This window comes from Stenotrophomonas sp. YJH_SMC_133, from assembly GCF_059370655.1.
The window spans coordinates 228,334-284,997 of sequence record NZ_JCAFTW010000008.1 but is presented as its reverse complement, the minus strand read 5'-3'; the positions used below and the strand labels follow the sequence as shown (position 1 = coordinate 284,997).

The following is a 56,664-nucleotide window of genomic DNA, read 5'->3' as shown; positions in this document are numbered from 1 at the left end:
CAGCAGGCGCGCGGCCGCGGCCTTCACCCGTGAATCGCGCGGTGCCAGCGCCTGTGCTTCGCGAAGGGCATCGAATGCGCTGTGCCCCGGAGGGCTGATCCATTGGCCTGCGCGCTCGGCGCGTTCGATCCGGCGCAGGTGATCGCGCAGCTCGCGTTCACGCTGCGCGTTGCTCACTGCGGGCTGCTGCAGTGCCTCCCGGGCCTGCCGTGCACGCTGCAGGCGCTGCACCAGTTGCTGTCGTGCCGCCTGCGAAGCGCCCAGTGCTTCGGCCAGCACGGCATCACGCTGCGCCGCCTCGAACTGGAAATCGTCGGCCTGGATCTGGCTTCGCGCCAGCACCGCCTGCAGCACCTGCTCGCGGCCCCGCTGGGCAGTGGGATCGTCCGGCGCCACCGCCAGCACGGCCAGGAACCCCTTTGCGGCACGTTCCAGCTGCTGTCGCTGAAGTGCGCGCTGTGCCTGCCGCAAGCGCTCGTCGACCGCCCGTGCCAGGGCCTCCTGGCTGGCGGGAAGATCGGCGTGGCCTGCATCGAACAGGCGCGCGCGCTGCAACGTCGCAGCGGCTTCAGCCAGTTCCCCGCGTCCGGCCAGCGCGCGCGCATGCTGCAGCAGATCGCTCAGTGCATCCTCGCGCCCCTCCAGAGCGGGCAGGTTGTCCGGCTGCAGTGCCAGGATGCGCTGGAACAGCGGCAACGCACTGCTGTCGCCATCGTCCAGCCGGCCGGCCGCGAACGCATTGCGGGCCTGGGCCAGCAACGCGCCGATACCGGCGCCGGCGCTACGCCGCGCCTGCAGTTGGCGGGCCACGGCGTCGGCGTCGCCCTGCGGCACCTGCAGCTCGCGGGCCAGCGCCAGTGACTGCGCGCTGCCCTCGAGATCGTCGCCCTGCAGCTTGTCGCGGGCCTGCTGCAGTGCTGCCGCGGCGGTTCGTGCAAGGCCCTGGCGCGCCTGCGGCCGATCGCCATCCAGTGCCAGCACCGCCTGGTAGCGCTCCCGCGCACCACTGCCGTCGGCCGCACTCAGCCGGCCGGCGGCGAGCGCGCGATCGCCTTCGACCAGCAGCTGTTCGATCTGCGGCTCGTCCCAGAACCAGTCGGCCAGCGGCTTGCGCAGCAGCACCAGCAGCACGAACACCGCCAGCGCCGCGACCAGCGCCCATCGCCAGACCCGCCGCGCATGACGTGCCTGCAGCCACCACCAGCGGCCTTCGCGGCGGACGCGATCCAGCGCAGGGTGTTCAGCGCCATGCGGGCGATGCGGGGGCTCGCGTTCCATGCGTGCAGGGTAGCCGGGGCGGCGTGAAGCTCAGCCGAGGCGACGCGCCTCGCTCACACCCGGCAGCGCGTCCAGCTTGCCCAGCAGGTTCGACAACTGGTCGTAGTCGCTGACCTTCAGCCTCAGGCGCAGATGGGCACGGCCACTGTTGCGCACGTTGTCACTGTGGATGTCGAGCACGTAGGCGTCTTCCTGGGCGATCAGGTTGGTGATGTCCTTCAGCAGCCAGCGGCGGTCGACCGCATTGACCACCACGTCCACCTCGTAGCCGCCCCCGGCCTGGCCCCATTCCACCGGCAGGATGCGCTGCGGGCTGGTGGCCGCCAGCCGGGCCAGCGCGGCACAGTCTGCCCGGTGCACGGTGACACCACGGCTACGGGTGAGGTAGCCGACGATCGGTTCGCCGGCCACCGGCTGGCAGCAGCGCGCCAGCTGCACCAGCAGATTGCCCACGCCCTGCACCGTGAACTTGGACTTGCCCAGGTTCTCGCGGCGGGCGGTCGGGCGCGGAAGCGCCGGCGCAGGGGCCGGCTGGCTGGCCGCGCGCTCTGCTTCCAGCAGCGTACGGCTGACCTGGTTCGGGCCGGTGTCGCCCAGCGCCACCTGGATGTAGAGGTCGTCAACGCTGTCGGCATGGAACTTCTTCGCCGCCACCGCCAGATCCGAATGCTGCAGCCCCAGGCGCTTCAGCTCGCGCTCGAGCAGTTCGCGCCCGGCCTGCACGTTGCGCGCGCGGTCCAGCTTGTGGAACCAGCTGCGTACCTTTTCGCGCGAGCGGTTGCTGGCCAGGAAGCCCAGCGCGGGCATCAGCCAGTCGCGGCGGGGGTCGGCCTCCTTGCCGGTGAGGATCTCGACACGGTCGCCGCTGCGCAGGCGATAGGTCAGCGGCACGATGCGGCCATTGACCTTGGCGCCGCGACAGCGGTGGCCCACCATCGTATGTACCTGGTAGGCGAAATCGAGCGGCGTGGCCCCCTGGGGCAGGTCCAGCACCTCGTCCTTCGGGCTGAGCGCATAGACCCGGTCCTCGGTCAGCTCGGCGTCGAGTGCCCCGGCCAGTTCATTGCCCTGCCCGTCCTGCGCCTGCTCCAGCAGCTGGCGCATCCAGGTGATCTTGCGATCGAACGACTTTTCCGCGCCCTTGCCGCCTTCCTTGTACTTCCAGTGCGCGGCCACGCCCAGCTCGGCCTGGGAATGCATCTCGTGGGTGCGGATCTGCACTTCGATCGTGCGCCCTTCCGGGCCGACCACGGCGGTGTGCAGCGAACGGTAGTCGTTGGCCTTCGGGCGTGCGATGTAATCGTCGAACTCGCTCGGCACCGGGGCCCACAGCGCATGCACCACACCCAGCGCGGCGTAGCAGGCGGCGACGTCGTCGACCATCACCCGCACCGCGCGGATGTCGTACAGCTGGTCGAACGCCAGCCGCTTCTTCTGCATCTTCCGCCAGATGCTGTAGATGTGCTTGGGGCGGCCACTCACTTCGGCATGGATGCCCTGTGCGGCCAGCTCGCGCGACAGCTGCTTCTTCACGTTCTGCACGTAGCGCTCGCGCGCCACGCGGGTTTCGTCCACTTCGCGCGCGATGCGGCGGTAGGTTTCCGGCTCCAGGTGGCGGAACGCCAGGTCCTCCAGCTCCCACTTCAGCTGCCAGATGCCCAACCGGTTGGCCAGCGGCGCGTGTATGTCGCGGGTCAGCTGCGCCAGCGCCCGGCGCTGCTCGTCGTCCAGCTTGTCGGCAGCGCGCATTCTCGCCAGCTGCCGGGCCAGCAGGATCGGCACCACGCGCAGGTCGCGGATGATCGCCAGCAGCAGGCGGCGCAGGCCCTCGCTGTTGCGCCCGGCCTCGCGGCCAGCATGCAGCGCCCAGACCGGATCGGCGGCGTCCTGGCCGTCGAGCAGGCCGATCACCGCCGCCTTGTGGTTGCCCAGCGGCAGCTGGTCCAGGCTGGCGCGCAGGCCGGGCAGGTCGAACAACAGCGCGGCAACCACCGCGCCTTCGTCGGCCGAGAGCATCGACAGTGCATCGAGGGTATCGCCCAGCACCGACCAGCTGGCGCGCATCTGGTGGTCGCACTCCGGTGCTTCCCAGTCTTCGCGCAGGGCTTGGCGCAGCGGAGCGGGCAGCACCGCGGCGGAGGGACGGTTCAACAAGGCATCCAGGCCGGGGACAGAAGCGCGGTTCACAGCATCGAGCAGGCAAGACAGAGGTTCCTACACTAGCGCCGGCGCCGTTCAGGGACAATCACCGCAGCCACCATCACCCGGCATGAAGACATGCCGCTACACTCGCCGGCAAACCCAGGAGAGTTCCGCCATGCCCTCGATCGCCCCACGTTTCCGTCCACGGCTGCTGGCCTGCGCCGCACTGCTGCTGTCCCTGTCGGCGCCTGCGCTGGCCCAGCGCGTGGTGGACGGTGACCTGCAGCAGCAGATGTCGCCGACCGAATTCAAGGCGGCCGGCCTGGACAAGCTGAGCGCGCAGGAACTGGCCACGCTCAACCGCTGGCTGCAGGGCAAGGTTGAAGCGGCGACGACCCAGGCTGTGGCAGCGGTACGCGAAGAAGCCCGCGAACAGGGCCGCCAGGAAGTGATCGTGAAGAACCGCGGGTTCTTCGATTTCGGCAGCAACGAGCCGATCACCGGCGTGCTGCAGGGCGAGTTCCGTGGCTTCGGCAAGGGCCGCGTCTACGTGCTGGACAACGGCCAGGAATGGGAGCAGACCGACAGCACCAGCGTGGTCGGCGTGCGCAAGCAATCGCCCAAGGTCAGCATCAAGCCCGGCGTGATGGGCGTGTGGTACATGAAGGTGGAAGGCGTGAACAGCCAGCCCAAGGTGCGCCGCTCCAAGTAGTGGATCCACGCCACGCGTGGATGACATCCCACCGTACCCCGCCGGTCATCGTCCGGCGGGGTCGGTCGGGGGTTACGAGGCCTGGCGCAGTGCCGTCACCCGCTGCGCCAGCTTCTTCGCCGAAATGCCGGTACGTGCCCCCAGCTCCTGCGCGAACAGCGACACCCGCAGCTCTTCCAGGTCCCAGCGCAGTGCCTGCCATTGCGGGCGATCGCGCAGGCCCTGCTGCTCTGCCGTTTCCAGCGCTTCCAGGAACGGATGCAGTTCCAGCATGCGTGCCTGGTCACGTGGCGGATCACGCTTGGCGCGTTCGGTGCGCAGGATCATCGCCTTCAGGTAACGCGGATACTGCGCCAGCGCGTCGGCCGGCGTATCGCGCAGGAAACCGGGGTGGATCAGCCCGGACAGCTGCGCTTCCATGTCGTCCAGGTTGCCGCGCGCCCAACCCATCAACGGTGCTTCCAGCATCGGCTTCAGTTCCGCCACCAGCGCCAGGATGGTTTCGGCCAGTTTCAGCCGCGACATGGCCTCGCCGAACAGGGCCTTGGCCGCATGCTCACGGCGCTGTTCGAAGGCCGCCGCATCGCGGATGTCTTCCAGGCCCTCCGCCAACACCGCGTTCATTGCCGCATCCACCAGGTCACCACGCAGGCGCTCCTGCGACTCGATCGCCGCATACAACAGGCCGGTCTTGGCGCCCACCGGCAGCTGCTTGCGCGCCTGCTTGACCTTCTCGGCCAGGGCGATCTCCAGCAGCCGGCGCACGCCCAGCGGGTGAGCCTCCTGTGCCTGCTGCCGATCGGCGAAGATGCGCAGCGCCACGCTGTCACCCTCGTCCAGCAACGCCGGATAGGCCGGAACGCCGGCTTCACCGGGTACCTGCAGCGGTATCGGCATGGCCGGGAACGTGCGCAGGCCATCGGCCGCCATCTCGCGGCCAGCGCGTGCAGCGAAGGCATCGCCGGCACGACCGCCGAATTTCGCGCGCAGTGCGTCCAGATCACGCGAAGTGGCCAGCACCTTGCCCTGCTCGTCGCGCAGCCGCAGGTTCATGTGCAGATGCGGCTCGATCGAACCGGGCTCGAAATCGAGCGCGGTCACGGTGGCACCGGTTGCACGTGACAGGAAACGCGCCAGTTCGCCGGTGATGGCATCGGCGCTGGGCTGCGGGAACGCCTCGTAGAACGCGCGGCCGAAGTCCGGCGCCGGCACGTAGTTGCGACGCATTGCCTTGGGCAGGCTGCGGATCAGTGCCGAGGCCTTGTCGGCGACGAAGCCCGGCGCCAGCCAGCCCAGCTGCACCGGGTCCAATGCATTGAGCAGGTGCAGCGGCACGTCCAGGGTCACGCCGTCATCGTCGGCACCCGGCTCGAAGCGGTAGTGCAGCGGCAACCGCGCCTGGCCCAGCGCCAGGTATTTCGGGTAGCGCTCCTGCTCACTGCCCTCGCCGGGCAGCAAGTCTGCGAGCGACCAGTGCAGCGCCTTGCGCTGTTCCGGTGCCAGTCCCTTCCACCAGGTATCCAGGCCCGCAGCCGAATGGATCTGCGGCGGCACCCGGTCCAGGTACCAGCGCGCCTGCCAGTCCTCGTCGGCGACGATGCCGGCGCGACGCAGCTTGGCTTCCTCCTCGCGGGCGACCTCCAGCACTTTCTGGTTGTCGGCCACGAAACTGGCGCGGGTGTTGATCTCGCCGGTCACCAATGCCTGGCGCACGAAGATGTCATGTGCCTCGCCCGGCTCGATGCGGCCGTAATGCACCGGCTTCTTCGGCGCCAGCACCAGGCCGAACAGGCTGATCTGCTCGGAGGCCAGCACCTGTCCCTGCGCGCGCGACCAGTGCGGATCGAAGTGCTTGCGCAGCAGCAGGTGCGGCAGCTCGGCAATCACCCAGTCCGGTTCGATCGCGGCCAGGGTCATGCCCCACACCTTCTGCGTATCCAGCAGGTTGGCCACCAGCAGCCACGGCGGCGGCCGCTTGGACAGCGCCGAACCCGGGAACGGCAGGAACCGGCGCTGGCGTGGCGCCTGGAAATCGCCCTTCTCGGTGCGGTGGCCGATCTGCGTCGGCAGGCCCGCCACCAGCGCCCGGTGCAGGGTCTGGTAGGCGGCGGCGCGTACACGTTCGCTGAAACCGCCGCCAACCGGCGCCTGTTCCTTCTGCGCGCGCACGGCCACCGGCGCCGGTGCGGCCTCGGCCTTGCCTTCGCGGGCCAGGCGCGCGGCGCGGTGCAGCTGGCCCCGGGTGGCTTTCACCGCCGCCGCGTCGTCACGCGCCGGTGCCGGCGCACTGCTGCCGGCCAGCAACGGCGCCATCGACGCCTCGCTGGCCTCTTCCTTCCAGCCCAGTTCCTCGCACAGCAGCCGCAGCTGGCGATGCAGCTCGCGCCACTCGCGCATGCGCAGGAAGCCGAGGAAATGACGTCCGCACCAGTCGCGCAGCTTGGACTGGGTCAGGTCTTCATGGGCCTGCCGGTAGGCATCCCACAGGCGCAGCACGCCAACGAACTCGGAGCGGCCATCGGCGAACTGCGCGTGCGCGCTGTCGGCCGCACCACGCGCTTCGGGTGGGCGTTCGCGCGGGTCCTGGATGCCCAGGAACGAGGCGATCACCAGCATCGGCCGCAGGCAGCCTGCGGCCTGCGCGGCCACCAGCATACGCGCAAGCTTCACGTCCACCGGCAGGCGTGCCATCTGCTTGCCGATGGTAGTCATGCGCCGCTCGGCGTCGATCGCGCCCAGTTCGGTCAGTTGCTGCCAGCCATCGGCCACCGCACGCTCGTCCGGCGCCTCAAGGAACGGGAATTCCTCGATGCGGCCCAGGCCCAGCTGCAGCATGCGCAGGATCACCCCGGCCAGGCTGGAGCGGCGGATTTCCGGATCGGTGAATTCGGGCCGCGCCTGGAAATCGGCTTCGGCGTACAGGCGGTAACAGATACCTTCGGCGATACGTCCGCAGCGACCTTTGCGCTGGTTGGCGCTGGCCTGCGAGATCGGCTCGATGTGCAAGCGGTCCAGCTTGTTGCGCGGACTGTAGCGCTTGACGCGGGCGAAGCCCGGATCGACCACGTAACGGATGCGCGGCACCGTCAGCGAGGTTTCCGCCACGTTGGTGGCCAGCACGATGCGCCGGTTCGGCCCGGGGTTGAACACCCGGTCCTGGTCCTGGTTGGACAGCCGCGCGTACAACGGCAGCACCTCGGTATTGCGGTACTTGCGCCGTTCCAGCGACTGGTGCGCATCGCGGATCTCGCGCTCGCCCGGCAGGAAGATCAGCACGTCGCCGCGCGCATCCAGGCGGGTGATCTCGTCAATGGCCGACACGATGGCGTCGTTGACGGTGCGTTCGCCCTGGTCTTCGCCCTCGCCTTCCAGCGCGCGGTAGCGCACTTCCACCGGATAGGTACGGCCTTCGACGCTGATCACCGGCGCATTGTCGAAATGCTGGGCGAAGCGCTCGGTGTCGATGGTGGCCGAAGTGACGATCAGCTTCAGGTCCGGGCGCTTGCGCAGCAGCTGCTTCAGGTAGCCCAGCAGGAAATCGATGTTGAGGCTGCGTTCGTGCGCCTCGTCGACGATGATCGTGTCGTAGTTCGACAGCCAGCGGTCACTGGCGATCTCCGCCAGCAGAATGCCGTCGGTCATGAACTTGATGCGGCTGTCTTCGCTGACCTTGTCATTGAAGCGCACCTGGTAGCCGACCAGCTGGCCCAGTTCACTCTGCAGTTCCTGTGCCACGCGGCTGGCCACCGCACGTGCGGCAATCCGTCGCGGCTGGGTGCAGCCGATCATGCCGGCCTGGCCACGGCCGGCAGCCAGGCACAGCTTCGGCAGCTGGGTGGTCTTGCCCGAGCCGGTTTCACCGGCGATCACCACCACCTGATGTTCGCGGATCAGCCCGATGATGGCGTCGGCTTCACGCGCAATCGGCAGCTGCGGGTCCAGAGTAATGGACGGCTGCTGTTGCGCCCGCACCTGCCGGCGCTGCACCGACGCCTGCAAGGCCTGCTCGAAGGTGGCGGCCAGTGCCGCATCCTGGGGCTTGGCCTGGCAACGCGAGAGCATTCCCAGCAAACGGCCCCGGTCGCGGCTCATGGCGCCGTCGATGGCGGCACGCTGTTGGCGCAGGCGGGGCGATGGATTTTTATCGATAGAGTTCATCAATCGGTTCGTTCAAAACTTTGAAAGCGACCAGTCATCACGACCGGTTTATTGTGAAGGCCAACGATTCCACAAGGAGGAACCCCATGGCGAAGACCAAGAGCACGACCAAGGCCAAGACCGGAAAGCAGAAGCTTGCTGCGGCGGCACCGTCGGCACCGAACATCGATATCGGGATCACCCAGGGCGACCGCAAGAAGATCGCCGACGGTCTGTCGCGCTTCCAGGCCGATGCGTTCACGCTCTACCTGAAGACGCACAACTTCCACTGGAACGTGACCGGGTCGATGTTCAACTCGCTGCACACCATGTTCGAGACGCAGTACACCGAGCAGTGGGCGGCACTGGACGACGTGGCCGAGCGCATCCGCGCGCTGGGCTTCAATGCCCCGGGCTCCTACCGGGAATTCGCTGCGCTGACCTCGATCGCCGAGGAACCGGGCCTGACCGACAGTGCGGACTGGCGTGAAATGGTACGCCAGTTGGTGGTCGCCAACGAAGCGGTCTGCCGTACGGCACGTGAAGTGCTGGAGGTGGCGGCCAAGGGTGACGACGCCCCGACCGAGGATCTGATGACCCAGCGGCTGCAGACCCACGAGAAGTACGCCTGGATGCTGCGTTCTCTGCTCCAGTAAGAGTTGGGGGGCTCGGCAGGGCTGCGCCCTGCACCCGCCGAGGCAACGGCAACGTCAAAAGCTGGCTATCTGTGGGCTGGCGGGGTGGGTCCGGTGGCAGGGGACGCCGTAAACCCGTCCTTGGGGGCTTGGCCGCGGCATCCATGCCGCGGACACCCCTGCCACCGGACCCACCCCGCCTTCGACAGTTTTCCGCGATCTGCTGGAACAGCGTCCGCTCTGGTAGGTGTCGACCTTGGTCGACACGGATGAATTCATTCGATATCTGACAGAGGTGTCGACCAAGGTCGACACCCACCAACGGCCGCGGGAAACTGTCGAAGGTGGGGCGGTGTCGGATTGCGGGGTGTCAGCCGCATGGATGCGGCTGCCAAGCCTACACGGACGTACTTGCGGCGTCCCCGCACTCCGACACCGCCCCACCAAACCACGAATCACCCCAGAGCCGGCTGTTGCCTTTGACGTTGCTCTGGCTTGTAGCAGGTGCAGGGCGCAGCCCTGCCGCCGCCTCCGGGAGGTAAACTAGCCGGATGGCTTCCCGTCCCGCGCACGACCTGCTCCAACGCGTCTTTGGTTACGACGATTTCCGTGGTCCGCAGCAGGACATCGTGGAGCATGTGGCTGCCGGTCATGATGCCCTGGTACTGATGCCCACCGGCGGTGGCAAGTCGCTGTGCTACCAGGTCCCGGCCCTGCTGCGTGACGGATGTGGCATCGTCATCTCGCCGCTGATCGCGCTGATGCAGGACCAGGTCGAAGCCCTGCGCCAGCTCGGCGTGCGTGCCGAGTACCTGAATTCAACCCTGGATGCCGAGACCGCCGGCCGCGTCGAGCGCGAACTGCTCGCGGGTGAGCTGGACATGCTCTATGTCGCTCCCGAGCGGCTGCTGACCGGCCGCTTCCTGTCGCTGTTGTCGCGCAGCCAGATCGCCCTGTTCGCCATCGACGAAGCCCACTGCGTGTCGCAGTGGGGCCACGACTTCCGCCCGGAATACCGCCAGCTGACCGTACTGCACGAGCGCTGGCCGCAGATTCCGCGGATCGCGCTCACCGCCACCGCCGACCCGCCGACCCAGCGCGAGATCGCCGAGCGCCTCGACCTGCAGGAAGCACGCCACTTCGTCAGCTCCTTCGACCGCCCCAACATCCGCTACACCGTGGTGCAGAAGGACAACGCGCGCAAGCAGCTGACCGATTTCCTGCGCGGCCACCGTGGCGAGGCCGGCATCGTCTACTGCATGTCGCGGCGCAAGGTCGAGGAGACCGCTGAATTCCTCTGCGGCCAGGGCTTCAACGCCCTGCCCTACCACGCCGGCCTGCCGCCGGAAGTGCGCGCGAACAACCAGCGCCGCTTCCTGCGCGAGGACGGCATCGTCATGTGCGCCACCATCGCCTTCGGCATGGGCATCGACAAGCCGGACGTGCGCTTTGTCGCGCATACCGACCTGCCCAAGTCGATGGAAGGCTATTACCAGGAAACCGGCCGCGCTGGTCGTGATGGCGAAGCTGCCGAGGCCTGGCTGTGCTACGGCCTGGGCGACGTGGTACTGCTCAAGCAGATGATCGAACAATCCGAGGCCGGCGAAGAACGCAAGCAGCTGGAGCGGGGCAAGCTCGATCACCTGCTGGGCTACTGCGAATCCATGCAGTGCCGCCGCCAGGTGCTGCTGGCCGGTTTCGGCGAGACCTATCCCCAGCCGTGCGGCAACTGCGACAACTGCCTGACGCCGCCGGCCTCGTGGGACGCGACCATTCCGGCGCAGAAGGCGCTGAGCTGTGTCTACCGCACTGGCCAGCGCTTCGGCGTCGGCCACCTGATCGACGTCCTGCGTGGCAGCGAGAACGAGAAGGTGAAGCAGCAGGGCCACGACAAGCTCAGCACCTACGCCATCGGCCGCGATCTGGATGCGCGCACCTGGCGCAGCGTGTTCCGCCAGCTGGTCGCCGCCAGCCTGCTGGAAGTGGACAGCGAGGGCCACGGTGGCCTGCGTTTGACCGATGCCAGCCGTGACGTGTTGACCGGCCGCCGCCAGATCAGCATGCGCCGCGACCCGGCCAGCAGCACCAGCGGACGCGAGCGCAGTGCGCAGCGCACCGGCTTGTCGGTACTGCCGCAGGACCTGGCACTGTTCAACGCCCTGCGCGGCCTGCGTGCCGAACTGGCGCGCGAACAGAACGTGCCTGCCTTCGTGATCTTCCACGACAGCACCCTGCGCAACATCGCCGAGCAGCGCCCGACCAGCCTGGATGAACTGGCCCGGGTCGGCGGCATCGGCGGCACCAAGCTGAGCCGCTACGGCCCGCGCCTGGTCGAGATCGTGCGCGAAGAAGGGTAACGCCCGGCTCCCTGTAGCGCCGAGCCCACGCTCGGCTGCCGTGGCCGCAGAAGCAGCCGAGCGCGGGTTCGGCTCTACATTGGTGCAGGTCCAACCTTGAACCGGCCATTCAGCCGGAAGTGCATCCACGGCCGCTTGCGGCTAGATTAGCGCCATGTCCCTCGCCTCGACCCTGCTCCGTGTCGTGCTCATGCTCAGCCTGCTGCTCAACGGGCTGAACGCGGCCATGGCCAGCGGTCACGAGGAAATGGGCCGGATGGCCCACGCGGCAGCCGCCCTTGAAGGCGGCAATGCCGACTGCCACCACCACGCCGCCATGCAGGCCGATCAGGCCCCGCAGGCCAAGGCCCCCGCCCACGACGCCCACTGCCAGATCAAGGACTGCGTGCGCAGCTGCGCCCAGCACCCGCTGCTGGTGGTGCAGGCGTTGCCGTTCATGGCCGGCCCGGCGTTGTCGCTGGCACCGCAGCCGATGCCGGCCACCGGCCGCCCGTCGCCGCCGCTGCCGCCGATCTCACGCCCTCCCATCGGCTGATTCCACACGCACTGTGCGCCCTGCGCACCGGAGCCGGCCACCTGCCGGCGTCTTTACGTGTCTGGAGTCACCACCATGAATACCCGCATTCCCCCCGGTCCGGGCGCTGTGCCCATGCCGTCGCGCCGCCTGTTCGTGCAGGGCCTGGCCGCCGGTGGCGTGGTTGCCGGCATCGCCGCTGTCGGCGTGCCGCAGCGCGCGCTCGCCGCCGCCACTGCCGCCCCACGGCTGGCCGGTGCCCCCGCCGTGCTCAGCGACACCCGTATCGAACTGGCCATCGGCGAATCGCTGGCCAATTTCACCGGCCGCACCCGCCCGGCGATCACTGTCAACGGCTCGCTGCCGGCACCGATCCTGCGCTGGCGCGAAGGCCAGACCGTGGACCTGTTCGTGCGCAACACCCTGGAACGCCACCCGACCTCGATCCACTGGCACGGCATCCTGCTGCCGGCCAACATGGACGGCGTGCCCGGCCTGAGCTTCAACGGCATCGGCCCCGGCGAGACCTACCACTACCACTTCGAACTGAAGCAGTCGGGCACCTACTGGTACCACAGCCACTCGATGTTCCAGGAACAGGCCGGCCTGTACGGCGCGCTGATCATCGATCCGGCCGAACCGGCGCCCTACCGGCACGACCGCGAGCACGTGATCATGCTGTCCGACTGGACCGACATGGACCCTGGCGCGCTGTTCCGCCGCATGAAGAAGCTCGCCGAGCATGACAACTACTACAAGCGCACCCTGCCCGACTTCCTGCGTGACGTGAAGCGCGAGGGCTGGTCAGCCGCGCTGTCCGACCGTGGCATGTGGGGGCGGATGCGGATGACGCCCACCGATATCTCCGATATCAACGCGCATACCTACACCTACCTGATGAACGGCACCGCCCCGGCCGGCAACTGGACCGGCCTGTTCCGCAGTGGCGAAAAGGTGCTGCTGCGCTTCATCAACGGCGGGTCGATGACCTACTTCGACGTGCGCATCCCCGGTTTGAAGATGACCGTGGTGGCCGCTGACGGCCAGTACATCCACCCGGTCAGCATCGACGAATTCCGCATCGCTCCCGCCGAAACCTACGACGTGCTGGTCGAACCCACCGGCCAGGATGCGTTCACCATTTTCTGCCAGGACATGGGTCGCACCGGCTACGCTGCCGGCACGCTGGCGGTACGCCACGGGCTGCAGGCACCGATTCCCGCGCGAGACCCACGCCCGTTGCTGACGATGAGCGACATGGGGCACGACATGGGCAGTGGTGGCCATGGTGGCCACGACATGGCCGCAATGAAGGGCACGGAAGGTAGCTGCGGCGCCAGCATGGGCCACGGTGCGCACGGCGGCGGCGGTACCGCCAGCAAGGTACCGAAGCATCCGGCCAGCGAGCGCAACAACCCGCTGGTGGACATGCAGAGTTCGGCCACCGAGCCGAAGCTGGACGACCCTGGCATCGGCCTGCGCGGCAACGGCCGCCAGGTGCTGACCTACGGTGCGATGCGCAGCCTGTTCGAAGACCCGGATGGCCGCGAGCCGAGCCGCGAGATCGAGCTGCACCTGACCGGCCACATGGAGAAGTTCTCCTGGTCGTTCGATGGCGTCCCGTTCGCCAGCGCCGAGCCGCTGCGGCTGAACTACGGCGAGCGCATGCGCATCGTGCTGGTCAACGACACCATGATGCAGCACCCGATCCACCTGCACGGCGTGTGGAGCGATCTGGAAGACGCGCAAGGTGAGTTCCAGGTCCGCAAGCACACCATCGACATGCCGCCGGGCACCCGCCGCAGCTATCGCGTGCGCGCCGATGCACTCGGCCGCTGGGCCTACCACTGCCATCTGCTGTACCACATGGAAGCAGGCATGATGCGCGAAGTGAGGATCGAAGAATGAGCCGCTCACTGCTTTCCCCCAGCCTGCTGGCCCTGGGCCTGGCCGCCGCGTTGCCGGTGTTCGCGCAGTCGCACGCCGGCCATGACATGGGCGCGATGAACGTGCCTGCGAAGAGCGCGAAGACCCCGGCCGAATCGGTCGATCATTCAAAGATGGATCATTCGGAGATGGACATGGGTGCGGCGGATCAGGCCGGCATGGACCACTCCACGATGGACCACTCGAAGATGGACCATGGCGCGATGCAGCCAGCGGCGATGGACCATTCGCAGATGGACCACGGGGCGATGGGCCACGGCACGCCTGCACCCACCGAACCGCGCGAACCGATCCCGGTCCCGACCGATGCCGACCGCGCCGCCGCCTTCCCGCCGATCGCGCATGGCGCGATGGAACACGCGCCGGAGATCAACAGCCTGCTGCTGATCGACCGGCTTGAGCATTGGGATGGCAAGAGCAGCAACGGCCAGGCATGGGAAGCCACCGGCTGGGTCGGCGGCAACATCAACCGCCTGTGGCTGCGCACCGATGGCGAACGCGGCCGCGGCCGCACCGAATCGTCGTCACTGGAAGCACTGTATGGCCGCAGCGTGTCGCCGTGGTGGGACGTGCTGGTCGGCGTGCGCCAGGACTTCCGCCCGTCCGACTCGCGCACATGGGCGGCCATCGGCATCCAGGGTCTGGCGCCGTACAAGTTCGAAAGCTCGGCCACGCTGTACATGGGCTCCGGCGGCCAGGTGCTGGCCAAGGCCGAGGTCGAGTACGACGTACTGCTGACCAACCGATTGATCCTGCAGCCGCTGCTGGAAGCTACCGTTGCGGCCAAGGACGAGCAGGAGTACGGCATCGGCCGTGGCCTTAACAAGGTAGAGGCCGGCCTGCGCCTGCGCTACGAGTTCAGCCGTCGCTTCGCGCCCTACATCGGCATCAGTCACGAACGCAGTTTTGGCGACACCGCCGACTATGCCGGTGACCACGCGCGCGACACGCGCTGGGTGGCCGGCGTGCGCATGTGGTTCTGAGCAGCAGATCGTGAGCAATGGCCAGCCCCGGCAGCCGCCGGGGCCGGCTACACTGCGCCACGTTCCAATGCAGGCACCGCCATGTCGTTGCAGATCCGCCGCGCCACCCTTGCCGATGTCGACGCGCTGTCGGCGATCGCCATCGCCACGTACAACGAAACCTGGGGCGATTCCTATCCGCCGCAGGAGCTGCACGATTTCCTGCAGGCGCACTACAGCAGCGAACCGCAGCGCATCGAACTGTCCGACCCACGCAGTGCCATCTGGCTGTTGCTGGACGGTGACGCCGTGGTCGGCTACCTGGCCGCCGGCGCCAACACCTTGCCGCACACGGATGCATGCGAGGGTGACATCGAACTGAAGCGGTTCTACATCCTGGCCGGACACCAGAACGGCGGACATGGTGCACGCATGATGGACACATTCATGGCGTGGCTGGACCAGCCGCAGCGCCGCACCCTGTGGGTGGGCGTGTGGGAAGAGAATTTCGGCGCACAGCGCTTCTACGCGCGCTATGGCTGCAGCAAGGTTGGCGAGTACGACTTCATCGTCGGTGCCACGCGCGACCGCGAGTTCATCCTGCGGCGGCCGTGATCACGCGCCCCATGTAGAGTCAAGCTTGCTCGACTGTCACCGCCAAAAGTCGAGCATGGCTCTACGCTACAAACTAGAAATCGAACAACTCCGACAGGAAGCTGTCCTTCTTCTTTTTCCTGTAGCCGTGTCCCCGGTTGTCCTCGTAGCGCTGGCCAAGGTGGCGGGTATCACGGTGCATCACCGGTGGCGGCGCGGACGCCGGCTGAGCCTGCACGGGCGCTGGCGGAGGTACTGCAGCACCGGCGCCCGCACGTTCGATGATCTTGTCCAGCTCGCCACGATCCAGCCACACACCGCGGCAACTCGGGCAGTAATCAATCTCGATGCCATGGCGTTCGGCCATCTGCAGCGTCTGGGTCTTGCACACGGGGCACAGCATCGGCATTGCTCCTGTCGGTCTGGTTTCGACTGTACCTGCGCCGCGATGACTGTGCGGCAACACGTGACCGATGGCACAGGGACTTCCGGCGTGTGCCCACATGCGTACCGCGGGGCACACTGCGCCCTTGTTCCGCAGGGAATGCGTACATGACCGTGTTGTCCCGCCTGCCCACCACCGCGCGCCTGTTGCTGGTGCTGCTGGGTGTCGGCCTTGGCCTGAACCTGCGCGATATCGCCGCATCCATCGGCACACCGATTCCCGCACTGCCCATCCCCTATGGCGGCAGCCTGTTGGACAACGCGCTGGCGGTACTGGTGGCACTGCTGCTGGCCGCGCTGCTGCGGCCCCGTGACATGGGCCTGATGGCCAGCCTGGGGCTGCGCGGCAACGGCTGGAGCGGCCCCATGTGGGTGCTGCTGGCCAGCCTGCCGTGCTGGCTGGGCCTGGCGCTGCTCGGAGCACCGAACAGGGCACTGACCGCCTTGGATGCCACGATGCTGGCGGTGCTGTTCCCGCTGGCCGAGGAAGTGCTCTTCCGCGGCCTGGGCTTCGTGCTGCTGGTGAAGATCGTGCGCGGCCCCTGGCCATGGCTTGCACTGCCGCAGGCGCTGTTGTTCGGCATGGTGCACTGGCTCGGCTTCGGCGGGTTCGACGGCGGCGGCATCGCGCTGTTCGTCGGCGCGGTGATCGCCGTGGGCGGCTTCATCTTCGCCTGGCTCGACCACCTTGACGGCAACACGCTCTGGTGCGGCCTGGTCCTGCATGTTTCGATGAACCTGGCCTGGAATGTGTTCAGCCTCGATGACGCCCTCGCATTGGGCTGGCAGCCCACCAGCCTGCGCATCGGCACCGCCCTGCTCGCGGTCGCGGTGCTGGCCTGGCACGTGCGGCTCCGGCGCCAGAGAGCCCTGTAACGCCCGCTTAGCTTGCCGTGCACGTCGGGATCACTACCGGCTTGCGCATACTTGCGCGCCTTTTCACCGTTGCTGTCCGGAGTTGTCGCGTCATGTTGCTGTCCAAGCGCCACGTTGAACCCCGCGTCCTGCTCATCGAGGACGCCGAGGAAACCCGCGAACTGAGCCGGCTGGCGCTGGAAAGCCAGGCCTGCCACGTAGTGGGCGTGAGCTCTGCCGAAGCGGCGCTGGGCCTGCTGGCCGCCGGTGAGCGTTTCGACCTGCTGTTCACCGACGTGAATCTGGGAGCGATCAGTGGCATTGAAGCCGCCAACCGGGTCCGCGGCCTCTATCCCCAGCTACCGATCCTGGTGACGTCGGGCATGGACCAGCACCAGGTGCTGCCGCAGCTGCGCGACGGCATCCATTTCCTGCCCAAGCCGTACAACATGAGCGAGCTGCTCGACGCCATCCGGCTGTGCTTCCGGCACGCCGATGTGGGCGTGTTGACCGGGCCGGATGCACAGGCGGCCTGAGGCATTCATCAACCGCTGCTGTACGGTCCGGTACCCGGGAACACCTTCAGCAGTGCGCGGGTGATCATGTCCGGGTAGACGGTGAAGTGATCCTCGTCATCGATCACCATGTTCTCCACCTTCAACGATCGCCCGCTGCTGCGCAGCTGCTCGGCGAATTCGGCGTTGTGGCGCAGCATGTCGTTGCGGGTGAAGTAGCGCAGTTCGGGCTTGACCGTTTCAAAGCTGCCCACCGACAGCACCACCGTGGTCGGCTGCGCCGGCGCCTTGGCTTCGGCCTGCATGCGCGGCACCCGATGGTCGTCGAACCACAGCGATGGGCTGGACAGGATGTAGGTGCGGAACATGTCCGGGCGCGTGGTCAGCACATAGGCGCCGAACAGGCCACCATAGGAATGACCCGCATAGGCACGCCGCGCCGGATCGGTGCGGTAGCGCGCATCGATCATCGGCAGTACCTGCCCAGCGAGGAAATCGCGGTAGTGCGCCGCGCCGCCGTAGCTGACGTCATCGCTGTAATCACGCGGATCGGTACGCGCCGGGTCGCTGGGCGTGTAATCGCGCGAGCGGCTCTGCTTGGAGGTCAGGCCTTCCTGCGGCGGCAGCCCGACCAGGATGAAATCCTCGATGTTGACGCCCTTCTGCCCGACCATGTTGCGCACGCTGCGCACCAGCGGGAAGCTGTACAGCGCATCGGTCACGTACAGCACCGGGTAGTGCTTTTCCGGATGCGCCGCATAGTCGGCCGGCAGCGCCACCCAGACCGGATAGTCGCGGCCGACCGGGTCGTGCACGCGCAGCGCTTCGGTGTCCAGCAGCACCACACCCGGCGTGGCAGTCGGCGCACTGTCCTTCGCTTCACTCTGCATTGCGGGCGGCGCCACCGACATCGCACAGCCACTCACGGCCAGGCAGGCCGCCACACTCCATCCACGCACACGCTGCATCCACACGCTCCCGTTGCGGGCGGCGCACCCGATGGCGCCGCTGCCGCATCGTTGCATGGTGTGCAGGCGGGTACCAGTGCGGTCAGGGCGAGGCCGGCGGCGGCGCCGGGAACAGCGTGCGCAGCGCCTGCAACGCGGCCGGATGATAGATCGTGGCGTGGGTTTCCTCCGGCAACGGCAGGTACTTCACCAGCGGCGACGGCGACGCCTGTTGCAGCAGCGTGGCCAACTGCGCGGCGGACGCAGCCAGCTCTGGCTGCCCACTGCTGGCCAGGAACACGCGCGGCTGCGCACGCGTCACCGCCGGCAGCTGCTTGGCCGCGCCGGCCAGCATTGCGCCACGGTTCCACCACAGGCTGGGGTCCAGCGCGATGTAGCTGTTGAACAGCGTCGGCTCCTGCAGCAGCGTCTCGACCACGAACAGGCCAGCCAGCGACTCGCCGATCAGCGCGCGCTCGTCGGTGGTCGGGTAACGCTGGCGCACCTGCGGCATCAGTTCATCGCGCAGGAAGGTACGGTAGGCCGCCGAGCCGCCGATGCGCGGCGCGATCTTCTGGTCCTGCGGGTCCTTGCTGGGGCCGGTCATGTCGCGGCGGCGCTCGGTGTTCTCGATGCCAACCAGCAGGAACGGACGCATGCTGCCGTTGCCGCTGAGCACCTGCACCAGCCCGGCCACATGCAGGAAGTCTTCGCCGATGCCGCCGTCGGGCATGTAGAGCACCGGTAGCGGTGCCTTCGGGTCCAGCCCCCACGGCTGCGGGCGATAGACGTTGATACGACGGGTCTCGCCCAGCGCCTTCGACTCGATGGTGAAGGTCTCGCCGATGACCAGCGGCGTGGCGGCGGCGGGCGACGCGGATTCGGCGGCCATCAGCGGCGCGGCGGAGACGACGGACAACAACAGCGACAGCACGATCAGACGCATGGGACGGCCCATCCTGGGAAAGATGCCGAGCATAGACCGCCGGAGGCACTGTCGTTCGCGGCACTTTGCCGATCTGCCGGAACTGGAGCACCATGGAGCCGGTGATGGTCATGCAACGGGCACTTTGGCTCAAGGACTGGTCGCCGCCACGCTCATATCCACAAGGAGGTTCCCATGTTGAGTGTATTGATCGCCACCACCCTTGCCGCCGCCTCACCGCAGTCCAGCAGCACTCCGCCAGCATCCGCAGCGTATGCGGACTGCCTGCTCGCCCACCTCCAACCGGGATTGTCCGACCATGCGATCCCGCTGCTGCAGCAGGCCTGCGTCGCGAAGTATCCGGAGAGCTACGTCGCATATTCAGAACTGGAACGCCGGATCAGCGCGCAGCGCCGGGCTGACTTTGACGCGGCTCAAGCGGAAGCCGTGCGTTCCGCGAATGCGGCAGCGACGGCCGCACAGCAAGCTGCCGACGCGGCGGCCGCAAAAGCCAAGGGAATGCGGGCGAAGTAGAGGCCACGGACCAGGGCAACAAAAAAGGCACCGCATTACGGTGCCTTTCTGAATGACCTGGGTCATTGGATGCAATGGTGGGCCGTGAAGGATTCGAACCTTCGACCAAAAGATTAAAAGTCTTCTGCTCTACCGACTGAGCTAACGGCCCATTGCACTGCCCCAGCCTTTCGGCGGGGTGGGCATTCTACCCTACTTTACCGGGCCGGGTGAAACCCTGGTGCGTCGAGGTTGCCGGCCAGCGGCCGGCACTACCCGATCTGGTGAGCCCGCTTAAACCTTCTGGGCCTCACGCGCATCCCAGCTGTGATTCCTGCCCGGAGCCACGGATGCGCCTGCCCTTCTGCCTCATTGCCGCCCTGTTGCTGCCCTGTGCGGCACTGGCCGCCCCATCCCAGGTCGTCACCGACGACATCGGCCGCTTCTGGGCCACTTATGACGCTGTGCGCGCCGAGCCCGACGTTGAACGCCAGGTCGCACTGGTGCAGGAGCGCTACATCGATCCAGGCAGCCCCGGCCTGCATGCGCTGATGCAGGTCCGTAACTACACCGCCCGCGAATACGCCGAGGCCATGCGTGCGTGGCCGCGCTTCTGGACGTCGGTACGCCCATTGACCGCCAACGCGCAGCAGGCCAGCGCCACACTGGAACGGGACCTGGCCGCCTTCCGCACGCTCTACCCCGCCCTGCGCCCGGCCACCATCACCTATGCCGTGGGCGTGCTGCGTACTGGCGGGACCACGCTGGGTGACAAGGTACTGATCGGTGCGGAGATGGCGCTGGGCGATGAGCGCGTGGACGTGAGCGAGTTGCCGGCGAAAATGCGCGATCGCCTGCGGATCTTCTATGACAGCCGTCCGGGGGCGAACAACGCGCAGAACAACCTGCACGAGTACGTGCATACCCAGCAGCGCGAGACTACCGGCAGCCTGGCGCAGTACGCGGTGCGCGAAGGCGTGGCGGAGTATGTGGCCGAACGGCTGAGCGGGCGTCGGCCGGCGTTGCCGCTGTACAGCTACGGGCCCGCGCACGAAGCGGAAATCCGCACGCGTTTCGTCGCTGAAATGGACGGCGGGGATCTGGACAACTGGCTGTACAACAGCGCCCGTAATCCGTTCGGGGTGGGTGATGTGGGGTACTACGCCGGCTACCGCATCGCGCAGGAGTACATGCGCCAGCAAGCCGACGAGAAAGCCGGTGTCGCGCGGATGATCGAGCTGGACTATGCCGATCCGAAGGCGGTGCGGATGTTTATTGAAGCGTCGGGGTGGCTGCGGCAGCGGTAGCGCCGGGCCATGCCTGGCGGGTCAGGGAGTGCGAACCAACGGTTCGCACCCACCAGAGTCAGACCTACCCGGCGGGTCGGGGAGTGCGAACCAAGGTTCGCACCCACCGAGGAGCAGTTCGCACCCACCATCTGGGAATTCACACCCATCAGGGAAGCCGGCCAGCGGCCGGCACTACCAGGGGCGATCAGGCGTACAGCGTCGGGTCCGGCACGCCGGCTTCGGCGAAGCCCTGCGCGCGCAGGCGGCAGGCATCACAGTGGCCGCAGGCGGCGCCGTTGGCGTCGGCGTTGTAGCAGGACACGGTCAGGCCGAAGTCCACGCCCAGGCGCACGCCTTCGCTGACGATCTGGCCCTTGCTGAGGAACTGCAGCGGCGCGTGTACCTTGATGCCCGCACCTTCCACGCCCGACTTGGTGGCCAGGTTGGCCAGCGCCTGGAACGCGGCCACGAACTCGGGGCGGCAGTCCGGATAGCCGGAATAATCCACGGCGTTGACGCCGCAGAAGATGTCGTTGGCACCGAGCACTTCGGCCCAGCCGAGGGCCAGCGACAGCATGATGGTGTTGCGCGCCGGTACGTAGGTGACCGGAATGCCGGCACCGCCGGCCTCGGGCACGTCGATGTCATCGGTGAGCGCCGAGCCACCGATGCTGCGCAGGTCCACGTCCACGGTCTTGTGCGCGACCACGCCCTGGGCCTTGGCCACGCGGGCGGCAGCATCCAGTTCGGAGGTATGGCGCTGGCCGTAGCGCACGCTCAGGGCATGCACGGCGAAGCCCTGTTCCTGGGCCATGGCGATGACGGCGGCTGAATCCATGCCGCCGGAGAGAAGCACGACTGCCTTCTTCATGGGTAAAACATCCGGTTGGGAGGGGAAAGCCAGCACGCTGTCCCGCGCCGGAGCTACATCAGGGAACGCCGCGCGGGCTCATCGGCCCGGCTCGTCGTTCCACAGGATTTTATGCAACTGCATCTGGAAGCGCACCGGCAGGCGGTCTTCGACGATCCAGTCGGCCAGCTGCCGCGCGGTGATCTCGCCCTTGCTGGGCGAGAAGAACACGGTGCAGCGCTTCACCAGCTCGTGCTCGGCGACCAGAGCCTTGGCCCAGTCGTAGTCCCCGCGGCTGCAGATGACGAACTTGATCTGGTCGCGTGCGGTCAGCAGCGGCAGGTTTTCCCAGCGGTTGCGCGCCGCTTCGGCCGACCCCGGGGTCTTGATGTCGACCACGCGCGATACACGCGGGTCCACCGCGCTGACGTCCAGCGCGCCGGAGGTTTCCAGCGAGACGTCCACGCCGGCGTCGCACAGCTTCTGCAGCAGCACCAGGCAGCGTTTCTGCGCCAGCGGCTCGCCGCCGGTCACGCAGACGTGGCGCACGCCCTGGGCCAACACCTCGGCCACGATGTCGTCGATGTCCCACCAGGTGCCGCCATGGAAGGCATAGGCCGTATCGCAGTACTGGCAGCGCAGCGGGCAGCCGGTCAGGCGCACGAACACGGTCGGCCAGCCGGCGGTATCGGCTTCGCCCTGCAGCGAGGTGAAGATCTCGGTGATCTTCAGGCGCGGCAGCGGCGACTGCACGATGTCGCTGGGGGTGGCGACGGCGTTGGACGGGGTAACGGCGGTCATGGCAAACAATTCTTCATGGGACGGGCGACCGATTTATCGGCGCCGGAAACGAAAGCAGCCGAGCATGGGCTCGGCTCTACAGGAGGCTGCCGGAAATCAGCCCGGCGCCAGGGTACGCATTGTACGCCCGGTCAGCGGATCAACGGATCTGCTTGCCGAGGCGGATGGACTGCAGCCGATCCTGGGCGGTGCGCGCGGCGTCCGAGCCCGGGTACTGCGCCACGACGCTCTCCAGCGTCTGCTGGGCCTGGTCGACCTTGCCCTCGCCATACTGCGAGAGGCCAACCTTGAGCAGGCCGCCAGCGGCCTTGTCGTGGGTCGGATAGCGCGCGAGCAGTTCACGGAACTGGGTCTCGGCCATCGGGAAATTGCGGGTGGCGTAGTAGCTCTCGCCCAACCAGTACAGCGCGTTCGGCGCGTAGACGCCGTTCGGATACAGCTGCAGGAAGCTCAGGAAAAGCTGCGCCGAATCATCGTACTTGCCGGCCTTCAGCGAGTCGAAGGCGACGTTGTAGGAGGTGCGCTCGTCGCCGGTGGCGGCAAGGCTGCCGGCATCACCATGGACGGAAGGCGGCCGCTCGGAAGTGGCCGCCGCTGCGGGTTTTGCCGGGGCCGGTGCGGCCTTCGGCGCGCTCGCCGGAACGGGCGGCAGGGCCGGGGCCGCATTGCCCCCTTCCAACCGGTTCAGGCGGCTGTCCAGATCCAGGTACTGGTCCTGGGCGGACTGCTTGAGCTGGGCGTTGTCGTGCTGCAACTGCTCGATCGAGGCCTGCAGGCTGGTGACCTGCTGCCGCAGCTGGTTGATCTGGTTCAACAGGTCCTGGTTGGCACTGTTGTTGTACATCTGCTGCTCGAGCGCGCCGACACGGTCAGCCAGGCTCTGTCGCTGTGCATGCGCCGGTGCGGCAGCCACGAGGGCTGCCGCAACGACCAGCATCAGTTTGATGCCAATGCGCATGGATTACTGCGCGGTGTAGACGATTTCGACGCGACGGTTCTGCGACCAGCAGGACTCGTTCGACTCGGTGCAGACCGGACGCTCTTCACCGTAGGAAACGACGGTCAGCTGCGAAGCCGAGCCACCGTTGGCCTGCAGGGCCGAGTTGACGCCGTTGCCACGACGCTCACCAAGGGCCTGGTTGTACGCGCGCGAACCGCGCTCGTCGGTGTGACCCTGCAGGGTGATGCGCGAGGACGGACGGTCACGCAGGTACTTGGCGTGGCACGCCATGATGGCCTGGAATTCCGGCTTCACGTCTTCCTTGTCCAGGTCGAAGTAGACAACGCGCTGGCGCAGGCAAGCGTCGGTATCCAGGTCGCCCGGGCCGTACAGGCCCGAGGTCGACGGACCGGTCGGGGTGGTGGTCGAGGTGCCGGTGTCGACCGGGGCTGCCGGCTCTTCCTTCACCTTCTTCGAGCAACCGGCCAGGACGGCCACAGACAGCAGGGAAACAAGCAGAACGCGGGTGGACTTGTTCATGGCGATACCTTTGTGGCTCCTAGGCCGATGAGGGGTTCAAGACAACGAAAATATTAACACTCTTTTAGCGCTGGGTACGGTATGGGGACCATGCCGGCTCGCGCACATCACCATCGGCCAGGACCAGGCGCTGGCGAACCCGCGCATCGGCCGAGACGGCATACAACACACCACGGCCACCTTCGCGGGCGGCGTACAACACCATGCTCGCGTTGGGCGCAAAGCTCGGCGATTCATCCAGCGAGCCCGGGGACAGCGTGCTCCAGCGCGGCGAACCCAGCGAGCTGTCCATCATCGCGATCTTGTAGCTGTTGCCCGAGCCCTGGGCGACGGCGATCTTCTTGCCGTCGTAGGACACCGAGGGCTTGGCATTGTAGTTGCCCTGGAAGGTCACGCGCTCGGCGCTGCCGCCGCCCGCGCCGACCTTGTAGACCTGCGGACGGCCGCCGCGGTCGGAGGTGAAGTACACCGCGCTGCCGTCCGGCGCCCAGGTCGGCTCGGTATCGATGGCGAAGTGGTTGGTCAGCTGGGTCAGCTGCTTGCTGCCCAGGTCCATCACGTAGATTTCCGGGTTGCCCGAACGCGACAGGGTCAGGGCCAGCTTGCGGCCGTCCGGCGAGAACGCCGGGGCGCTGTTGATGCCGCGGAAGCTGGTGACGAGCTCACGCGCGCCGGTACCGATGTTCTGGATGTAGATGGCCGAATTGCCACGCTCGAAGCTGACGTAGGCCAGCTTGCTGCCATCCGGGCTCCACGACGGCGACAGCAGCGGCTCGGCCGAACGCACGATGGTCTGCGGATTGAAGCCATCGGAGTCGGCCACCATCAGCGCGTAGCGCATGGCGTCGCCCTTGCCGCTGGCGGTCACGTAGGCGATGCGGGTCCAGAAGGCGCCGCGCACACCGGTGATCTTTTCGTAGATGGCGTCGGCCATCTGGTGGGCAACGTCGCGCATGGCGTTGCCACGGGCGGTCATCGCCAGGCCCAGCAGGCGCTCGCCCTTGGGTACGTCGAACAGTTCGTACTCGACGCGGTAGGCGCCGGCACCGGCGTCGAGCACGCGGCCGACCACGATGTAGTTCTGCTTCAGCGCGCGCCAGGTGGCGAACTGGATGTCGCCGCCGCGCACCGGCTTCTCGACGATCTGCGCTTCGGGCAGCGTACGGAACTGGCCCGAACGCTCCAGGTCGGCACGGACCACGCCGGCGACGTCGGTCTGCGGTGCAGCCGACGACCCCTGGTAAGGCATCGGCACGATGGTGATCGGCAGCGCGGAAGCATTGCCGCCGATGATGTCGATATCCAGCCCCTTCTGCTGCGCGACGGCAGCAAAGGGCAGCAACAGGGCCGCAAACACGGCAAGCCAGCGAGGCATCTTTTTCATGGAGCGCTCAATAGGGGGAAACCGGAACGAGGGATAACAAAGCGGCAGTGAACCGCTTCGCAATCATGAACCAAGGGTACGTGAATTCCGGGTCAGTTCCAGCCCGTCCTCTCACGCACCGTTAACGTCGTGGCTAACATCGCGCCCATGTGCCCCGTCACGCCGCCCTGCGGGGCGGTGTCCGACAGCAGCCCACAGCCTGCCCGGCCGAGACCTGGCCTGCCAGAGGCAAGCGCGACATCCGTGGACGCGGGCAGCGGAGAGCCACCCTGCCCTGCCCGCCTCAGCGATCCTGGGCGGTGAAGGTGAAGTTGAGCGTGCGTGCGAACACCGACTCGAAGCCGCGGTACGGCAGCGGCTGCGCGTTGAGCACGGCGGCCTCGATCGAGCGCTTGCCGGCCTCGTCGTACGGGCAGTTCGGGCTGACCTTGGCCTGCATCACCGTACCACCCGGAATCTGGGTGATGGTGATCTGGCAGCGCTGGCCCAACGGCACCGTATCCGGGCGCACCCACTGCGACAGCACCTTGGCCTGGATGGCGGCTGCGTACTTGGCCGAAAGGTCGTCGCTGTTGCCACCGCCACCGGCGGCCGGCTGCGAGGCACCACTGGAACCGGCAGCGGCACTGCCGGCGGCATTGCGCGCGGCGGCCACCTGGCGCAGCTTCTGCTCGGCCAGCTTGGCTTCCTTCTCGGCCTGCTCGCGGCGGGCACGGATCTCGGCGATCTTCTTCTGCTTCTCGGCCTCGGCCTTGTCAGCGGCCACGCGCTCCTGCTCGGCCTGCTTCTTCTTCTCGTCCGCTTCCTGCTGCTTGGCCAGGCGCAGCTTCTGCTCGGCTTCCTCCTGGCGCTTGCGTTCGGTCAGGTCGATCTGTTCCTGGCGGCGCTTGGCTTCCTGTTCCTGCTTGGCCTTCTCCTGGGAGATGGCCAGCGCACTCACCGCTTCCTGATCCTTGGTATCCGGCTGCGCGACACGCTCCTGCGCCTGTTGCTGCTGCGGCGTGGGGGCGTCCTGTGGGCGCGGTTCCGGGATCGGCTGCGGCGGCGGAATGGTGTCTTCCGGCACCGGGATGGGCTCGGCCACCGGCGGCGGCAGGTCTTCCAGCTTTTCCGACTGGCGCAGGGCCTGGCGCGCAGCGGAGGCCTCCGACGCAGACAGCGCCAGGCTGGCCTCGACCGACGGATCGCCGGCGGCGGCGTCGGTGTTGCGCTCGGGCGACCAGAACCAGGCCACGATGAAGACCAGCGCGACCAGCAGGTGCACCAGCAACGCCAATGCCAGGGGCAGGCCCCAGCCGGGTTCGCGCTGATGCGGGGGTGGCAGGGCGTCAGCGTGCATCGGTGGCCAGGCCTACCTTGTCTACCTTGGCGCGCTTGATCACATCCATCGCGGCAATGACCTTTTCATAGGCCACGGCACGGTCGGCGGCGACGATCACGCGCACGCCCTTGTCCTGGGCGGCGATGCCGGCCAGGCGGCCTTCCAGTTCCTCGGCCGACACGGCGGTCGGTTCCTTGGCATCGGGCAGCTTCAGGCTGAGCTGGCCGTCCTGGCGCACCGAGACGATCACCGGGTCCTGCTTGCTCTCCAGCGCCTTGGCGTTGGACTGCGGCAGGTCGACGTCGAAGCTCAGGGTGAGCAACGGCGCGGTGACCATGAAGATGATCAGCAGCACCAGCATGACGTCGATGTAGGGAACGACGTTGATTTCCGATTTCAGCTTGCGGCGCTTGCGGCGACCGATGGCAGCGGACATGGCTTGGACTCCCGGGTCAGGCGCTTACTCGTCGCCAGCGCTCTGGCGCTGCAGGATGGAGCTGAACTCTTCGGCAAAGGTCTCGAACCGCACCGACATGCGCTCAACGCGCGTGGTGAAGCGGTTGTAGGCCCACACCGCCGGGATCGCCACGAACAGGCCGATGGCGGTAGCGAACAGTGCCTCGGAGATGCCCGGCGCGACGGCGGCGATGCCGGCCTGCGCACCACTGCTGATCATGTCGTGCATGGTCACCATGATGCCGAACACGGTGCCGACCAGGCCCACGTACGGCGCGGTCGAACCGATGTTGGCCAGCAGTTCCAGGTTGCGCTCGAGCTGGTCCACTTCGCGGGTATAGGTGGTGCGCATCGCGCGCTGCGCGCCTTCCAGCTGTGCGCGGCCATCCAGGCGGCGCTTGTCACGCAGGCGGGTGTATTCGCGGAACCCTGCTTCGAAGATGGCTTCCAGGCCGGTCACGCTGCGGCTGCGGTCGGTGGCCGCGCTGTACAGCTTGCCCAGGTCCGCGCCGGACCAGAAGCGGTTCTCGAACTCGTCGGCTTCGCGGGTGGCCTGCTTGAACACGCGGGCCTTGCGGAAAATGATCACCCAGCTGACGAACGAGCCGACCAGCAGCAGCAGCACGATGATCTTCACCGGCAGGCTGGCCTTGGCCATCAGTTCGAGGTAGTTGATGCCGCCGCCGGTGGTGGCCTGGGCAAGGGTCTGTGTCGCGGCGTTGCTGACGTCGGCCGGCAGTGCCTCGGTGACCGTGGCCTGCAGGGCCAGGAGCGTTGCGATCATCCGTTGTTCCTCAGTGTTCGGATTCGGGGTGGAGGTGGGGTTGCAGCACGGCAAGGACGGCCTCGTCCATGCCACGCGGGCGGAAACTGGCCGCGTCCAGTGCGGCGATGCGGGCCTGGGCCGACAGCAGCAATTCGCCGTCGCGCAGGATCTGCTGGTCGAAGACCATGCTGGCCTTCTTCAGCTGGACCAAACGGGCGCTCACCTGCAGGGTGTCATCCAGCCGTGCCGGCCTGATGAAATCCATCTGCATCGAGCGCACCGCGAAGACCATCCCGTGCTCGGCGCGCATGCGCTCCTGGCCGTAGCCGAGCGAACGCATCCATTCGGTCCGGGCCCGTTCCATGAAGGCCACGTAGCGGGCGTGGTAGACCACGCCGCCAGCGTCGGTATCTTCCCAGTAAATGCGTGTCGGCCAACTGAATAGTGGCTCAACCGACATCGGGAACCTCCGCGAACAGGTCCTGCGGCGGGTTCTTCGGCTTCAGACCCATGTGCCGGTAGGCCTTGTGGGTGGCCATGCGGCCACGCGCGGTACGCACTAGGAAGCCCTGCTGGATCAGGTACGGCTCGACCACGTCTTCCAGGGTGCCACGCTCTTCGGACAGCGCCGCGGCCAGCGATTCGATGCCGACCGGGCCACCGTCGAAGTAGTCCACCATCGTTTTCAGCAGGCGCCGGTCAAGCTCGTCGAAGCCTTCCGGGTCGACCTTGAGCATCTTCATCGCGGCCTGGGCCACGGGCTCGTCGATGTGGCCACCGGCCTTGACCTGCGCATAGTCGCGCACGCGTCGCAGCAGGCGGTTGGCGATACGCGGGGTACCACGCGCGCGGCGCGCGATCTCCCCTGCCCCATCGGCGGTGCAGTCGATGCCGAGGATGCTGGCGGAGCGGCGCACGATACGGGTCAGTTCCTCGACGCTGTAGAACTCCAGGCGCTGGACGATGCCGAAGCGGTCGCGCAGCGGCGCGGTCAGCAGGCCGGCGCGGGTGGTGGCGCCGATCAGGGTGAACGGCGGCAGGTCGATCTTGATCGAGCGGGCGGCGGGGCCCTCGCCGATCATGATGTCGATCTGGAAATCTTCCATCGCCGGGTACAGCACTTCCTCGACCACCGGCGACAGGCGATGGATCTCGTCGATGAACAGCACGTCGTGCGGCTGCAGGTTGGTCAGCAGCGCAGCCAGGTCGCCGGCCTTTTCGATCACCGGGCCGGAGGTCACGCGCAGGGCCACGCCCAGTTCGTTGGCGATGACATGGCTGAGGGTGGTCTTGCCCAGGCCCGGCGGCCCGAAGATCAGTACGTGGTCGAGCGCGTCGCCACGCCCCTTGGCCGCCTGGATGTAGATTTCCATCTGCTCGCGCACCGGCACCTGGCCGAGGTAGTCGGCAAGGCGCTTGGGGCGGATGCTGGCGTCGGCGGCGTCATCCTCGCGGGTGGCGCCGGCGCCGATGATGCGGTCGTCGGTCATGTGCTGATTATGCGGCAAAAGTGCGGGTTTCGGCCGGGCTGCGCCCGGCGCCCGCAGAGGCAACTGCAACAGCAACTGCCGGAGCAACAGCCAAAGCTGGCTTCCTGGGGGATGGCGGGGTGGGTCCGGTTGCGGGGGACGCTGCAAGTACGTCCATGTAAGCTCGGTCGCCGCATCCATGCGGCTCACGCCCCCCGCAACCGGACCCACCCCGCCTTCGACAGATCTGCGCAATCTGCCGGAATGGCATGGCCTGTTCTTGGTGGGTGTCGACCTTGGTCGACACGGTAGATCCACACCGTGCGTGGATGGCGCTGGATGGAACGAACCGAACTCGGGGTCAGAGCCCTTTTCCTGCGGAAAAGGGATCCGACCCCGCGCGGTCAGATCTCCACCTGCGCGCCGAGTTCGACCAGGCGGTTGCCCGGAATCCGGAAGAAGCCGGTCGCGGGCGCGGCATTCCGATGCATCAGCGCGAACAGCTTGTCGCGCCAGATCGGCATGCCGCGGTTGGCGGTGGCCACAATGGTTTCGCGGCTGGCGAAGAAGGTGGTGTCCATCGGGTCGAAGTAGATGCCACCGTGGTCACACGAGCGCATCAGCGCCAGCGGCACGTCCGGGGTTTCCATGAAACCGAAGCGCACATAGACCCGGTAGAACTCGTCGCCCACCGACTCGATCTTCAGCCGCTGCCCTTCCATCGCATAGGGAATGGGCAGGGTTTCCACGTGCAGGAACACGTTGCGCTCGTGCAGCACCTTGTTGTGCTTGAGGTTGTGCATCAGCGCGTGCGGGGCCACGGTCGGGTCGGCGGTGAGGAACACCGCGGTGCCCGGTACGCGTACCGGCGGTGCCAGCATCAGGCCCGGCAGGAAGGTGTCCAGGCGGATGCCGTCCTTGCGGATCTCATCACGCAGCAGCTCGCGGCCACGCCGCCAGGTGCGCATCATGGTGAACAGGAAGATGCCCAGCACCACCGGGAACCAGGCGCCCTGCAGCAGCTTGGCGCCGTTGGCGATGACGAAGCCAAGGTCGATGATGAAGAACACCACGCACAGCGGCAGCAGCCAGCCACGCGACTTCGGCCACAGCGAACGTGCCACCACCGCCAGCAGCAGGGTGTCGATCAGCATCGTGGCCGACACCGAGATGCCGTAGGCCACGGCCAGGTTGGACGAACTGCGGAACGCCAGCACCAGGCCGAACACCATCACCGCGATGCCCCAGTTGATGCCCGGGATGTAGATCTGGCCGATGGTGTCGTGCGAGGTGTGCTTGATGCGCATGCGCGGGATGTAGCCCAGCTGCATGGCCTGGCGCGAGACCGAGAACGCGCCGGTGATGACCGACTGCGAGGCGATCACCGCCGCCATGGTGGCCAGGATGATCATCGGGTACAGCGCCCACGAGGGCACCGCCTCGAAGAACGGGTTCTTCAGGGCCTCGGGGTGGTTGAGCACCAGTGCGCCCTGCCCCAGGTAGTTCAGCACCAGGCACGGCAGCACGAAGAAGTACCAGGCGTGGCGGATCGGGCGCAGGCCGAAGTGGCCCATGTCCGCATACAGCGCTTCGCCGCCGGTCACCGCCAGCACCACTGCACCGAGAATGAAGATGCCGTGCCAGCCGTGCTCCATGAAGAAGCGGATGCCCCACCACGGGTTGAAGGCCTTCAGCACCTCGGGCGCATCGACAATGTTGTAGATGCCGATCGCCGCCAGCGATACGAACCAGATTGCCATGATCGGGCCGAACGCCTTGCCGATCTTCTCGGTACCGAAGCGTTGCGCGGCGAACACTGCCAGCAGCACCACCAGGGTGACCGGCACGATGAAGACATGCAGTCCGGGCGCGGCCACCTCCAGGCCTTCGACCGCACTGAGCACGGACATGGCGGGGGTGATCACGCCGTCGCCAAAGAACAGCGAGGCGCCGAAGATGCCGAGGATGCCCACCACATAAGCCGAGCGCGAGCCATTGCGCAGCGTGCGCTGGGTCAACGCCATCAGCGCCATGATGCCGCCCTCGCCATCATTGTCGGCGCGCATGATGATGGTGACGTACTTCAGGGTCACCACCAGGTTCAGCGCCCAGAAAGCCAGCGACAGCACGCCCAGCACGGTATCGTGGTCGCTGTTGAGCCCGTAGTGCGGCGAGAACGCCTCCTTCAGGGTGTACAGCGGGCTGGTACCGATATCGCCGAAGACCACGCCGATCGCACCGATGACCAGCGCCAGTCCTCCAGCGGAGGGGGCGTGGCCATGGCCGCCGGGGGCGGCTGCGTGCGGGGTTTGACTGCTGGACATGGGACTCCTGGCGAAGCTCAGGCGGTTTGTTGAAGGAAAGGAAGGCGGATCAACGCAGCGCCGACTGCAGCGCCTTGCGGATCACGGTGGCCACTTCGTCGCCTTCATTGAAGGCATCACGGGCCATGCGCGCGGCTTCGGCCGGCTTGTAGCCCAGCTGCTGCAGGGCCACGGTGGCGTCGGACAGCGGATCGGCCGGGGCCGGGCCGCTGCCGGTGGGCAGCGCGCCGCCGGCACCGAACTGGGCCGCGCGGTCACGCAGCTCCAGCACCATGCGCTCGGCGGTCTTCTTGCCGATGCCCGGAATGCGGGTCAGCGCGGTGATGTCACCGGCCTGGACCATGCGCGCAAACTCCTCGACGGTGACGCCGGACAGCACGGCCAGCGCGATCTTCGCGCCGATGCCACTGACCTTCTGCACATCGCGGAACAGGCGCCGCTCGCCCTCGCGCAGGAAGCCGTACAGCGAGACGCTGTCTTCCTTCTGCGAGTAGTGGGTGTACAGGGTGACCTCGCGGCCGAGCTCGGGCAGGTCGTAGAAGGTGCTCATCGGCGCCTCCAGTTCGTAGCCCACTCCGTTCACGTCCACCACCAGCCACGGCGGCGCCTTGTAGGCGACGATGCCGCGCAGTCGACCGATCATTGCGTGCAGCTCCTCATTTGCGGCCCCATGCCTGGCGGGCACTGAGCCCCAGGCGGTTGGCCGTCGCCCTTACGTGGGCATGGGTGATCGCCACCGCCAACGCGTCGGCCGCGTCGGCCTGCAGCTTGATTTTCAGGTTGAGCATGAGCCCGACCATGTGTTGAACCTGTTGCTTTTCGGCGCCACCGCGCCCGACAACCGCCAGCTTGATCTCGCTGGCAGCATATTCGTGCACCGGCAGGTCGCGCAGCACCACCGCCGAGATCGCCGCGCCACGGGCCTGGCCCAGCTTCAATGCCGAATCGGGGTTGCGGGCCATGAACACGCGTTCGATGGCCACTTCCTGCGGCTCATACTCGCGGCACAGGTCGGCCAGGCCCAGCACCAGCAGCTTCATGCGCTGCGGGAAGTCGTCAGCGCCCAGCAGCACCAGCGGCTGGTGGTGCACGTAGCTGACGCGGCCGGTGGCATCGACATCAATGATGCCGACCCCGGTCCGCTGCGAACCGGGGTCGATGCCGAGGATGCGGGTCATGCTGCACTCCTGGCGGGGCGGAACGGAATGCGCTGGCAGGCGTATGGGCTCATGACTGTCCGCGGTGACCGTTCAACGGCCCGCGCCCAGGCCGTCGAAGACGGCTCAGGCGTAGGCGTCGGCGCCGAGCTCGGCGTTGGAATACACGTCCTGCACGTCGTCCAGGTCTTCCAGCATGTCCAGCAGCTTCTTGACCTGCAGGGCGACCTCGCCCTCGACCTTGATGTCGTTATCGGCGCGGAAGGTGATCTCGGCGTGGTCGGCGACATGGCCAGCGGCGGTCATCGCGTCCTTGACTGCGCTGAACGCGTCAGGGCTGGTGACCACATCGATCGAGCCATCGTCCGGATAGACCACGATGTCATCAGCGCCGGCCTCGATGGCCGCCTCGGTGATGGCTTCCTCGTCGGCACCCGGGGCGAAGCTGAGCACGCCCAGGCGCTTGAACATGAAGGCCACCGAGCCTTCGGTGCCCATGTTGCCGCCGCACTTGCTGAACGCATGGCGGACATCGGCCACGGTGCGCACGCGGTTGTCGGTCAGGCAGTCGACGATCACGGCCACGCCACCCGGGGCATAGCCTTCGTAGCGGATTTCCTCGTAGTCGACGCCTTCCAGTTCACCGGTGGCCTTCTTGATGGCGCGCTCGATCACGTCCTTGGACATGTTCACGGCCAGGCCCTTGTCCACCGCCACGCGCAGGCGCGGGTTGTTGTTGGGGTCGCCTCCACCGCCGCGCGCGGCAACGCCGATCTCGCGGATGATCTTGGTGAAAATCTTGCCGCGCTTCGCGTCGGACGCGTTCTTGCGGGCTTCGATGGAGGGGCCTCTACCCATGGGTGCTACCGTCTGGCTGCTTCAGGATCAAGGCGCGGATTCTACCTGATCGGGGACGGCAACCGTGTCTAGGGCGGAGAGATGCCGTCGGGCATGGCCCGGCGAAGCGCGTGCGAACCAACGGTTCGCACCCACCAGGGCAGGACGGTTCGCACCCACCGAGGTAGTCCGGTCGCACCCACCAGGGCAGGACGGTTCGCACCCACCGAGCCAGGGCGGTCGCCCCTACCAGATTACGCGGCGGCGGCGTCGCGGCTGTGGTCGAACTGGCCGTGGCGCAGGAAATGCGCGGTCTGCCGCGCGGCATCGGGCGACACGACCAGGCCGCTGTGGCTGGTGCGCACCACGCAATGGTCGGCCAGGCCCGGCAGGCGGGTCTCGGCCAATGCCACGGTGCCGTCGGAGGCATCGTCGATGGCGCCCAGCAGGCTGCCCAGCCCATGCGGCACCGAACCGGCGATCAGCCCGACCTCGGCCTTGCCCTGCCAGTCCGGCAGGCCGTCCAGCAGCAGCTCGCTGCTGCGCCCCAGCGCCAGGCCCCAGCCATGATCGGACAACGAGCGCGCGGTGCCACTGCCGCGCAGCGGCGAGCCCAGGCAGACCACGCGCTGCACCGGCAGCTGCGGATTGCGCCGCAGCGCTTCCAGCGCCAGCAGCCCGCCCAGGCTGTGGCCGACCAAACTCAGCGGGCCGGCGTCGGCCAGCCGCTCCAGCAGCTGCGGTACGGCCACGTCCGGGCCACCGAACACCGAGGAATAACCAAACGCGTGCACCTGGAAGCCGCGCGCGCGCAGGCGCCAGGCCAGCGGTCCGACCCAGGCGCGGGCATTCCAGATGCCATGCAGCAGCAATACGGGGGGAGTCATGCAAACAGCCTGGCGGTCAGCGGGGCAGGAACGTACGGTGATTGAACACGCGCGCGCAGCAAGCGGCAGTGAACATCAGGCCGCGCGCGGTGCGCGGCGCAGGATGAATTCGAGATCGTTCGTGTCGCCCACCGGGAACAGGTATTCGCCGGCCTTCTCGAAACCGTAGCGGGCGTAGAAGCGCTGTGCGCCGAAGTTCTCCGACCACACGCCCAACCACAGGGTGCGCGGGCCCTCGTGTTCCAGCCAGGCCAGCGCGGTTTCCAGCAGGCGGCTGCCCCAGCCGCAGCTTTGCTGCGTCTTGATCAGGTACAGGCGCTTGAGTTCGCCGTCACCGGGCTTCACGTCCGGGTGCGGCAGGCCACAGGGACCGGCGGCGGCATGGCCGACCGCCTCCCCGTCCAGCTCCAGTAGCCACACCGCGTAATCCGGGTGGGCCAGGATCACGCGCTGGCGCTCGACCGTGTAGGCCTCCTCAAGGAAGGCCTGCAGGTCCTGCGGCGGATACAGATGGCCGAAGGTTTCGGTGAACGTGCGGGCGGCCAGCGCCGACAGGGTCGGCGCGTCGTCCACGGTGGCGCGGCGGATGGAATACATGCAGCAAGTTGACGTCAGCGCGAAGGGGCGGTCAAGCCTTTTCCGACGATTCCGCTTCTTCGTCTTCCTCGTCCTCTTCCTCGTATTCCTCTTCGTCCTCGTCTTCCTCGCCTTCCTCGTCCTCGTCGTACTCTTCCTCTTCGTCGTCCTCGTAATCCTCGACGCCGAAGTCTTCTCCATCCCAACGGCCTTCGCCGTCGGCGACGAAGGTCAGGGCCATCGCGGCCGGGTTGGTACCGACGCGGACCAGCCAACCGCCGAACACGCGTGCACGCTCGGTGACCAGGTTGGCCTCGGAGCCTTCATTGCCCAGCTTTTCCCACTCCAGCGAAAACGCAAACTCGGTCATTGCCTGGATCTCCTGATCAGTTGGTCTTGGGGCGAACCTGGATGTGCACTTCGGCCAGCTGCGCGTCGACGATCGGCGACGGCGCGTCGGTCATCAGATCCTGTGCACCAGTGGTCTTCGGGAACGGGATGACGTCGCGGATCGACTCGGTGCCGGCCATCAGCGCGGCGATGCGGTCGATGCCGAAGGCGATGCCACCGTGCGGCGGCGCGCCGTAGTTCAGCGCGTCGAGCAGGAAGCCGAACTTGGCACGGGCTTCTTCGGCACCGATGCCCAGCAGCTCGAACACCGCGCTCTGCATGTCCGGACGGTGGATACGGATCGAACCGCCGCCGATCTCATTGCCGTTGAGCACCATGTCGTAGCCGCGCGAAACGGCGGTACGGGCATTGGCGCGCAGGTCGGCGATGTCGTCCACGGCCGGTGCGGTGAAGGGGTGATGCAGGGCGACGTAGCGCTGTTCTTCCTCGTCCCACTCGAACATCGGGAAGTCGGTGACCCACAGCGGCGCCCAGCCGTCGGCGACCAGGCCGAAGTCCTTGCCGGCCTTCAGGCGCAGCGCGCCCATGAAGTCGGAGACCTTGTTGTAGCCGCCGGCACCGAAGAACACGATATCGCCGTTGCCGGCGCCGACGTGGGCGACCAGCGCGGCGAACGACGCTTCGCTGAAGAACTTCTGGATCGGCGAGCTGATTTCGCCGTTGTCGGCGATCTTGATGTAGGCCAGGCCCTTGGCGCCGTACTTGGCGGCATGCGCGGCGTATTCGTCGATCTGCTTGCGCGACAGCGACGCACCGCCCGGGATGCGCAGCGCAGCGACGCGGCCCTCGGCATCATTGGCCGGGCCGGTGAACACCGGGAACTCGCTGTCCTTGACCAGTTCGGCCACGTCCACCAGCTCCAGCGCGATGCGCAGGTCCGGCTTGTCCGAGCCGTAGCGGCGCATGGCCTCGGCCCAGGTCATGCGCGGGAAGCTGGCATCCAGCTGCACGTCCACCACTTCCTTGAAGATGGCGCGGATCATGTCCTCGACGAAATCCTGCACGTCGCGCTCGCGGACGAAGGCGAATTCCATGTCCAGCTGGGTGAATTCCAGCTGGCGATCGGCACGCAGGGCCTCGTCGCGGAAGCAGCGCGCGATCTGGTAGTAGCGGTCGAAGCCGGCCACCATCAGGATCTGCTTGAACAGCTGCGGGCTCTGCGGCAGGGCGTAGAACTCGCCTGGGTGCATGCGCGCCGGCACCAGGAAGTCGCGTGCGCCTTCCGGGGTGGCCTTGGTCAGGATCGGGGTTTCGATGTCCTGGAAGCCCTTTTCGTCCAGGTGGCGGCGCAGCGCCTGCACCAGCTTGATGCGGGTGCGCTGCATGCGCTGCATTTCCGGGCGGCGCAGGTCCAGGTAGCGGTACTTCAGGCGGGTTTCCTCGCCCGGGTTCTCATGGGCGTGGAACGGCAGCGGCGCAGCCTTGTTCAGGACGGTGATGGCGGTGGCGATCACTTCCACCTTGCCGGTGCGCATCTTGTCGTTCACCGCGTGGCGGGCGCGCACGACGCCTTCCACCTGCAGCACATCCTCGTAGCCCAGCGACGCGGCCACCGCGAACACTTCGGCATTGTCGACCTCCACCGTCACCTGCACGATGCCTTCATGATCGCGGAGATCGATGAAGCAGACGCCGCCCTGGTTACGGGCCACGTCGGTCCAGCCGGCGAGGGTGACAGTCTGGCCAATCAGGGTCTCGTCGACCAGGCCGCAGAAGTGGGTACGCATGGGGGGAAGCTCCGCTGGAGAACGCCGGCACCGGATGGGGGCCGGAAAGCCTCGTATTCTGCGGCCGAGGCCCCGGCTGGGGCAAATCCGGCCAGTCACACCGGCTTGATCGTCCCCCTCCCTATAGTCGGGCACCTGCCACCGTATGGGATGCCGCCATGAAACCGCTGTCCCTGGCCAGCCTGGCCGTGACCCTCAGCCTGGGTGCGCTGGGCACCCTTGCCCTGCCCGCTCCGTCCGCCTCTGCGCAGAACGGGGTGATCCGCTGCGAAAGCCAGAGCAACCGCGAACGGGTCTGCAACACCGGCTGGCGCGGCGCGCAGCTGGTCCGCCAGTTGTCTGGCAGCCCCTGCGAGGAAGGGCGCTCCTGGGGCAGCCGCAATGGCAGCATCTGGGTCACCAACGGTTGCCGCGCCGAGTTCGTCGAGGCCCGTGGTGGCTGGGGCGGCGGCAATGGCGGTGGCTGGGGAGGCAACAACGGTCGCCCCGGCGAGACCATCCGCTGCGAAAGCCAGAACAACCGCGAGCGCAGCTGCCAGGTCGGCTGGCGCAATGCCCGCCTGGTCCGCCAGTTGTCCGGCAGCCCTTGCGACGAGGGCCGTACCTGGGGTGTGCGCAAAGGCGCGGTATGGGTCAGCAATGGCTGCCGCGCCGAATTCGCCGAGGCCCGCGGCTGGGGCGGTGGCGGTGGCGGCTGGGGCGGTGGCAACAGCAACTATTCCGTCACCTGCAGCAGCAACAACAACCGCTCGCAGACCTGCGACTGGGATGAGCGCCAGGGCCGGCCGGTGCTGCAGCAGCAGTTGTCGGGCAGCGTCTGCCAGGAAGGCCGCAGCTGGGGTTACTCGCGTGGTCAGGTGTGGGTGAGCAACGGCTGCCGGGCGCGCTTCGGCACGCGGTGAGTGCAGGGTCGGGGTCAGAGCCCTCCGCAGGAGGGATCCGACCCCGGGATCACGGCGCGGGTGCTGTGTCGTCGCCCCACGGTGGCGGTGGCAGTTCGACCGGCTTGCTCAGGTCGAACTGGACGCGGAAGCGGCGGCCGTCCGGGCGCGTCAGTTCGTAGACGAACGTCTGGTCCGGATCGATCTCCATTGCCCAGGTGTTGTGCGTGGAAGCCAGCATGTCGGCACGGCGGAACATCGCCACCGAATCGGCATCGGCCGGGAACTGCTGGCGCTCGGCGGTGCCCGGCGGCGTGCTGTCGCCACCGTACAGGGTGATCGCGTCGGGGCTGCCGTCTTCGTGGCGATGGTCGTGCTTCAGCCGCAGCCCGTTCGGCGTGCGGGTCAGCACCCAGGTCCGCGAGTGGTCATCACCGACATGGAACGGGATGCGCAGCTCGTGCGCCGGGTCGGCGCAGCCGCGCACATGCATGACCAGGCGCTGCCCGGCGAACGGATCCTTGGAGGTCGGTGCAGGCGTGTCCTCCACCACCTTGCCGACGTAGGCCTGGCCGCAATGTGCGGCGACGGCGGCCATGAACGCATCGGCCGGTGCGGTCGCCAGGTCATGAGCGACTGTATCGGAGCGCTGCGTGCACGCAGCGAGGCTGAGCAGGAGGGCGGCAGTAGTGGCAACGGCAATCGGTCTCATGCCCCAACCCTAACGGCCATGGACGATGGGCGCAAACCGCGCGCCAGTCCCGCTCAGCGCTCGGCAGACGGTGCTGCCGGCAGTGCTTCGGTCGCCGCCACCGGTGCGGCCTCGCCCTCGCCGGCCGGCTCCTGCTCCACCGGATCAACGTCAAACGGTGTACGGAACACCAGCGACGGCAACAGCGTGGTCAGCGCCGCGTACAGCAGCAGCGCACCGAACAGCACCGCCGGAATCTGGAAGCGCTCACGCATGATCGCCGCCAGCACCAGGGTGAAGATCAGCGTCGGTGCCAGCGCCAGCGAAACCCGCAGGCTGCTGCGGAAGCTCTCGCCGAACATCACCCGGCGCTGCAGCCAGACCACGCCGATGCGCAGCGGCAGCACCACCAGGGTGATCACGATGCCCAGCCCCAGCGCCTCGAAGCTCAGCGCTTCGGCGGGCACCTTGGTGCCGGCGTTGAAGAAGTAGAACGGCACGAAGAACGAGGCGAACAGGCGCAGCGCGTGCAGGTTCTCGTGCGAGGCCAGCAGCGGCATGCGCTGGTGCAGCAGGCGCGCGACCAGGCCGGCGATGAACGCGCCAACCAGGTAGTACACGCCCAGCAGGTAGGTGATGTAGGCCGCCACCATGCCAACCATCACCAGCAGCGAGAATTCCGAGCCCGGCGCGTGCGGTGCCACCCAGCGGCCCAGCGCGATGAACAGCAGCGGCAGGCCGATCATCATCGCCAGCAGTGCCAGGCTGGACAACGCCATGTGCCCTGGGTCACCGGCCTGCAGCACGATGAACAACGCCGCCAGCGCCAGCAGTTCGCCGGCGATGGCCTTGCTGGTCACCCAGAACCGCTCGTCTTCGCTGAGGCCAAGCCGCGACAGCGAGTCCATGATGAAACCCGTGGACGGCGTCAGCAGCGCCAGCGCCAGCAGGCCGGCGGCCTGCCACGGCAGCCCCGCATAACGCCAGGCCAGCCAGCCCACGCCGAACAGCGTGCCGGTACGGATCACCAGGTGCGCCAGCAGCGGCCACATGCCACGGCGCAGCGCCTGCAGGTCCACTTCCAGGCCGGCGAACAGGAACAGCGAGGAAATGCCCAGCGTGGCCAGCAGGCCGATCACCGCATCATGGGCCTGGTCGCCCAGCCAGAGCATGCCGATGATGCCGAACAGCAGGCAGGTCAGCGGCGCGGGCAGGCTGAAACGCTGCAGCGCGCGCGGGATCACCAGCAGCGCGAAGATCAGCAGCAGGTAGATCAGTTCATGGCTCATGGGGACTTCCGTGTGGTTCGAACGCGCGCAGGATGCGCGCGCCGAACCGATCCGGCAAGCCGCGTTTGAATGACCCCGGTTACCTCATCCGATCAACCGGTCGGCAATCCGCCCCACCTGTGCCAGCACGCTAGCGCGTTGCTCGTAGCTGATCGCACCTGCCTGCAGATAAGCCGTCAGCACCCACGGGGCGCCCCCGGCTACGGGCCACAGCACGGCGATGTCGTTGCGCGCGTCTTCACCATTGCTGCCGGTCTTGTCACCCACGCGCCAGCGCTTGCCCAGGCCCGCGCGCAGGCAGGCGTCGCCGGTTTCGTTGTCGATCAGCCAGTCGGCCAGCTGCTGCCGCGAAGCCGGTTGCAGTACCTCGCCCAACACCACGCGCTGCAGGGTCGCGGCCATCGCCGCCGGCGTGGTGGTGTCGCGCGGGTCGCCCTTGGCAAAGCTGTTCAGCTCCGGCTCCAGGCGGTCACTGCGGCTCACCGTGTCGCCGCTGGCGCGCAGGAACGCGGTCACTGCGGGCGGGCCACCGACCACGCCGAACAGCAGGTTGGCGGCGGTGTTGTCGCTGGTGATGATCGTGGCACGGCACAGGTCGCGCACGGTCATGTCCTTGCCGGCGTGGCGGCGGGTGACCGGTGCATGCGAAAGCAGATCGGCCTCGCCCACCGGCACGCGCCTGTCCAGCAATGCCGGCATGCGTTCGGCCTGGCTGAGCACGGTGGCCGCCAGCATGCTCTTGAAGGTGCTGCACATCGGGAAGCGCTCGTCCTGGCGATGACTGATGCGGCGACCGCTGGCAGTGTCCAGCAGGGTCACGCCGAGGCGTCCGGCGCAGGCCTTTTCCAGCGCGGCGAAATCACTGGCGGCGGTGATGGCGGCATCGGTGGGTGCGTTGGCGGTGGCCTTGCCCGCTGCACGTGCCAGCAGCGGCAAGGCAAGCGAGGAAGCCACGGCGGCACCACTGAACTGCAGGAATCGGCGACGGGCGAGCATGCGGGTTCTCCTGGGGGACCGCTCGATTATTGAAGCCTTGATCGGGGGCGACCAGCGCAAAAAATCTGCGAGAGACATTAGTTCAATTAATGTCTGACGCATTCAACCCCTTAATTTTCCGAAATGTCTCGTTGAAGCGTTAGGATCATCCATCACTCCAGCTCACGACTGCGCGATGTTGCACCCTACCCTGCCACTGAACGCGCTGCGCGCCTTCGAGGCCGCCGCCCGCCACCAGAACTTCACCCGTGCCGCGCTGGAGCTGTGTGTCAGCCAGGCCGCACTGAGCCACCAGATCCGTGGACTGGAGGACCGGCTCGGCATCCGCCTGTTCCATCGCCTCCCGCGCGGCGTGGCGCTCACCGATGAAGGCGCGGCCCTGTATCCGGTGCTCAACGAATCGTTCGAGCGCATCTCCGCCAGCATCGCGCGTTACACCGGCGGACCTGCGCGTGAAGTGCTGACCCTGGGCGTGGTCGGCACCTTCGCCACCGGCTGGCTGCTTCCACGGCTGGCCGCGTTCGAGGCAGCGCACCCGGACATCGAGCTGCGCCTGCAGACCCACAACAACCGCATCGACCTGGCCGGAGAAGGGCTGGACCTGGCGATCCGCTTTGGTGATGGCGACTGGCAGGGCCAGGCGTGCACGGCGATCCTCGACGCGCCGTTTGCACCGCTGTGCGCACCGGCGCTGGCGCGGCGCCTGAAACAGCCACGCGACCTGGGCACGCTGCCGCTGCTTCGTTCCTACCGCAGCGACGAATGGCCGCGCTGGCTGCAGGCGGCCGGGGTCAGCGGCGTGGAAGCGCGCGGGCCGGTATTCGATTCCTCGTTGACGGTCGCGATGGCGGCCGCCGGTGGCGCCGGTGTGGCCTTGCTGCCGCTGCGCATGTTCGAGCAGGAACTGGCCGAGGGTCGCCTGCTGCAGCCGTTCAGCACCACGCTGGAGCTGGGGCGCTACTGGCTGACGCGGCTGCGATCGCGTGCCGAACGTGAGCCGGCCAGGCGCTTCCGCGAATGGCTGCAGGCACAGGGCGGGTAGGCAGTGCCGGCCGCTGGCCGGCAATCCCTTGATCGTTGTGGGCGCATCGCGCTGCCGGCCAGCGGCCGGCACTACCGGTCAGGACTCGAGCAGTTCCATCCAGGCGGCTTCGGCCTTTTCCAGCTGCGCGGCGGCGGTTTCGCGATCGCGGCCAAGCACGGCCATGCGCGTGGCATCGGCGTAGTTGGCCGGGTCGGCCAGCTGGCGGTCCAGCTCGGCCAGGGCACCTTCCAGCTCGGCCACCTTGGCTTCAGCGGCGGCCAGCTTGTGCGGGTTCACCGGCTTCTTCTGCACCACCTGCGCCACCGGGGTGGTCTTGACCACCACCGGCTCTTCCACCTGTTCCATGCGCGCCTTGGTGCCCTGCGCCTGCGGGCGGGTACGCAGCCACGCGGCGTAGGCATCCAGGTCGCCATCGAACGGCTCGACCACGCCATCGGCCACGCGCCAGTAGGTATCGCAGACCAGGCCGATCAGATGGCGGTCGTGCGAGACCATCACGATCGCGCCTTCGAAGGTGGCCAATGCTTCGGCCAGCGCTTCGCGCATTTCCAGGTCAAGGTGGTTGGTCGGTTCGTCCAGCAGCAGCACGTTTGGCTGCTGCCAGGCGATCAGCGCCAGCGCCAGGCGTGCGCGCTCGCCACCGGAGAAGCCATCGACCGGCTCGAACGCGCGGTCACCCGGGAAGTTCCACTTGCCGAGGAAATCGCGGAACGACTGGTTCGGTGCGTCCGGGGCGATCTCGCGGAAATGCTCCATCGGCGACTGGCCTTCGTGCAGCGACTCCACCGTGTGCTGGGCGAAGTAGCCGATCTTCAGGTCCGGGTGCGCCATGCGCTCGCCGACGATCGGCGCCAGCTCGCCCACCAGGGTCTTCACCAGGGTGGTCTTGCCGGCACCGTTCGGGCCGAGCAGGCCAATGCGCTGGCCCGCTTCCAGACCGAAGCCGACGTTGTGCAGGATCACTGCGTCCTTGCCGTAGCCGGCCTCGACATGGTTCAGGCGGATCAGCGAGAACGGCAGCTTGGCCGGCGGCGCGAACTCGATACGGAACTCGCGCTCGGCGCGCACTGCTTCGGTACCGGCCAGCTTGGCCAGGCGCTTCATGCGGCTTTGCGCCTGCGCGGCCTTGCTGGCCTGTGCCTTGAAGCGGTCGATGAAGCTCTGCAGGTGGGCGCGCTCGGCCTGTTCCTTCTCGTGCGCGATCTGCTGCTGGCGCAGCTGTTCGGCGCGCTGGCGCTCGAAATCGGTATAACCGCCCGGGTAGAGCTTGGCGCCGCCGCCGTGCAGGTGCAGGGTGTGGGTGGCCACGTTGTCGAGGAACTCACGGTCATGCGAGATCAACAGCAGGGTGCCGGGGTACTTCAGCAGCCACTGCTCCAGCCAGTACACCGCGTCCAGGTCCAGGTGGTTGGTCGGTTCGTCCAGCAGCAGCAGGTCACTGGGCATCATCAGCGCGCGGGCCAGGTTCAGGCGTACGCGCCAGCCGCCGGAGAACGAGGACACCGCGCGGTGGTGGGTCTCGGCCGGGAAACCGAGGCCGTGCAGCAGCTTGCCGGCGCGCGCTTCGGCGTCGTAGGCCCCCATCTCGGCCATCTTCGTGTGCGCGTTGGCCACCGCCTCCCAGTCTTCGCGCGCGGTTGCTTCAGCCTCTTCAGCCAGCACCGCAGCCACATCGGTATCCCCGCCCAGCACAAAGCTCAGCGCCGGGTCCGGCAGCGACGGGGTTTCCTGGGCCACGCTGGCGATACGGACCTTGCCGGGCAGGTCGACGTCACCCTTGTCGGCCTCCAGCTCGCCCTTCACCGCCGCGAACAGGCTGGACTTGCCAGCACCGTTGCGGCCGACCACGCCCACCCGGTAACCGGCGTGCAGGGTCAGGTCGACATTGGACAACAGCAGCCGCTCGCCGCGGCGCAAGGCGAAATTACGAAGGGAGATCATCGGGGGAGGGGTCCATATAACCGGATGGAATGTGCTGGTGAGCACTGTTCCTGCGACGTAATTCTAGCGTTAACGAATACTTGACGCGCCCCGGGATGCGCGGCGGCAGGCCAACTCTCTCCCTCGTCGGCCCCGCGCAGCCCCCGGGCCCCACCTCCCGCCGCTGCCCTCTTCCGCTAAATGGTTGCTGCTGCAACGTTTTTTCCTGTTGCAACCATTTGACACGCACTGGATATCCCGTTAATTCCTGCCTTGCGCACCGCAACAACCGCCGTCCGCCTCACCCCCGTGATGTCGATTCCGGTGCCACCCCCGCCAACCGGAGCCCCATCCCGATGACCCGCAAGACCAGCCTGATCGCCGCCGCCGTCGCTGTCGCACTCGGTGGCTCTCCGTTCGTTGCCGCTGCCCAGCAGGCCGGCACCGCCGCCAACACCCTGGACACGGTGATCGTCACCGGCACCCGCGTGGCCGACCGCACCGTCGCCGAATCGCAGTCGCCGATCGACATCATCACCCCTGAAGTGCTGCAGTCCACCGGCACCAGTGAACTGGCCACCGCACTGTCGCGCGCCCTGCCCTCGCTGAACTTCCCGCGCCCGGCCTTGACCGACGGCACCAGTGGCGTGCGCCCGGCGCAGCTGCGCGGCCTGTCGCCGGACCAGGTGCTGGTGCTGGTCAACGGCAAGCGCCGCCACACCTCGGCGATGATCAACGTCAACGGCAGCATCGGCCGTGGCTCGTCGGCGGTGGACATCAATGCGATCCCGATCGCCGCCATCGAGCGTGTGGAAGTGCTGCGCGACGGTGCGTCGGCACAGTACGGCTCGGACGCCATTGCAGGCGTCATCAACATCGTGCTCAAGGGCAGCGGCCGTGGCGGCAGCCTGGCCGTGGACTACGGCCAGTACTCGGCCGGTGACGGCAACAAGTACCAGCTCTCCGGCGATACCGGCGTCGAGTTCGGCAACGGCCGTGGTCGCGTGCACGTGGCTGGCCAGATCAGCCAGCAGGACGAGAGCAACCGCGCCGGCCCGTACCGCGGCACCACCCCGAACACCGGCAACTTCCCCAGCATCGGCCAGAAGACCTTCATCGTCGGCGACCCGCGCGTGGATGCCACCGCCGCGTCGGCCAACGCCAGCTTCGACTTCAGCGACCACGTGACCGGCTACGCCAGCGCGCTGCTCAGCAACCGCGACATCACCTCGTTCGCGTTCTACCGTTCGCGCAACCACAGCGGGCAGAGCGCGCTGCTGGCGCAGACCTACCCCGACGGCTTCGTGCCGGAGATCAACCAGTATTCGAAGGACCGCTCGCTGGTGGCCGGGGTCAAGGGCAACACCGACAACGGCTGGACCTGGGACCTGAGCCTGAACCACGGTGAGAACACCCTCGACTTCCACACCCGCAACAGCATCAACTACAGCCTCGGCGCAACCAGCCCGCGCTCGTTCTACGACGGCACGCTGAAATACCAGCAGGACATCTTCAATGCCGACCTGACCAAGTCGCTGGACTGGGGCCTGGCCTACCCGGTCACGCTGTCCTTCGGTGGTGAGTACCGCAAGGAAAAGTGGGACCAGAACCCGGGCGAGCTGAACTCGTACACAGGCAGCGGCGCGCAGGGCTTCGCGGGCTTCACCCCGACCAATGAAGTGCATGCGGACCGCCACAACTACGCGGTCTATGCTGGCCTGGAAGCGGACCTGACCGAGAAGTTCTCGGCCGGCATCACCGGCCGCTACGAGGACTACTCGGACTTCGGCGACCGCTTCTCCGGCAAGCTTTCGGCGCGCTATGCATTCACCGACAAGGTCGCGCTGCGGGCCACCGCCTCCAGTGGCTTCCGTGCACCGTCGCTGGCGCAGCAGGGCTACCAGGCGGTCACCAGCCAGTTCCTCAATGGCGTGTTCGTCGAGCGTGGCACCTTCCCGACCACCAGCCCGGCCGCGCAGGCGCTGGGCGCCTCGCCGCTGAAGGCCGAAACCTCCACCTCCTACAGCCTGGGCCTGGTGCTGCAGCCGGCCGACCGCCTGTATATCACCGTCGACGCCTACCAGATCGACATCGATGACCGCATCGCATTGTCGTCCAGCATCACCACCAACGCGGCCACCAGCGCGCTGCTGGGCACCCTGGGCCTGCCGCAGGTGACCGCGTTTTCCTACTTCACCAATGGCTTGGATACGCGCACCCGTGGCGTCGACTTCGTGTCCAGCTATACGGTGCCGTTCAACGCCAGCAGCCTGGAGCTGACCGCTGCGTACAGCTACAACGACACCGAAGTGCGCCGCGTCGGCGGCACCCCGGCGGTGTTCGGCACGCTGGGCCTGACCCAGTCGCTGATCGGTCGCGATGAAATTGGCCGCATCGAGGACAGCTACCCGCGCGACAAGGCGATCCTGAGCGGCACCTGGCGCTCGGACCACTGGGAACTGGGCCTGGCCGCCACCCGCTACGGCAAATTCACCGTGCGCAACTCGGCCACCGCGCTGCGTGACCAGACCTACGGCGACGCCTGGGTGGTGGATGCCTCGGCCAGCTACAAGCCGAGCAGCAACTGGACCCTGACCGTGGGCGCCGACAACCTGCTGGACAAGTACCCGGACCGCACCGAAGACCTGCAGAACTCGACCTTCGGCATGCTGCCGTACAGCAACTACTCGCCGTTCGGCTTCAACGGCGCGTATGTGTACGGGCGGATCAAGTACACCTGGTAAGCGGTAACGGGCGTGCCGGGCCCTGCCCGGCGCCGCTCTGGTAGTGCCGGCCGCTGGCCGGCATCCCCTCGCCGCATCTGGAGGAGAGCCCCTTCTTGTTGAAGGGGCGCTCCGAAGGCGGGGGTAGAAGAGAAATGCGTGGGCAAACCCTCCGGCCACGGCACGTGGACGGCGGGTTTGCCGTATCTGGCCGCTTCGGTGAAAATCGGGGTATCCCCCTGCTTTCTGCGAGTGCCGATGCACCATGACACCGACCTGATCAACATCGTTGCCGTTGGCCTGGGGCTCGCCTTCATCTTCGGCGCGCTGGCCAACAAGCTCCGCTTGTCTCCCCTGGTCGGTTACCTGGTTGCTGGCATCTGCGTAGGTCCGTTCACCCCCGGCTTCGTCGCCGACCAGGCGCTGGCCAACCAGCTGGCCGAACTGGGCGTGATGCTGCTGATGTTCGGTGTCGGCCTGCACTTCTCGCTGAAGGACCTGATGGCGGTCAAGGCGATCGCCATTCCCGGTGCCATTGGGCAGATCGCAGTGGCCACCCTGCTCGGCTGGGGCGTGGCCTCGCTGATGGGCTGGCCGGCCATCCATGGCGTCATCTTCGGTTTCTCGCTGGCCACCGCCAGTACCGTCGTGCTTTTGCGGGCGATGGAAGAACGCCGCCTGCTGGAGACGATGCGCGGCAAGATCGCGGTCGGCTGGCTGATCGTCGAAGACCTGGCCTGCGTGCTGGCACTGGTGATGATGCCGGTGATGGCCGGCGTGTTCGGCCCCGACGCGGCCAAGGAATCGCACTCGCTGGGCAGGGTGCTGGCCGACATCGGCTGGACCTTCGTGCAGCTGGGCCTGTTCGTGGCGGTGATGCTGGTGGTCGGGCGCCGGGTCATCCCGTGGATCCTGGAACGCATCGCCGGTACCGGTTCGCGTGAGCTGTTCACCCTGTCCGTGCTGGCGATCGCGCTGGGCGTGGCGTTCGGCTCGGCGATGCTGTTCGGCGTCTCGTTCGCGCTGGGCGCGTTCTTTGCCGGCATGCTGCTCAACGAATCGGAGCTGAGCCACAAGGCCGCGCATGATTCGCTGCCGCTGCGCGATGCGTTCGCGGTGTTGTTCTTTGTGTCGGTCGGCATGCTGTTCGACCCCAACATCATCGTGCAGCACCCGTGGCAGGTGCTGGCCACGGTGCTGATCATCATGTTCGGCAAGTCGGCCGCCGCGTTCTTCATCGTGCGTGCGTTCGGCCACCCGACCAGCACCGCGCTGACCATCTCGGCCAGCCTGGCGCAGATCGGCGAGTTCGCCTTCATCATCGCCGGCCTCGGCGTGGCGCTGCAGATCCTGCCGAAGGAGGGCCAGTCGCTGGTGCTGGCCGGGGCACTGGTGTCGATCATGCTCAACCCGCTGGTGTTCGGCCTGCTCGACCGTTGGCAGGCCAAGCAGGAGCAGTCTCCGCAGGTACCCGAGCCGCCCGAAGCGATCGGCCCGTCGCGCGACCTGCATGACCACGCCATCGTGATCGGCTATGGCCGGGTGGGCAGCGAACTGGCGCAGGTGCTGCGCGACCGTGGCGTGCCGGTGCTGGTGATCGATGACAACAAGGAACACGTCGAGCAGGCGCACGCCAAGGGCCTGGCGGCGATCCGCGGCAGTGCCGCTGCCGACCGGGTGCTGGCCGAGGCCCATCCGGAACGCGCGAAGATCGCGGTGCTGGCGATTCCGCAGCCGCTGGAAGCCGGTGAGGCACTGGCCAAGCTGCGGGCGATCAACCCGGACCTGACCCTGCTGGCGCGTGCGCACAGCGACGCCGAGGTGAAGCATCTGCTGGAACACGGTGCGGATGGCACAGTGATGGCCGAACGTGAGCTGGCGTATTCGCTGGCGGAGATGGTGATGGCCACGCCGCCGTATCGCGGGTTGGGCCAGCACAGTATTCCCGTGGTGTGAGGGGTGTGCGTGCGGCAGGGCTTGCAGCCCTGCACCTGCCGAATCAACGTCAACGGCAACGGCAAAAGCTCACTCTCCGTTGGATGGCGGGGCGCGTCCCGGCTGCTGTTGGTGGGTGTCGACCTTGGTCGACACGGCGGCGCATGGGGTCAGATCCGTTTTCCGCAGGAAAACGGATCTGACCCCGGAAACAAAAAAATCCCCGGTCGACCCGCATCGACCGGGGATCTGGATCGCCACGTTGCCACGCCTTGGAGAGGCAGTTCCACCGTAGCGCATCGCGGCACCGGTGGTGATCGCCTGTAGCGATGACGACCAAGCGTGTGGCTATCAGGCGCCGGCCAGGGCCTGCTCCAGGTCGGCACGCAGGTCGCCGATATGTTCGATGCCGATCGACAGCCGCACGGTGTCTTCACTGACGCCGGCCTTGGCCAGCTCCGCCGCATCCAACTGGCGGTGGGTGGTCGAGGCGGGATGGGTGGCCAGTGACTTCGCATCGCCCAGGTTGACCAGGCGGGTGAACAATTTCAGCGCGTCAAGGAAACGTGCGCCTGCCTCGCGCCCGCCCGGCAGGCCGAAGGTCAGCACGCCCGAGCCGTGCCCACCCAGATAGCGCTGCGCGGCGGCGTGCTCGGGATCGTCGGCCAGCCCGGCATAGCGCACCCACGCCACCTTAGCGTGCGACTTCAGGAACTGCGCGACGGCCAGTGCGTTGGCGTTGATGCGTTCCATGCGCAGGGCCAGGGTCTCGATGCCCTGCAGGATCAGGAACGCATTGAACGGCGACAACGCAGCGCCGGTATTGCGCAGCGGCACCACCCGCGCGCGGCCGATGTAGGCCGCTGGCCCCAGGGCTTCGGTATAGACCACGCCGTGGTAGCTGGGGTCGGGCTGGTTGAGCCGCGCGAAGCGTTGGGGCTGTGCGGTCCAGTCGAAGCGGCCGGAATCGATGATCGCGCCGCCGAGGCTGGTGCCGTGGCCGCCCAGGTACTTGGTCAGCGAATGCACCACGATGTCGGCGCCGTGCTCGAATGGGCGCAGCAGGAACGGCGTGGCCACGGTGTTGTCGACGATCAGCGGCACGCCAGCGGCATGCGCGACCTCCGCAATCGCAGCGATGTCGGTGACGTTGCCGCGCGGGTTGCAGATCGATTCGACGAACACCGCCTTGGTGCGCTCGTCGATCAGCGCGGCGAACGCAGAAGGATCAGCCGGATCAGCAAAGCGCGCCTGGATGCCGTACTGCGGCAGCGTGTGCGCCAGCAGGTTGAGGCTGCCGCCATACAACGCGCTGGAGGCGACGATGTTGTCGCCGGCCTCTGCAATGGTCTGGATGGCATAGGTGATCGCGGCCTGCCCCGAGGCCAGCGCCAGCGCACCGATGCCGCCTTCCAGCGCAGCCAGGCGCTGCTCCAGTACGTCGGTGGTGGGGTTCATGATGCGCGTATAGATATTGCCCGGTACCTTCAGGTCGAACAGGTCGGCGCCGTGCTGGGTGTCATCGAAGGCATACGCCACCGTCTGGTAGATCGGCACCGCCACCGCGCGGGTAGTCGGGTCGGGACGGTAGCCACCGTGCACGGCCAGGGTTTCCAGTTGCCACTGCGGGTCGCTCATTGCGCCAGGCTCCATCCGGGGAAACCGCCACCATAGGCCAGCCGTCGCCGGCCGCTGAAAGCTGCTGGCGATGACGTCCATACCGGGGGTTATCAGGTTGGCCGCGATTCAGGCAGCGGTCACGGGGCGTTGATAGGCTTCGCCGCCGGGCGCTCCTGCCCGGGCACGGAGGCCCCACGCGCATGCAGCCATCCCCCTGGACACCCACCGCCAACGGTACCCCGACCCAGGTCTTGTTGGTGGAGGACGACCGTCGCCTGGCCGAGCTGGTCAGCGACTATCTCCACGAACATGGTTTCGCCGTGCAGCATGTGGCGCGCGGTGACCTTGCCGGCGCGGCCTGCCGCCAGCATGCGCCCGAGCTGGTGGTACTGGACCTGATGCTGCCCGGCCTCGGCGGCATCGACGTGTGCCGGCAGATCCGCAGTTTCTCCGACGTGCCGATCCTGATGCTGACCGCGTGCGAAGACGACATCGAGCAGGTGCTGGGCCTGGAATCGGGCGCCGATGACTATGTGCACAAACCGATCGAGCCGCGTCTGCTGCTGGCCCGCCTGCGCGCCCTGCTGCGCCGCCGCCATGGCAGCAGCAACACCGGCACACCCAGCCGTCTGATGCATGGCGAACTGCTGATCGACCGCATGCAGCGCGAAGTGCACCTGCACGGTCAACCGGTCGAGCTGGGTACCACGGAATTCGAGATCCTGTGGCTGCTGGCCAGCCAGCCGGGGCAGATCCTGTCGCGCGACCAGATCCTGCAGGCGGTGCGCGGCATCGGCTTTGACGGCCTGGACCGCAGTGTTGATGTCAGCATCGGCAAGCTGCGCCGCAAGCTCGGTGATGATGCGCGCGAACCGCGGCGGATCAAGACCGTGTGGGGCCGTGGCTACCAGTTCAATCCGTCGGCCTGGACGGCATGAAGCGGCTGTTCCTGTGGTTGTGGTTTATCACGGGTGCCTGCTTCCTGGTGTCGGTGTTCTTCCTCAACCACATCCTGGACGGCATCTACACACCCGTGCAGGATCGCGTCTTCGTCCAGCAGGTGCGTGGTCAGGTGTACGCCCTGCGCAGTGGCCTGGCCGGCCTGGATGCCGACCAGCAGCGTGAGCGCCTGCAGCAGTGGCAGCCACACTACGGCATCGCCCTGACCCTGCTCGACAAACCTCCCGCACTCGACGCGCAGGAACAGGTGGCCGTGAAGGCCGATGGTTTCATCGTGCGCGATCAATACCAGCAGGTCCTGCTGCCCATCGAGGGCAGCGATGGCCGCTGGCTGCACCTGCGCCTGCCTGGCGCGGTGCAGATGACGACGTACATGACCATCGCCGCCTACCTCAGCATCCTGCTGCTGGTGGGCGCCAGCCTGTACGCGTGGGTGCGCCTGCTCTGGCGCGACCTGGAAGCGCTGCGCCGGCATGCCGACCGCATCGGTTCGGGCGATCTGCAGGCACGTGCCCAGGTCTCGCCACGCTCGCAGATCCGGGTCATCGTCGACCACTCCAACCGCATGGCGGCACGCGTGGCCGAACTGGTGCAGCGCCAGCGCGACCTGACCCATGCGATCTCCCACGAGCTGCGCACGCCGATCGCGCGCGTGGCCTTCGGCCTGGACCTGATGCAGGACAGCGATGACCGCGAACGCCGCGAACGGCTGGCGCGGGGCCTGCACGGCGATCTGGCCGAACTCAACCGGCTGGTCAGCGAACTGCTGGCTTACGAACGGCTGGAGCATCCCAGCGAGGGCGAGCCGATGCAGCGCATCGAAGCCAACGACTGGCTGCAGGCCTGCCTGGCCGATGCGCGCCGTGATGCCGAACGTGCCGGCGTGATACTGCGCGTGCAGCCCAGCGCGTTGCCACGGGTGGACGCCGAGCCGCGCCTGCTGCAGCTGGCACTCAGCAATCTGGTGGGCAATGCGCTGCGCCATGCGCGTTCGCAGGTGGAAGTCTCGCTGGTCGGTGTCAGCGGCCGCGCCTGCCTGCGTGTGGATGACGACGGTCCCGGCATTGCCGAAGCCGATCGCGAGAAGGTGATGCGCCCGTTCACCCGCCTGGATGACAGCCGCAGCCGCGATACCGGGGGCTTCGGCCTGGGCCTGGCCATCGTCAGCCGCATTGCCGTCCGCCACGGCGGCGAACTTCGCATCAGCCGCGCCACGTTGGGCGGCGCGCGCATGGAAATGCACTGGCCGCTGGCTGCCAGCTGAACGCCCCTGGGCGCGATTACAGTTGATTACAACTCCCGCACAACTGCGGACGGATCGGTCGCCGGCGTATCGCCACGCTAGCGACCCTGCAGCACTCGCCGGATGCGCGTGCTGCCTTCCTCCCATTGTCGAGAGTTTCCATGTCCCAGCTTCGCCGTTCCCCCGCCCTGCTCTGCCTGGCCCTGTTGCCGCTGTTCGCCGCACCGATCGCCCACGCCAAGGATGACCACTGGACCTTCGAGGTCGCTGCCGGCGGTGGCGTGGCGCCGCGCTACAGCGGCAGCGAGGAGTATCGTGCGACACCGTCGTTGTCCTTTGATGTCACCTCGCCGGGTGGATGGTTTCTGGGCACCAGTGGCATTGGCTGGGGCACCTCCATCGGCGAGCACACCCGCGTGCGCGCGTATGTCGGCGCCAGCGGCATCCGCAAGGAAAAGGACTCGCTGCTCGGCGGTTCCGACTTCCTGCGCGGCATGGGTGATATCGATACCCGTCCCCTGGTCGGCATCTCGGCTGGTTATACGCTGGGCGAAGCCGTGCTGAGCGGCTCCTGGCAGTTCACCCGCAAGGACGAGGACAAGGCCGAGAACGGCCTGGCCACCCAGCAGATCCATCTGAACCTGAGCATACCGCTGTTCGACCTGGCCGGCGGCGTGGTCAGCGGCAGCGTGTCCACCGACTACGGCAACCGCGGCTACATGCAGACCTGGTACGGCGTCAGCCCGGAACAGGCGGCGCGTACCGGCTTTGCCGAGCACAAGCCAAAGGCCGGCCTGGTCAGTGCCGGTGTCGGTCTGAAGTGGAGCCACCGCGTGGGCCGCAACGGCAACTGGTACATCTCGGCCGAAGGCACGCGCCTGCTCGGTGATGCCGCCGACAGCCCGATCGTGCAGAAGGCGAACCAGTTCGGCTTGATGAGCGGCTATACGCACCGCTTCTGAGTGAGCGCCGGGCATTGCCCGGCCCACTTCGCAGGAAACGGGGCGCTACGGCCAGGCAGCGCCCCGTGTGAATCACGCTTTGGCGAACACCAGGCGGCCGCCGTCGTTTCCGACTTCGATGGTATCGCCGTTGACGAAAGCACCGGACAGGATCTGCTGCGCCAGCGGATTCTCCAGCTGCGACTGGATTGCACGCTTCAACGGGCGCGCGCCATAGACCGGATCGAAGCCGACGTTGCCGAGCAGGTCGAACGCCGCATCGGAGACCGCCAGCTTCAATCCGCGCTCGGCCAGCCGCTTCTCAAGCCCACGCATCTGGATGCGCGCGATCTGCTTGATCTGCTGCTTGTCCAGCGGGTGGAACACCACGATGTCGTCCAGGCGGTTGATGAACTCCGGACGGAAGTGCGCCTGTACCACGCCCATCACCGCCGCCTTCATCTGCGTGTAGGCCTCCGGACTGTCGTCGGCGCTCATGTCCTGGATCTGGTGCGAGCCCAGGTTCGAGGTCATCACGATGACGGTGTTGCGGAAGTCCACGGTGCGGCCCTGTCCATCGGTCAGGCGGCCATCGTCCAGCACCTGCAGCAGGATGTTGAACACATCCGGATGCGCCTTCTCCACTTCGTCCAGCAGGATCAGCGAGTACGGACGGCGACGCACGGCCTCGGTCAGGTAGCCACCTTCCTCGTAGCCCACGTAACCCGGAGGCGCGCCGATCAGACGGGCGACGCTGTGCTTCTCCATGAACTCGCTCATGTCGATGCGGATCATCGCGTCGGCGCTGTCGAACAGGAATTCGGCCAGCGACTTGCACAGCTCGGTCTTGCCGACACCGGTCGGGCCGAGGAACAGGAACGAGCCGGCCGGGCGATTCGGATCGGACAGGCCCGCACGCGAACGGCGCACGGCATCGGAGACGACCTTGATCGCTTCTTCCTGGCCGACCACGCGGTTGTGCAGCACCTCTTCCATGCGCAACAGCTTGTCGCGCTCGCCTTCGAGCATCTTGTTGACCGGGATGCCGGTCCAGCGCGATACGACTTCGGCGATCTCCTCGTCGGTCACGCGGTCCTGCACCAGCTTGAAGTCCTTGTGCTCGGCCTCCTGGGCCGCGGCCAGCTGCTTTTCCAGCTGCGGCAGCAGCCCGTACTGGATCTCGCTCATCTTGGCGAAATCCTGGCGGCGCTGCGCGGCCTCCAGCTCCAGCTTGGCCTGCTCGACCTGTTCCTTGATCTTGGTCGCGCCCTGCAGCGCGGCCTTCTCCGACTTCCAGATTTCATTGAGGTCGGAGAACTCGCGCTCCAGCCCGTCGATGTCGTTCTCCAGGTCGGCCAGGCGCTGCCGCGAGGCTTCGTCCTTCTCCTTCTTCAGCATCTCGCGCTGGATCTTCAGCTGGATCACCCGGCGCTCAAGGCGGTCCAGCTCTTCCGGCTTGGAGTCGATCTCCATGCGCAGTCGCGAGGCGGCTTCGTCCATCAGGTCGATGGCCTTGTCCGGCAGCTGGCGGTCGGTGATGTAGCGGTTGGACAACGTCGCAGCCGCGACGATGGCCGGATCGGTGATCTCCACGCCGTGGTGCACGGCGTACTTTTCCTTCAGGCCGCGCAGGATCGCGATGGTGTCCTCCACCGACGGCTCGCCCACGAACACCTTCTGGAAGCGACGCTCCAGCGCAGCATCCTTCTCGATGTACTTGCGGTATTCGTCCAGCGTGGTGGCGCCGATGCAGTGCAGCTCGCCGCGTGCCAGCGCTGGCTTCAGCATGTTGCCGGCATCCATCGCGCCATCGGCCTTGCCGGCGCCGACCATGGTGTGCAGTTCGTCGATGAACAGGATGATCTGGCCTTCGTTCTTGGCCAGGTCGTTGAGCACGCCCTTCAGGCGCTCCTCGAATTCGCCGCGGAACTTGGCCCCGGCAATCAGCGCGCCCATGTCCAGCGACAGCACGCGCTTGCCGCGCAGGCCCTCGGGCACTTCGTCGTTGATGATGCGCTGGGCCAGTCCTTCCACGATCGCGGTCTTGCCCACGCCGGGTTCGCCGATCAGCACCGGGTTGTTCTTGGTCCGGCGCTGCAGCACCTGGATGGTGCGGCGGATCTCCTCGTCACGGCCGATCACCGGGTCGAGCTTGCCGCTCTCGGCACGCGCGGTCAGGTCGATGGTGTATTTCTCCAGCGCCTGGCGCTGTTCCTCGGCATTCTCCGACTGCACGTTCTCGCCGCCGCGCAGCTTGTCGATGGCCGCCTGCAGGCGGGTCTTGTCGGCACCGGCGGCGCGCAGCGCCATGCCCAGCGTGCCGCCGTCGTCCAGCGCCGCCAGCACGAACCACTCGCTGGCAATGAAGGCATCCCCGTGCTGCTGGGCCAGCTTGTCGGTCTGGTTCAGCAGGCGCCCCAGGTCGTTGCCCATCGAGACGTTGCCGGCCTGGCCGGACACCTTCGGCAGCGCATCCAGCGCCTCGGTCAGGCGCTCGCGCAGTACCGGCACGTTCACCCCGGCCTGGGCCAGCAGCGGACGCGTGCTGCCGCCCTGCTGGTCCAGCAGCGCGCTGAACAGGTGAACCGGTTCGATGATGCTGTTGTCGCGGCCCACGGCCAGCGACTGTGCGTCTGCCAGCGCCTGCTGGAAACGCGAGGTGAGCTTGTCCATCCGCATTGCGAATCCTCATCGGTCATCAGGGCCGGCCCGCGCCGGCGATGCTGGAAAGATGCGGTTGCCCCACCCGGTTTCAAGGGTGGCTGCGACTGCACCTCGAGGCCAGTCAGGCTTCGGCCAGCATGCCGGAACCGGTGTGGTCGGCGTGTTGATCCCGATCAGTTCCACGCAGTGAACGGGCTCAGCGGGTGATCGCGCTGCGGATCGCCCGCAGCTGCTGCTTGACCGCCCGCGCCTGGGCGGCATCCATCCGCAGCAGCGCCTTCTGCCCGATCGAGCGCGACTGCAGGGTGGGATCGACAAAGCGGTAGCGGCCGCGTTCATCGCGCTGTACCACTGGGGACTGGGCCAGTTCCGGGGTGTCCAGCAGGTGGTCGATCACCGCGACCAGGCGGTCGTTGAAGTACCCGTCGGGCCGGCCCAGGTCCACATAGGCCTGCTGGATCAGCGGATAGAAGCGCTTGTAGGCGGTAGCCGTTGCCGCCGGGTCCAGCGCGGTGAAGGCCTGCACGTAGGGTGCATAGCGCGC

Annotated in this window: 49 protein-coding genes and 1 tRNA gene (2 of these 50 cut by a window edge); 18 read left to right on the top strand and 32 right to left on the bottom strand. The window is 67.3% G+C overall.

What is annotated here, in order from left to right; all coding sequences use genetic code 11:
• Both AC5P78_RS13830 and AC5P78_RS13825 read right to left on the bottom strand, forming a co-directional pair.
• Positions 1-1,278, bottom strand: the 5' portion of a protein-coding gene (locus AC5P78_RS13830) for a hypothetical protein (protein ID WP_099484100.1). 294 nt of this gene lie to the left of the window's left edge; only the first 1,278 of its 1,572 coding nucleotides appear in the window; it begins with the start codon at positions 1,276-1,278; its stop codon lies off the left edge, out of view.
• Positions 1,279-1,308: 30 nt separating this feature from the next.
• Positions 1,309-3,465 (bottom strand): bifunctional (p)ppGpp synthetase/guanosine-3',5'-bis(diphosphate) 3'-pyrophosphohydrolase, encoded by a 2,157-nt coding sequence (locus AC5P78_RS13825; protein ID WP_065184005.1) that lies wholly within the window; start codon positions 3,463-3,465, stop codon positions 1,309-1,311.
• 130 nt (positions 3,466-3,595) lie between these two features.
• Here AC5P78_RS13825 and AC5P78_RS13820 point away from each other — a divergent pair, with 130 nt between their 5' ends.
• Positions 3,596-4,132, top strand: a complete 537-nt coding sequence (locus tag AC5P78_RS13820) for a hypothetical protein (RefSeq protein WP_012481055.1) — start codon at positions 3,596-3,598, stop codon at positions 4,130-4,132.
• 72 nt (positions 4,133-4,204) lie between these two features.
• Here AC5P78_RS13820 and hrpA read toward each other — a convergent pair whose 3' ends face one another.
• A complete protein-coding gene (hrpA, locus tag AC5P78_RS13815; protein WP_414498590.1) occupies positions 4,205-8,290 on the bottom strand; it encodes an ATP-dependent RNA helicase HrpA in 4,086 nt (1,361 codons plus the stop codon).
• A gap of 86 nt (positions 8,291-8,376) precedes the next feature.
• Here hrpA and AC5P78_RS13810 point away from each other — a divergent pair, with 86 nt between their 5' ends.
• From AC5P78_RS13810 to AC5P78_RS13785, 6 genes are all read left to right on the top strand, one after another.
• Entirely contained in the window at positions 8,377-8,925 is a 549-nt protein-coding gene (locus AC5P78_RS13810; RefSeq protein ID WP_005410730.1) for a Dps family protein, read from the top strand.
• A 530-nt stretch (positions 8,926-9,455) separates the two neighbouring features.
• Entirely contained in the window at positions 9,456-11,261 is a 1,806-nt protein-coding gene (recQ, locus tag AC5P78_RS13805) for a DNA helicase RecQ (RefSeq protein ID WP_005410733.1), read from the top strand.
• Between the two features lie 154 nt (positions 11,262-11,415).
• On the top strand, positions 11,416-11,796 hold the full coding sequence (locus AC5P78_RS13800; protein ID WP_049396260.1) for a CopL family metal-binding regulatory protein: 381 nt from the start codon (positions 11,416-11,418) through the stop codon (positions 11,794-11,796).
• A 75-nt stretch (positions 11,797-11,871) separates the two neighbouring features.
• Positions 11,872-13,683: a copper resistance system multicopper oxidase gene (locus AC5P78_RS13795; RefSeq protein ID WP_049396259.1), complete on the top strand. Its 1,812-nt coding sequence runs from the start codon at positions 11,872-11,874 to the stop codon at positions 13,681-13,683.
• The gene (locus AC5P78_RS13790; protein ID WP_049396258.1) at positions 13,680-14,705 is read left to right on the top strand and encodes a copper resistance protein B; all 1,026 of its coding nucleotides are present in this window, start codon (positions 13,680-13,682) and stop codon (positions 14,703-14,705) included. Before AC5P78_RS13795 ends, AC5P78_RS13790 begins: the two co-directional genes overlap by 4 nt.
• A gap of 81 nt (positions 14,706-14,786) precedes the next feature.
• Entirely contained in the window at positions 14,787-15,299 is a 513-nt protein-coding gene (locus AC5P78_RS13785; RefSeq protein ID WP_049396257.1) for a GNAT family N-acetyltransferase, read from the top strand.
• Between the two features lie 73 nt (positions 15,300-15,372).
• On the opposite strand, the gene AC5P78_RS13780 is transcribed toward AC5P78_RS13785, so the two are convergent.
• Positions 15,373-15,681 carry a TFIIB-type zinc ribbon-containing protein gene (locus tag AC5P78_RS13780; RefSeq protein WP_049396256.1) on the bottom strand — a complete coding sequence of 103 codons (309 nt, stop codon included), beginning with the start codon at positions 15,679-15,681 and terminating at the stop codon, positions 15,373-15,375.
• A gap of 149 nt (positions 15,682-15,830) precedes the next feature.
• On the opposite strand from AC5P78_RS13780, the gene AC5P78_RS13775 reads away from it, so the two are divergent.
• Entirely contained in the window at positions 15,831-16,598 is a 768-nt protein-coding gene (locus tag AC5P78_RS13775) for a CPBP family glutamic-type intramembrane protease (protein WP_414498327.1), read from the top strand.
• Positions 16,599-16,690: 92 nt separating this feature from the next.
• On the top strand, positions 16,691-17,113 hold the full coding sequence (locus tag AC5P78_RS13770) for a response regulator (RefSeq protein WP_005414268.1): 423 nt from the start codon (positions 16,691-16,693) through the stop codon (positions 17,111-17,113).
• 8 nt (positions 17,114-17,121) lie between these two features.
• Here AC5P78_RS13770 and AC5P78_RS13765 read toward each other — a convergent pair whose 3' ends face one another.
• The gene (locus AC5P78_RS13765; protein WP_076739540.1) at positions 17,122-18,060 is read right to left on the bottom strand and encodes an alpha/beta hydrolase; all 939 of its coding nucleotides are present in this window, start codon (positions 18,058-18,060) and stop codon (positions 17,122-17,124) included.
• Positions 18,061-18,142: 82 nt separating this feature from the next.
• Positions 18,143-18,985, bottom strand: coding sequence for an alpha/beta hydrolase (locus AC5P78_RS13760; RefSeq protein ID WP_164222442.1), 843 nt, complete (start codon positions 18,983-18,985; stop codon positions 18,143-18,145).
• 174 nt (positions 18,986-19,159) lie between these two features.
• Between AC5P78_RS13760 and AC5P78_RS13755 the strand changes: the two genes are divergently transcribed.
• Positions 19,160-19,498, top strand: coding sequence for a hypothetical protein (locus AC5P78_RS13755; RefSeq protein ID WP_005410743.1), 339 nt, complete (start codon positions 19,160-19,162; stop codon positions 19,496-19,498).
• 75 nt (positions 19,499-19,573) lie between these two features.
• Here the strand turns inward: AC5P78_RS13755 and AC5P78_RS13750 are convergent.
• Positions 19,574-19,649: transfer RNA gene (locus AC5P78_RS13750), tRNA-Lys, on the bottom strand.
• A 178-nt stretch (positions 19,650-19,827) separates the two neighbouring features.
• Between AC5P78_RS13750 and AC5P78_RS13745 the strand changes: the two genes are divergently transcribed.
• Positions 19,828-20,784, top strand: a complete 957-nt coding sequence (locus AC5P78_RS13745; protein ID WP_005410744.1) for a DUF2268 domain-containing putative Zn-dependent protease — start codon at positions 19,828-19,830, stop codon at positions 20,782-20,784.
• A gap of 187 nt (positions 20,785-20,971) precedes the next feature.
• On the opposite strand, the gene queC is transcribed toward AC5P78_RS13745, so the two are convergent.
• From queC to aspS, 18 genes are all read right to left on the bottom strand, one after another.
• Positions 20,972-21,637, bottom strand: coding sequence for a 7-cyano-7-deazaguanine synthase QueC (gene queC / locus AC5P78_RS13740; RefSeq protein ID WP_005410745.1), 666 nt, complete (start codon positions 21,635-21,637; stop codon positions 20,972-20,974).
• A 78-nt stretch (positions 21,638-21,715) separates the two neighbouring features.
• Entirely contained in the window at positions 21,716-22,417 is a 702-nt protein-coding gene (gene queE, locus AC5P78_RS13735) for a 7-carboxy-7-deazaguanine synthase QueE (protein WP_414498328.1), read from the bottom strand.
• A gap of 139 nt (positions 22,418-22,556) precedes the next feature.
• Positions 22,557-23,375, bottom strand: a complete 819-nt coding sequence (gene ybgF, locus AC5P78_RS13730) for a tol-pal system protein YbgF (RefSeq protein ID WP_005414274.1) — start codon at positions 23,373-23,375, stop codon at positions 22,557-22,559.
• Between the two features lie 3 nt (positions 23,376-23,378).
• On the bottom strand, positions 23,379-23,897 hold the full coding sequence (pal, locus tag AC5P78_RS13725) for a peptidoglycan-associated lipoprotein Pal (protein WP_005410748.1): 519 nt from the start codon (positions 23,895-23,897) through the stop codon (positions 23,379-23,381).
• A gap of 64 nt (positions 23,898-23,961) precedes the next feature.
• Entirely contained in the window at positions 23,962-25,281 is a 1,320-nt protein-coding gene (gene tolB, locus AC5P78_RS13720; RefSeq protein ID WP_005418511.1) for a Tol-Pal system beta propeller repeat protein TolB, read from the bottom strand.
• A gap of 283 nt (positions 25,282-25,564) precedes the next feature.
• Entirely contained in the window at positions 25,565-26,620 is a 1,056-nt protein-coding gene (gene tolA / locus AC5P78_RS13715; protein ID WP_005410750.1) for a cell envelope integrity protein TolA, read from the bottom strand.
• The gene (gene tolR / locus AC5P78_RS13710; RefSeq protein ID WP_005410751.1) at positions 26,610-27,038 is read right to left on the bottom strand and encodes a protein TolR; all 429 of its coding nucleotides are present in this window, start codon (positions 27,036-27,038) and stop codon (positions 26,610-26,612) included. The genes tolA and tolR overlap by 11 nt, the downstream gene beginning before the upstream one ends.
• Before the next feature lie 24 nt (positions 27,039-27,062).
• Positions 27,063-27,842 carry a protein TolQ gene (gene tolQ, locus AC5P78_RS13705; RefSeq protein WP_005410752.1) on the bottom strand — a complete coding sequence of 260 codons (780 nt, stop codon included), beginning with the start codon at positions 27,840-27,842 and terminating at the stop codon, positions 27,063-27,065.
• A gap of 10 nt (positions 27,843-27,852) precedes the next feature.
• Entirely contained in the window at positions 27,853-28,284 is a 432-nt protein-coding gene (gene ybgC, locus AC5P78_RS13700) for a tol-pal system-associated acyl-CoA thioesterase (protein ID WP_049406848.1), read from the bottom strand.
• Positions 28,274-29,314 carry a Holliday junction branch migration DNA helicase RuvB gene (gene ruvB / locus AC5P78_RS13695; RefSeq protein WP_005410754.1) on the bottom strand — a complete coding sequence of 347 codons (1,041 nt, stop codon included), beginning with the start codon at positions 29,312-29,314 and terminating at the stop codon, positions 28,274-28,276. Before ruvB ends, ybgC begins: the two co-directional genes overlap by 11 nt.
• A 383-nt stretch (positions 29,315-29,697) precedes the next feature.
• Entirely contained in the window at positions 29,698-31,617 is a 1,920-nt protein-coding gene (locus AC5P78_RS13690; RefSeq protein WP_005410755.1) for a potassium transporter Kup, read from the bottom strand.
• A 49-nt stretch (positions 31,618-31,666) separates the two neighbouring features.
• Complete coding sequence (gene ruvA / locus AC5P78_RS13685; protein WP_005410756.1) at positions 31,667-32,260, bottom strand: Holliday junction branch migration protein RuvA; 594 nt, start codon at positions 32,258-32,260, stop codon at positions 31,667-31,669.
• A 13-nt stretch (positions 32,261-32,273) separates the two neighbouring features.
• The gene (ruvC, locus tag AC5P78_RS13680) at positions 32,274-32,795 is read right to left on the bottom strand and encodes a crossover junction endodeoxyribonuclease RuvC (RefSeq protein WP_005410757.1); all 522 of its coding nucleotides are present in this window, start codon (positions 32,793-32,795) and stop codon (positions 32,274-32,276) included.
• Positions 32,796-32,900: 105 nt separating this feature from the next.
• Positions 32,901-33,632: a YebC/PmpR family DNA-binding transcriptional regulator gene (locus AC5P78_RS13675; RefSeq protein ID WP_005414277.1), complete on the bottom strand. Its 732-nt coding sequence runs from the start codon at positions 33,630-33,632 to the stop codon at positions 32,901-32,903.
• 233 nt (positions 33,633-33,865) lie between these two features.
• On the bottom strand, positions 33,866-34,498 hold the full coding sequence (locus tag AC5P78_RS13670; RefSeq protein ID WP_049396250.1) for an esterase/lipase family protein: 633 nt from the start codon (positions 34,496-34,498) through the stop codon (positions 33,866-33,868).
• 75 nt (positions 34,499-34,573) lie between these two features.
• Positions 34,574-35,095, bottom strand: a complete 522-nt coding sequence (locus AC5P78_RS13665; protein WP_005410760.1) for a GNAT family N-acetyltransferase — start codon at positions 35,093-35,095, stop codon at positions 34,574-34,576.
• 31 nt (positions 35,096-35,126) lie between these two features.
• Complete coding sequence (locus AC5P78_RS13660; protein ID WP_005410761.1) at positions 35,127-35,444, bottom strand: hypothetical protein; 318 nt, start codon at positions 35,442-35,444, stop codon at positions 35,127-35,129.
• A gap of 16 nt (positions 35,445-35,460) precedes the next feature.
• Positions 35,461-37,212 (bottom strand): aspartate--tRNA ligase, encoded by a 1,752-nt coding sequence (gene aspS / locus AC5P78_RS13655; RefSeq protein ID WP_005414279.1) that lies wholly within the window; start codon positions 37,210-37,212, stop codon positions 35,461-35,463.
• Between the two features lie 158 nt (positions 37,213-37,370).
• Here aspS and AC5P78_RS13650 point away from each other — a divergent pair, with 158 nt between their 5' ends.
• The gene (locus AC5P78_RS13650) at positions 37,371-38,114 is read left to right on the top strand and encodes a DUF3011 domain-containing protein (RefSeq protein WP_241876052.1); all 744 of its coding nucleotides are present in this window, start codon (positions 37,371-37,373) and stop codon (positions 38,112-38,114) included.
• Between the two features lie 49 nt (positions 38,115-38,163).
• Here the strand turns inward: AC5P78_RS13650 and AC5P78_RS13645 are convergent, their stop codons facing one another.
• The 3 genes from AC5P78_RS13645 to blaL2 form a co-directional block, all read right to left on the bottom strand.
• Entirely contained in the window at positions 38,164-38,805 is a 642-nt protein-coding gene (locus AC5P78_RS13645; RefSeq protein WP_099527675.1) for a hypothetical protein, read from the bottom strand.
• A 53-nt stretch (positions 38,806-38,858) separates the two neighbouring features.
• Entirely contained in the window at positions 38,859-40,073 is a 1,215-nt protein-coding gene (locus AC5P78_RS13640; RefSeq protein WP_005410765.1) for a cation:proton antiporter, read from the bottom strand.
• Positions 40,074-40,157: 84 nt separating this feature from the next.
• Positions 40,158-41,069, bottom strand: coding sequence for a L2 family extended-spectrum class A beta-lactamase (gene blaL2, locus AC5P78_RS13635; protein WP_005414283.1), 912 nt, complete (start codon positions 41,067-41,069; stop codon positions 40,158-40,160).
• 175 nt (positions 41,070-41,244) lie between these two features.
• On the opposite strand from blaL2, the gene ampR reads away from it, so the two are divergent.
• Positions 41,245-42,111: a LysR family transcriptional regulator AmpR gene (gene ampR, locus AC5P78_RS13630; RefSeq protein ID WP_005410767.1), complete on the top strand. Its 867-nt coding sequence runs from the start codon at positions 41,245-41,247 to the stop codon at positions 42,109-42,111.
• A gap of 78 nt (positions 42,112-42,189) precedes the next feature.
• Here ampR and AC5P78_RS13625 read toward each other — a convergent pair whose 3' ends face one another.
• Positions 42,190-44,055 carry an ABC-F family ATP-binding cassette domain-containing protein gene (locus tag AC5P78_RS13625; RefSeq protein ID WP_005410768.1) on the bottom strand — a complete coding sequence of 622 codons (1,866 nt, stop codon included), beginning with the start codon at positions 44,053-44,055 and terminating at the stop codon, positions 42,190-42,192.
• 335 nt (positions 44,056-44,390) lie between these two features.
• Between AC5P78_RS13625 and AC5P78_RS13620 the strand changes: the two genes are divergently transcribed.
• Together AC5P78_RS13620 and ybaL are read left to right on the top strand one after the other, a co-directional pair.
• Entirely contained in the window at positions 44,391-46,778 is a 2,388-nt protein-coding gene (locus AC5P78_RS13620) for a TonB-dependent receptor plug domain-containing protein (protein ID WP_049459367.1), read from the top strand.
• 237 nt (positions 46,779-47,015) lie between these two features.
• The gene (gene ybaL / locus AC5P78_RS13615) at positions 47,016-48,713 is read left to right on the top strand and encodes a YbaL family putative K(+) efflux transporter (protein WP_138969815.1); all 1,698 of its coding nucleotides are present in this window, start codon (positions 47,016-47,018) and stop codon (positions 48,711-48,713) included.
• Positions 48,714-49,043: 330 nt separating this feature from the next.
• Here ybaL and AC5P78_RS13610 read toward each other — a convergent pair whose 3' ends face one another.
• Positions 49,044-50,330, bottom strand: a complete 1,287-nt coding sequence (locus tag AC5P78_RS13610; RefSeq protein WP_414498633.1) for an O-acetylhomoserine aminocarboxypropyltransferase/cysteine synthase family protein — start codon at positions 50,328-50,330, stop codon at positions 49,044-49,046.
• A 182-nt stretch (positions 50,331-50,512) separates the two neighbouring features.
• Between AC5P78_RS13610 and AC5P78_RS13605 the strand changes: the two genes are divergently transcribed.
• The 3 genes from AC5P78_RS13605 to AC5P78_RS13595 all read left to right on the top strand — a co-directional run bounded on the left by AC5P78_RS13605 (position 50,513) and on the right by AC5P78_RS13595 (position 53,477).
• Positions 50,513-51,250, top strand: coding sequence for a winged helix-turn-helix domain-containing protein (locus tag AC5P78_RS13605; protein ID WP_005414287.1), 738 nt, complete (start codon positions 50,513-50,515; stop codon positions 51,248-51,250).
• Positions 51,247-52,536 (top strand): ATP-binding protein, encoded by a 1,290-nt coding sequence (locus tag AC5P78_RS13600; protein WP_099527679.1) that lies wholly within the window; start codon positions 51,247-51,249, stop codon positions 52,534-52,536. The genes AC5P78_RS13605 and AC5P78_RS13600 overlap by 4 nt, the downstream gene beginning before the upstream one ends.
• A gap of 140 nt (positions 52,537-52,676) precedes the next feature.
• A complete protein-coding gene (locus tag AC5P78_RS13595) occupies positions 52,677-53,477 on the top strand; it encodes a MipA/OmpV family protein (RefSeq protein WP_099527680.1) in 801 nt (266 codons plus the stop codon).
• Positions 53,478-53,549: 72 nt separating this feature from the next.
• Here the strand turns inward: AC5P78_RS13595 and clpB are convergent, their stop codons facing one another.
• Together clpB and AC5P78_RS13585 are read right to left on the bottom strand one after the other, a co-directional pair.
• Positions 53,550-56,135, bottom strand: a complete 2,586-nt coding sequence (gene clpB / locus AC5P78_RS13590; protein WP_012481080.1) for an ATP-dependent chaperone ClpB — start codon at positions 56,133-56,135, stop codon at positions 53,550-53,552.
• Positions 56,136-56,316: 181 nt separating this feature from the next.
• Positions 56,317-56,664: the final stretch of a DUF3014 domain-containing protein gene (locus AC5P78_RS13585; RefSeq protein ID WP_100443391.1), read on the bottom strand. 474 nt of this gene lie beyond the right edge of the window; only the last 348 of its 822 coding nucleotides appear in the window; its start codon lies off the right edge, out of view; the stop codon is at positions 56,317-56,319.

Excerpts from the sequence above, each read along its gene's own strand:
- AC5P78_RS13820 (WP_012481055.1), top strand. The coding sequence starts at position 3,596 with ATGCCCTCGATCGCCCCACGTTTCCGTCCACGGCTGCTGGCCTGCGCC.
- hrpA (WP_414498590.1), bottom strand. The coding sequence starts at position 8,290 with ATGAACTCTATCGATAAAAATCCATCGCCCCGCCTGCGCCAACAGCGT.
- AC5P78_RS13810 (WP_005410730.1), top strand. The coding sequence starts at position 8,377 with ATGGCGAAGACCAAGAGCACGACCAAGGCCAAGACCGGAAAGCAGAAG.
- recQ (WP_005410733.1), top strand. The coding sequence starts at position 9,456 with ATGGCTTCCCGTCCCGCGCACGACCTGCTCCAACGCGTCTTTGGTTAC.
- AC5P78_RS13800 (WP_049396260.1), top strand. The coding sequence starts at position 11,416 with ATGTCCCTCGCCTCGACCCTGCTCCGTGTCGTGCTCATGCTCAGCCTG.
- AC5P78_RS13795 (WP_049396259.1), top strand. The coding sequence starts at position 11,872 with ATGAATACCCGCATTCCCCCCGGTCCGGGCGCTGTGCCCATGCCGTCG.
- AC5P78_RS13790 (WP_049396258.1), top strand. The coding sequence starts at position 13,680 with ATGAGCCGCTCACTGCTTTCCCCCAGCCTGCTGGCCCTGGGCCTGGCC.
- AC5P78_RS13785 (WP_049396257.1), top strand. The coding sequence starts at position 14,787 with ATGTCGTTGCAGATCCGCCGCGCCACCCTTGCCGATGTCGACGCGCTG.
- AC5P78_RS13780 (WP_049396256.1), bottom strand. The coding sequence starts at position 15,681 with ATGCTGTGCCCCGTGTGCAAGACCCAGACGCTGCAGATGGCCGAACGC.
- AC5P78_RS13775 (WP_414498327.1), top strand. The coding sequence starts at position 15,831 with ATGACCGTGTTGTCCCGCCTGCCCACCACCGCGCGCCTGTTGCTGGTG.
- AC5P78_RS13770 (WP_005414268.1), top strand. The coding sequence starts at position 16,691 with ATGTTGCTGTCCAAGCGCCACGTTGAACCCCGCGTCCTGCTCATCGAG.
- AC5P78_RS13765 (WP_076739540.1), bottom strand. The coding sequence starts at position 18,060 with ATGCAGCGTGTGCGTGGATGGAGTGTGGCGGCCTGCCTGGCCGTGAGT.
- AC5P78_RS13760 (WP_164222442.1), bottom strand. The coding sequence starts at position 18,985 with ATGCGTCTGATCGTGCTGTCGCTGTTGTTGTCCGTCGTCTCCGCCGCG.
- AC5P78_RS13755 (WP_005410743.1), top strand. The coding sequence starts at position 19,160 with ATGTTGAGTGTATTGATCGCCACCACCCTTGCCGCCGCCTCACCGCAG.
- AC5P78_RS13745 (WP_005410744.1), top strand. The coding sequence starts at position 19,828 with ATGCGCCTGCCCTTCTGCCTCATTGCCGCCCTGTTGCTGCCCTGTGCG.
- queC (WP_005410745.1), bottom strand. The coding sequence starts at position 21,637 with ATGAAGAAGGCAGTCGTGCTTCTCTCCGGCGGCATGGATTCAGCCGCC.
- queE (WP_414498328.1), bottom strand. The coding sequence starts at position 22,417 with ATGACCGCCGTTACCCCGTCCAACGCCGTCGCCACCCCCAGCGACATC.
- ybgF (WP_005414274.1), bottom strand. The coding sequence starts at position 23,375 with ATGCGCATTGGCATCAAACTGATGCTGGTCGTTGCGGCAGCCCTCGTG.
- pal (WP_005410748.1), bottom strand. The coding sequence starts at position 23,897 with ATGAACAAGTCCACCCGCGTTCTGCTTGTTTCCCTGCTGTCTGTGGCC.
- tolB (WP_005418511.1), bottom strand. The coding sequence starts at position 25,281 with ATGAAAAAGATGCCTCGCTGGCTTGCCGTGTTTGCGGCCCTGTTGCTG.
- tolA (WP_005410750.1), bottom strand. The coding sequence starts at position 26,620 with ATGCACGCTGACGCCCTGCCACCCCCGCATCAGCGCGAACCCGGCTGG.
- tolR (WP_005410751.1), bottom strand. The coding sequence starts at position 27,038 with ATGTCCGCTGCCATCGGTCGCCGCAAGCGCCGCAAGCTGAAATCGGAA.
- tolQ (WP_005410752.1), bottom strand. The coding sequence starts at position 27,842 with ATGATCGCAACGCTCCTGGCCCTGCAGGCCACGGTCACCGAGGCACTG.
- ybgC (WP_049406848.1), bottom strand. The coding sequence starts at position 28,284 with ATGTCGGTTGAGCCACTATTCAGTTGGCCGACACGCATTTACTGGGAA.
- ruvB (WP_005410754.1), bottom strand. The coding sequence starts at position 29,314 with ATGACCGACGACCGCATCATCGGCGCCGGCGCCACCCGCGAGGATGAC.
- AC5P78_RS13690 (WP_005410755.1), bottom strand. The coding sequence starts at position 31,617 with ATGTCCAGCAGTCAAACCCCGCACGCAGCCGCCCCCGGCGGCCATGGC.
- ruvA (WP_005410756.1), bottom strand. The coding sequence starts at position 32,260 with ATGATCGGTCGACTGCGCGGCATCGTCGCCTACAAGGCGCCGCCGTGG.
- ruvC (WP_005410757.1), bottom strand. The coding sequence starts at position 32,795 with ATGACCCGCATCCTCGGCATCGACCCCGGTTCGCAGCGGACCGGGGTC.
- AC5P78_RS13675 (WP_005414277.1), bottom strand. The coding sequence starts at position 33,632 with ATGGGTAGAGGCCCCTCCATCGAAGCCCGCAAGAACGCGTCCGACGCG.
- AC5P78_RS13670 (WP_049396250.1), bottom strand. The coding sequence starts at position 34,498 with ATGACTCCCCCCGTATTGCTGCTGCATGGCATCTGGAATGCCCGCGCC.
- AC5P78_RS13665 (WP_005410760.1), bottom strand. The coding sequence starts at position 35,095 with ATGTATTCCATCCGCCGCGCCACCGTGGACGACGCGCCGACCCTGTCG.
- AC5P78_RS13660 (WP_005410761.1), bottom strand. The coding sequence starts at position 35,444 with ATGACCGAGTTTGCGTTTTCGCTGGAGTGGGAAAAGCTGGGCAATGAA.
- aspS (WP_005414279.1), bottom strand. The coding sequence starts at position 37,212 with ATGCGTACCCACTTCTGCGGCCTGGTCGACGAGACCCTGATTGGCCAG.
- AC5P78_RS13650 (WP_241876052.1), top strand. The coding sequence starts at position 37,371 with ATGAAACCGCTGTCCCTGGCCAGCCTGGCCGTGACCCTCAGCCTGGGT.
- AC5P78_RS13645 (WP_099527675.1), bottom strand. The coding sequence starts at position 38,805 with ATGAGACCGATTGCCGTTGCCACTACTGCCGCCCTCCTGCTCAGCCTC.
- AC5P78_RS13640 (WP_005410765.1), bottom strand. The coding sequence starts at position 40,073 with ATGAGCCATGAACTGATCTACCTGCTGCTGATCTTCGCGCTGCTGGTG.
- blaL2 (WP_005414283.1), bottom strand. The coding sequence starts at position 41,069 with ATGCTCGCCCGTCGCCGATTCCTGCAGTTCAGTGGTGCCGCCGTGGCT.
- ampR (WP_005410767.1), top strand. The coding sequence starts at position 41,245 with ATGTTGCACCCTACCCTGCCACTGAACGCGCTGCGCGCCTTCGAGGCC.
- AC5P78_RS13625 (WP_005410768.1), bottom strand. The coding sequence starts at position 44,055 with ATGATCTCCCTTCGTAATTTCGCCTTGCGCCGCGGCGAGCGGCTGCTG.
- AC5P78_RS13620 (WP_049459367.1), top strand. The coding sequence starts at position 44,391 with ATGACCCGCAAGACCAGCCTGATCGCCGCCGCCGTCGCTGTCGCACTC.
- ybaL (WP_138969815.1), top strand. The coding sequence starts at position 47,016 with ATGCACCATGACACCGACCTGATCAACATCGTTGCCGTTGGCCTGGGG.
- AC5P78_RS13610 (WP_414498633.1), bottom strand. The coding sequence starts at position 50,330 with ATGAGCGACCCGCAGTGGCAACTGGAAACCCTGGCCGTGCACGGTGGC.
- AC5P78_RS13605 (WP_005414287.1), top strand. The coding sequence starts at position 50,513 with ATGCAGCCATCCCCCTGGACACCCACCGCCAACGGTACCCCGACCCAG.
- AC5P78_RS13600 (WP_099527679.1), top strand. The coding sequence starts at position 51,247 with ATGAAGCGGCTGTTCCTGTGGTTGTGGTTTATCACGGGTGCCTGCTTC.
- AC5P78_RS13595 (WP_099527680.1), top strand. The coding sequence starts at position 52,677 with ATGTCCCAGCTTCGCCGTTCCCCCGCCCTGCTCTGCCTGGCCCTGTTG.
- clpB (WP_012481080.1), bottom strand. The coding sequence starts at position 56,135 with ATGCGGATGGACAAGCTCACCTCGCGTTTCCAGCAGGCGCTGGCAGAC.